Here is a 53,853-nt window from a genome sequence, read left to right on the forward strand (position 1 = left end):
CTACACCGCCCGGTCGAGCTTTGTCGACAGGTGGATCAGGCTTTCCGAACTGATCACCCCCTGCATCGCGCCGATCTGATCCAGCACGGTGTCGATCTGCGCGGTCGAATCGGCGGCGAGCTGCAGCAGCAGATCGACCCGGCCCGAGGTGGTGTGGATGCGCTCCACCTCGGGGATCGACTTCAGCCGGGTCAGGATCGCGGGTTGTGCGCGGGGTTCCACCGTCAGCAGAACCGTGGTGCGCAGCCGCCCGGCGCGTGCCGCCTCGCCCAGCTTGACCGTGTATCCGGCGATCACGCCCGAGGTCTCCAGCCGTTCGAGCCGCGCCTGAATCGTCGATCGCGCCACCTTCAGCCGCCGCGCCAATGTCGCCACGGATATCCGCGCATCGGCGGAAAGCAGCCCCAGAATTCCCCTGTCGAGTTCGTCCATCCGCCTACCTGACAATTTGACCGGCCATTTCGTCATTATAACGAGGTTGCGCGGCATTTCTATACTTTCAAATGGTGAGAATGTGCCCCATATGGCGCGGACCGAGCGGACAAGGACTTTCCACCCCCGTTCAATGAGCACAGGAAAAGGGCGGCTCATACGCACCTGGCCTGGTTGGTAGAAACGCGTCGTAAGCGTCTCCCGACCCGTCAAGCCGGGGCAAGAGGTGGCTGCGTTCTGTTGGCAGGAGCAAGCCGATGGGACTGTCTAAGACTATCTGGGCGAATCCGTCCGAAATCATCCGTGTCCGTCAACCCGACCATCCGGTTCTGGTCTTCGCGCCCGCCGTGCTGCAGGCGACGGCGCGCCGCTTCATCGCGGGCTTTCCGGGTCTGGTGACCTATGCCGTCAAGTCGAACCCCGACGAGATGGTGGTCGAGAACCTCGTGGCGGCGGGGATCCGCGGCTTCGACGTGGCCTCGCCCTTCGAGATCGACATGATCCGCCGCCTCGCGCCGGGTGCCGCGCTGCATTACCACAACCCGGTGCGCGCGCGCTCCGAGATCGCGCATGCGGTCAAGGCGAACGTGAAAACCTGGTCGGTCGATTCGCACAGCGAGCTGGACAAGCTGATCGAGATGGTCCCGACCGAGGGATGCGAGATCTCGGTTCGCTTCAAGATGCCGGTGAACGGTGCCGCCTACAACTTCGGCGCCAAGTTCGGCGCGACGGCGGAGCTGGCGGCCGAGCTGCTGCGCAAGGCGGCGGATGCGGGGTTCATCCCCTCGCTGACCTTCCATCCGGGCACGCAATGCACCGATCCGATGGCCTGGGACGCCTATATCCGCACCGCCGCGACGATCTGCGACGAGGCGGGCGTCAAGGCGCGCCGGCTGAACGTCGGCGGCGGCTTCCCGAACCATCGCACGCAGGGGCCGGCGCCGGTGCTCGAAGACATCTTCGCGCTGATCGACCGGGTGGCGGACGAGGCCTTCGGCGCCGACCGCCCGCAACTGGTGTGCGAGCCGGGCCGGGGTCTGGTGGGCGATGCCTTCACCCATATCACCCGGATCAAGGCGCTTCGTGACGATACCCATGTGTTCCTGAACGATGGCGTCTATGGCGGTCTGGCGGAACTGCCGCTGGTCGGCAACATCGACCGCGTGGCGGTGTTCTCGCCCGAGGGCGTGAAGCGAGAGGGTGACACCGTGGACCGCATCGTCTTCGGCCCGACCTGCGATTCGGTCGACCGGTTGCCGGGGGAACTCGCGCTGCCGGGCGATCTGGCGGAGGGCGATTTTCTGGTGTTCCAGGGGATGGGTGCCTATTCCTCGGCCACCAACACGCGCTTCAACGGCTTCGGCCAGATGGAAATCGTCACGGCGCTGTCGCTGAAGATCTGAACGGCTGCGGAAGATTTTTGGGGCCTCCGCCTTTCGGGCGGGGGCCTTTTGCTGTGCCTAGGATGTGAAATCCGGTGCCGGTGGACAGGGAGAAGGGGGCCAGCCCCCTCGCGCGTTCCGCGCTCACCCCCGGGATATTTATGGAAGAATGAAGGCAGAAGGCGCTTCGGAGGGGGTGAGGCGCACTTCAAAAAATATGCCTCTCTCCTGAAAAGGTATTTGAGCGCGCTCGTGTGGCAAAGCGCCACGCCTTCCGCCTTCATTCTTCCATAAATATCCCGGGGGTGAATTTGCCGTCAGGCAAAGAGGGGGCTGGCCCCCTTTCTTCCATCTCCCGGTGGCGAAGTCCGCGCCTATCCGGGCTCGCCCATGATGAAGCAGGTGGCGGTGCCGAGCGCGTAGAGCGTGCCGTCCCCGGCGCCGCGGATCTCGCCCCGTGCGATGCCGGTCGAGCGGCCCAGATGTTCCAGCCGTCCGGTGCCGATCACGGTGGTGCCGACCGGGATCGCCTTGACCATGTTGACCTTGTATTCCAGCGTTGTCTGGAACTGCCCGCGTTCCAGCGCCGAGATCACCGCGGCGGTCAGGCAACTGTCGAGGATCACCCCATACCAGCCGCCATGCACGCCGCCGAAGGTATTGGTCTGCGCATGTTCGGGGGTGCCGGTCACCTCGACCATGCCCTTTTCGACATGGGTCAGCCGGAAGTTCAGCTGCTGCGCGATGGTCATCGCGGGCACCTCGCCCGCCATCACCTTGCGCAGATAGTCGAGGCCCGGCATGCTGCGCACCACCGAACGGGGCGGGAAATCGGCGGAGGTTTCGGCGAAGATCTGTTCGGACATGGCTCTCTCCCTGTGTCGGAGGGAGATTAGCTTCTTTGCCGCGCGCGAAAAGGGGGCTTTCGCCCCCGTCGGTCAGGCGACCGCGAGCCGCCGGTCCGCCGTGACGCCAAGCGCGGCGCAGACCTTTTGCGTCAGTTGCGGCCGGTTCAGCGTGTAGAACTGGAAGTGGTCGACGCCGCCCGCCATCAGCTTTTCGCACAGATCGACGCAAAGCTCGACCGACAGCTCCTGCTCGCGGCCGTCGCGGATCGCGGCTTCGAAGCGCGATTCGAACCCTGCCGGCACATGCGCGCCGCAGCGCGCGGCAAAGCCCTTCACGCCCTTCCACGACTGGATCGGCAGGACGCCGGGGATCAGCTTCGCGGTGATGCCTTCACGGACACAGGCATCGCGGAAGCGGAAGAAGGTGTCGGGTTCGAAGAAGAACTGGGTGATCGCCGAGGTGGCGCCCGCCTCGGTCTTGCGTTTCAGCCAGCGCACATCGGCGAGGGAGTCCGTCGCCTCGGGGTGCGGTTCGGGATAGGCGCCGCAGCGGATGGTGAAGCGGCCGTCGCGGGCCAGCGCCTCGATCAGCTCGATCGAGGAGGCGAAGCCCTCGGGATGCGCGGTGAAGCGGGGCGCGCCCTTGGGCGGATCGCCGCGCAGGGCGACGATTTCCGTCACGCCGGCCTGATGATAGGCCTCGACGATCTCCATCGTCTCGGCCTTCGTCGCATCGACGCAGGTCAGATGCGCCGCGACCGTCAGGCCGTAGTTCTTGTGGATCGTCGCCACCGCCTCATGCGTCAGCTTGCGCGTGGTGCCGCCCGCGCCATAGGTCACGGAGACGAAATCGGGACGCAAAGGCGCCAGCGCCTGCACCGTTTCCCAAAGCCGGAAAGAGGCGTCGAGCGTCTGCGGCGGGAAGAATTCGAAGCTGACGGCGGGCACGTTTGTCGCCTGCGGCTTCTGATCGGTCGTATTGGTCATGGCGGTCTCCTGTCGGCGGTGCTTGTGCCACATTTTACGATGTGAGACAAATTCATAAAATTCAAGAAAGTCATGAGGCGCGGCACAAGATGAACCTGGAATTCCGGCACCTTCGCACGATCAAGACCATTCATGACGCCGGCGGGCTGGCACGGGCCGCCGACATCCTGCACATCACCCAGTCGGCGCTGAGCCACCAGGTGCGCGGGCTGGAGGATCAGGCCGGGGTCGATCTGTTCGTGCGCCGCTCGAAACCGCTGCGGCTGTCGGCGGCGGGGATGAGGCTGCTGCGTCTGGCCGAGCAGATCCTGCCCGAGATCGACGCGGTGGAGGCGGATTTCAAGGCCCTGCGCGACGGCCGGGCGGGGCGGCTGCACATCGCCATCGAATGCCATGCCTGTTTCGACTGGTTGTTTCCGGTGCTGGAACAGTTCCGCCGCGCCTGGCCCGAGGTGGATATCGATATCCGCGCCGGGCTGGCCTTCAACGCGCTGCCGGCGCTGGCGCGGGAAGAGGTGGATCTGGTGATCTCGTCCGATCCGGTGCAGATGGCGGGCGTGGCGTTCAACCCGCTGTTCGACTATTCGCCGACCTTCATCGCCTCGGTCAACAGCCCGCTGGCGGCGAAGCCATGGATCGCGGCCGAGGATTTCATCGGCCAGACGCTGATCACCTATCCGGTCGACCGGGCGCGCTCGGACGTGTTCTCGATGGTCTTGACGCCGGCCAAGGTGGAACCCCGCGCGCATCGGCAGGTCGAGCTGACGGCGGTGATCCTGATGCTGGTCGCGGCGGGGCGGGGGGTGGCGGTGCTGCCCGACTGGGTGCTGCGCGAGGTGCGCTACAAGCCCGATTACGTCACCCGCCCGGTCACGCCCGGCGGGCTGCGCAAGACCCTTTACGCCGCGACGCGCGAAGAGGACGTGGCCGAAGGCTTCATGGCGCATTTCCTGCATCTGGCGCGCACCGTGCCGTTGGCCTTGCAGCAGGGATGATCTCTGTATCGGAACAATTCATTCCGTGACGAAATGTCGCGCGGGCGCTAGACCGGGCCGGAAACACCCGGAAGCCCCGATCATGACAGCCATTCCCCGTCAGCCCGGCCGCACGGCCAGCGAAACCGTCACGCCGATCCTGATCGCCGTCAGCCTGTGCCATCTGCTGAACGATGTGATGCAGTCGATGCTTTCGGCGATCTATCCGATGCTGAAGGACACGTTCCAGCTTGATTACTGGCATATCGGGCTGCTGACGCTGGCGTTTCAGGGCACGGCCTCGCTGCTGCAGCCGGCGATCGGGTTGTATACGGACAAGCATCCGCTGCCCTGGTCGCTGCCCTTCGCCTCGCTTTCGACACTGATCGGGGTGCTGGGGCTGGCCTTCGCGCCCAGCTATACGCTGGTCGTCATTGGGGCGATGCTGATCGGCTTCGGCTCGGCGATCTTCCACCCGGAATCGAGCCGGGTCGCGCGGCTCGCCTCGGGCGGGCGGTTCGGGCTGGCGCAGTCGGTGTTTCAGGTCGGCGGCAATTTCGGCACGGCGATCGGGCCGCTGCTGGCGGCCTTCGTGGTGGTGCCGCTTGGCCGGACCTCGGTCGCGCTGTTCGCGGTGCTGGCGCTGATCTCGGGCTATGTGCTGTTCCGCGTCGGGCAGTGGTACAAGGCGGTGCTGAGGGCGCGGGCGCGGATGACGCTGGACAAGACCCTGCCGCTTGGCCGCGGGCGGGTGATCCTGTCGCTGGTGGTGCTGACCTTCCTGCTGTTCACCAAGAACATCTATCTGGCCTCGATGTCCTCCTACTACACCTTCTACCAGATCGAGACTTTCGGCGTCGGCACACAGACCGCGCAGGTCATGCTGTTCCTGTTCCTTGGCGCGGTGGCGGCGGGGACGGTGCTGGGCGGGCCGGTGGCCGACCGCTGGGGGCCGATGACGGTGATCTGGATTTCCATCCTCGGCATCCTGCCCTTCACGCTGGCGCTGCCGCATGTGGGGCTGTTCTGGTCGGGGGTGCTGTCGGTGATCATCGGGCTGATCCTCGCCTCGGCCTTCCCGGCGATCGTGGTCTTCGCGCAGGAGCTGGTGCCCGGGCGGGTCGGCATGGTCGCGGGGATCTTCTTCGGACTGAGCTTCGGCTTCGGCGGTATCGCGGCGGCGGCGCTTGGGGTGCTGGCCGATCTGCACGGGATCCGGTTCGTCTATATCATCTGTTCCGTCCTGCCGGCCTTTGGCGTGCTGACGATCTTCCTGCCACGGCGGAGCGATTTCGTCCGCGGCACCTGATTCTTCGGGGGGCTGGCCCCTTGGAATCCCCGGCCCGCGCGTGTAAGGCACGGGCCTGAGACGCAAGGAGCGGAACCGATGCAAGGCAGCGCCAACCTCAACCTGATGATCAAGGCCGCGCGCAAGGCGGGGCGGTCGCTCGTGAAGGATTTCCGCGAGGTGGAGAACCTTCAGGTTTCCTCCAAGGGGCCGGGGGATTTCGTCTCCCGCGCCGACCGCGAGGCGGAACGGATCATCAAGGAAGAACTGCGCGGCGCCCGCCCGTCCTACGGCTGGCTCGGCGAGGAAACCGGCGAGGACGCGGGCGAGGATCCGACCCGGCGCTGGATCGTCGATCCGCTCGACGGCACCACGAACTTCCTGCACGGCCTGCCGCATTGGGCGGTGTCGATCGCGTTGGAACACAAGGGCGAAATCGTCTCGGGCGTGATCTTCGACGCCGCCAAGGATGAGCTTTACTGGACCGAAAAGGGGCTTGGCGCCTTCATGAACGAAACGCGGCTGCGCGTTTCGGGGCGCAACCGGATGATCGAATCGATCTTCGCGACGGGCGTGCCCTTCGGCGGCAAGTCGACCCTGCCGGCGACGCTGCAGGATCTGGCGCGGCTGATGCCGACCTGCGCCGGCGTGCGGCGTTGGGGGGCGGCGGCGCTCGACCTCGCCTATGTGGCGGCGGGTAAGTATGAGGGCTATTGGGAACGCGGCATCAAGCCGTGGGATGTGGCGGCAGGTATCCTTCTGGTGAAGGAAGCGGGTGGCTTCGTCGTCCCGGTGCGCGAAGGCCGCGACATCTTCGAATCGGGGGCGCTGATCGCCTCGAACGCGGCGGTCCACGAACCTCTGTGCAAGATCCTGCGCGAAGCGGCCTGATCCGACTTTCTCTGTATTTGTTCACGGCCTGTTCACGCTTGTCGGGCTAGCCTCTCCGGATAACGGAGGGATAGCGATGGCGTGGAAAGCTCATTTTGACCGACCCCTGGAAAGGCTTCGCTGGCCGGACTGCCCGCCTGCGCCGGACCCGGTCGAAAGCTGTCTGGTGCAGATCGACCGTGCCTGCCGGGAGATCGCCTTTTGCGAACTGGCCGATGTGATCGCCGGATCGCGGATCACCGCCCTGCGCAAGGCGCTGTCGCATTGCCGGGAGGAAGAGCGCCGCGACACCGGGGCGGGGGATCTGGACAGCCGCACGGTGGAGGCGGAGCTGGCGTCTTTGGAACAGACCCTGCCGCTGGAACAGGCCTACCGCGCCGATCAACGCGATCTGGCGATCGCCCGCCTGACCGAGGCGCAGAACCGCCTGCGCGGCGGTTGCACATCCGATGCCGAAATGGATGAAACCCTGAAATCCCGGGTGCGGGCGGCGCTGACGATCTCGGCGGCGGAGATGGTGGCGATCTCGCGTGACAGGGCCGTCGCGCGGGTCGCGCAGATCTGGTGATCCCCGCTGGTGCCCTGCGCGCAACGGAACGGGCGCCTATGTTCGGGCGTCGGCCATTGGGTGCGGGTGGCCCTTCTCCCGGGCAGGCAGGGGTTGGTCGGGAAAACGATGCCTGTCCTGAAACGCCCCCATATGCGTCGGTTTCGCACCGTATTCCCCGGAAAACTCGCTTTTCCGGCCGGATCGGGCCGGATTTCCGATGCAGGAGAGGATGGACCTCGCGCAGGATCGTGCTAAGTTCCGGCCTAAATCGCCCCGAGCGGCGTTGATATGGGACAGAACAATGCTTAACGAATTCAAGAATTTTATTGCCCGCGGCAATGTCGTGGACATGGCCGTCGGTATCATCATCGGCGCCGCCTTCACCGCCATCGTCAATTCGCTGGTGTCGGATCTGATCAACCCGATCATCGGCGTGATCACCGGCGGTCTCGATTTCTCGAACCTGTTCGTCAATCTGGGCAGCGGCGATTATGCCTCGCTCGCGGCGGCGAAGGATGCGGGCGCGCCGGTCTTTGCCTATGGCGCCTTCATCACCGCGGTCATCAACTTCCTGATCATCGCCTTCGTCGTTTTCCTGCTGGTGAAGGCGGTGAACAAGATCAAGGACGCCGCGCTGCACAAGGAAGAAGCCGAGGCCGAGCCCGCCGGTCCGACGGAACTCGACGTGCTTCTCCAGATCCGCGACGAGCTGAAAAAGTCGTAAGCCCCAACGAAAAGGCCCGGTCGCAGGACCGGGCCTTTTTCATACGTCCAGTTCCTCGACGAAACGGGCGTTTTCCTGAATATACTGGAACCGCAGCTCGGGCTTCTTGCCCATCAGCCGCTCGACCAGATCGCCGGTCTCGCCCGGGGCGTCGTCGTCGATGGTGACGCGGATCAGCTTGCGGGTTTCCGGGTTCATCGTCGTGTCCTTCAGGTCCTTGGCGTCCATCTCGCCCAGCCCCTTGAACCGCTGCACGTCGATCTTGCCCTTGCCGCCCAGACCCTTGGCCAGCCATTCCTCTTTCTCGGCATCATCCGCCACATAGACGCGCTTCGCCCCCTGCGTCAGCCGGTAGAGCGGCGGGCAGGCCAGATACAGGTGCCCCTTGTCGATCAGCGGCCGCATCTGGGTGAAGAAGAAGGTCATCAGCAGCGAGGCGATATGCGCCCCGTCGACATCGGCATCGGTCATGATGATGATCTTGTCGTAGCGCAGGTCGTCATGGCGGAACTTCGTGCCCAGCCCGACGCCCAATGCCTGCGCGAGATCGTTGATCTCCTGATTCTGGCCGAGTTTCGAGGACGCCGCCCCCAACACGTTCAGGATCTTGCCGCGCAACGGCAGCAGCGCCTGATGCTGCCGGTCCCGCGCCATCTTGGCCGAACCGCCGGCCGAATCGCCTTCGACGATGAACAGCTCGGTCCCCGAGCGGTTGGTGGCCGAGCAATCGACCAGCTTGCCGGGCAGGCGCAGCTTTTTCGTCGCGGTCTTGCGCGAGGTTTCCTTTTCCGCCCGGCGACGCAGCCGCTCCTCGGCGCGCAGCACGAGGAAATCGAGGATCGCCCCTGCCGATTTCGGATCCGCGACCAGCCAGTTGTCGAAATGGTCGCGCACCGCGCTTTCGACCCATTTCGCGCATTCCTCGGTCGATAGCCGGTCCTTGGTCTGGCCGACGAACGACGGCTCGCGGATAAAGACGGAAATCAGCGCGCAGCCGCCCGTCAGCATGTCGTCGCGGGTGATCAGCCCGGCCTTCTTGTTGTTCGACAGCTCGCCATAGGCGCGGATGCCCTTGAGGATCGCGGCCCAGAAACCGGCTTCGTGCGTGCCGCCCTCGGGGGTCGGCACGGTATTGCAGTAGGACTGGATGAAACCGTCGCGCGCGGGCGTCCAGTTGATCGCCCATTCGACCGAGCCGGGCACCCCGAATTTCTCCTGAAAGCCGACCTTCCCGGCAAAGGGCCGGTCCGCATAGGTCGAAACCCCCGTCAGCGTTTCGTTCAGGAAGTCGGCAAGGCCGTTCGGGAAGTGGAACACCGCCTCGGCCGGGGTGTCGCCATCCGGGATCGCGGTCTTCCAGCGGATTTCGACGCCGGAGAACAGGAAGGCCTTCGATCGCGTCATGCGGAACAGTCGCGACGGTTTCAGCGCGAGAGAGCCGAAGATTTCCGGATCGGCGTGAAAGGTCACTGTGGTGCCGCGCCGGTTCGGCGCCGCGCCGAGCTTTTCGACCGGGCCCTGCGGGACGCCGCGGGAAAACCGCTGTTCATACAATTCGCGGTTGCGCGCGACCTGCACGATCATCACGTCCGACAGCGCGTTGACGACCGACGAGCCCACCCCGTTCAGACCGCCCGAGGTCGAATAGGCCTTGTTCGAGAATTTGCCCCCCGCGTGCAGCGTGCACAGGATCACCTCAAGCGCCGACTTGCCGGGAAATTTGGGGTGGGGGTCGACGGGGATGCCGCGGCCGTTGTCCTTGACGGTGACCGATCCGTCCTCATTCAGCTCGACCTCGATGCGGGTCGCGTGGCCGGCGACGGCCTCGTCCATCGCATTGTCAAGGATCTCCGCCACCATATGGTGCAGCGCGCGTTCATCGGTGCCGCCGATATACATCCCCGGCCGCTTGCGCACCGGCTCCAGCCCTTCGAGCACCTCGATCGAGGAGGCGTCATAGGTCTCGGGCTGAGTCGAGAGAAGATCGTCGGCCATGCTGCTCTTTCCCTTGTGTTCGTTGGGTCAAGGGATACAGCAGCTTGGGGGTGCGGGGCAAGCGGCGGGCTTTCGTGCGGCCTGTCTGCCACCCGGGGTTGATTCATGCGCCCGTCCTGAGGCATCCTGTCGCCATATTCCCAGCTTTTTCCTCATGTCCTTTCAATCTGCACGTTCGGTCCTTCCTGTCATTCATGAAGCCGCGCTCGATCCGCGACGTTGGCAGGCGGTGTCCGATGCGCTTGCCGCAACCAGCGGATGCAGCGGCGTCCATCTGATGTTCTTCGACACCGTAAACCCCGATGTGCAGGACTGCTTCCAGACCGGCTATTCCCCCGACAAGATGGCCAGCTTCATGGACTATTACGGCGCCATCAATCCGTATCGCGCGCAATTCGCGCATATGACGCCGCTGGTGGCCCGTACTCCTGCGCAATTGCTGTCGCATCGGGATCTGATGAAGACGGAATTCCATGCCGATTGGCTGCGGCCACAGGGTGACATTTCCGCCGGGGCGGGGATGATCCTGCAACGCGATGCGCGGCGGTTGTTGCTGATGGGCGGGCATATCCGGATGAAGGATCAGGACCGGCTGGAAGCGCCGTGGATGATGCTTGCCAACATGCTTGGCCCGGCGCTGCGCCATGCGGTTGAGCTGAACCACATCCTGTCTGGCCTGCGTCTGGAAAACGCGCTTCTGGCGCAGGGGCTGACGCCCACGGGGGCTGCGATCCTCGTGCTGTCGGACGATCGGCGCATCCTGTTCGCCAACGCGATGGGTGAACGCGATCTGGCCCGGGGCGAGGCTCTGGGGGGCGATCTGTGGCGGCGGTTGCATCTGCGCGACGCCTTGTCGGATCGCGCGTTCGAGGCGGGGCTGCGCCGCTGCCGCCCGAATGCGCCGCCCATCGCATTGCGGGTGGCCGAGCCCGGGACGGGCGCCAGCCGGATCGCGCATCTGCTCCGCGTCGGCCCCGAGGTGCTGCCCTTCGCCGGGATCGACACGCTGCGGCGGACGGCCCCGGACTCGGTCGTGGTGCTGGTCATTCCGGCGGCTTCGGCGGCCGAGACGCTGATGCGGTATCTTGGCCTGACGCTGGCGGAAAGCGAGGTGGCGCTGGCGCTCCATTCCGGGCAGACGCCGACCGAGATCGCCGCCGCGCGTGGGGTCAGCGTGCATACGGTGCGTTCCCAGACCAAGGCGGTTCTGGGCAAATGCGCCGTCCGACGGCAAAGCGAACTGGTCGCGCTGATCGGACGGCTGGTGCGGTGAACGCGCCGCGCAGTGCTGCGCGGCGCGCAGGCCTCACACGCGCTTGCGCCGCCGCAGCGCCGCGAGCCCGCCAAGCGCCGCCAGCAGCAACGGCGCCGAGGCCGGCAACGGCACCGCCGGAATCGAAGGTTCGGTATCCAGACGGGTCACGGTCAGCGAGGTGATATACCACGGAAAATTGTCATAGACCTGCTGATATCCATCATAATTTCCCTCCGAATCATAAAGTGTACGATATTTACTGCTGGAGAACTCTCCAAAGATGGCATCGTGGAATTCTTCTCCAGAAACAAAAACGATGGAGAAAGGTTGCGTGAAATCATCCGGGAGAAATGATCCCGAGGAATTAACCCATGCGTAACTTGAGATGGAGTGCTCGTCCCATTCACCATTCGGGCGGTCGAGACTGGCGGAATATCTGTGTGCATAATTCTCAGTGGCCCATTCAGTTGTGATATTCCGTTCGCGCGTCAAATACATGGTGCTGACATATCCGGCGGATATGGACTGATGGACGACCGTATCACCACGGATCAACTCAGAATATTTGATGGCATCCGCCGCGGGCCAGTGAAATGATTGGTAATCATATTGGTATGTTTCGTTCTCCCAGATGTAATGATTGTCTGGTTCTCCGATCTCATAGCGGAGCACCCATGTAACGGGTGTTCCCGCATAATCATAGTTGTATTCGTCGGCGTTGACGAATGGCACGCCCTGACCATTTTGACCCCAGTCCTGTTGGAGGCGGTAAATTTCGACCCCCGTGTATACCGCCTGCATGACCGCCGCTTGTGCGGGTGCGGCCAGCAGGCCACCTGCCAGAATGATTGAACCGAATCTGAACATCGTTCACCTGTCGCTAAGAATGAATGCGGCCAAGATGAATCCTGCGAAAGGATGGCGCATCGCCCAGATGGGGTATGCCGCACCCGTTATGCGGGTTCTTTTGCGGCCCGTGTTTGCGCCGGACGTGCCGGCCGCCGGGGCGGGCGCTCAAGGGAGGGGCCGGTGGCGGTGACGCCCGGGCCGCTCCACGCGATCACCCCGGCGGCAGGCCAGATTCACCGCGCTCATCTCCCGGCGCGCGAAGATTGCGCATCGCGCCGGAGATACCGGCTCGGGACGCGATCAAGGCGCCGCCGTTCCGCAATCCCGGCAAAACCGGGTAAAAGAACATCGCAGGTGCGGGTTTCCGGGGGTATCTTGATGCGTGTCAAGGAAGCCTCGCCGCGCCTGTGCCAAGATGCCGCGATAGTCGGACAGGAGAACAATACATGGAAGACCGGATCGCCAGCGAAGCCATCACCCCCGAGGAAAATGCGGCCCCGCCAGCGCCCGCAACCGGGGTGGCGGTGGCCGAAACCGAAGCCCCCGGGGAAGGTCCGCTGCACGGGCCGCAGTCCTTTCCCAAGCTCAATCCGGACATGATCCGGCTGGCCTTCGAAAGCGGCAAATATCCCTATCCGCGCCGCATGGGGCGCCCGGCCTATGAAAAGGAAAAGGCGCACCTGCAGGCCGAACTGCTGAAGGTGCAGCTTTGGGCGCAGGAGACGGGGCAGAAATTCGTCATCCTGTTCGAGGGCCGCGACGCGGCGGGCAAGGGCGGCACGATCAAGCGGTTCATGGAACACCTGAACCCGCGTTTCGCCCGGGTCGTGGCGCTGAACAAGCCCTCGGAACTGGAAAAGGGCCAGTGGTTCTTTCAGCGTTACATCGAGCATCTGCCGACGGCGGGGGAAATGGTCTTCTACGACCGCTCCTGGTACAACCGCGCCGGGGTCGAGCGGGTGATGGGCTTCTGCACCCCCAGCGAATATCTGGAATTCATGCGCCAGACGCCCGAATTGGAACGGATGCTCGTGCGCTCGGGCGTGCGGCTCTACAAATACTGGTTCTCGGTCACGCAGGAGGAACAGCGCCGCCGCTTCAAGGAACGCGAGACCGATCCGCTGAAACGCTGGAAGCTGAGCCCGATCGACCTCGCCTCGCTGGACAAATGGGATGACTATACCGAGGCGAAAGAGGCGATGTTCTTCTATACCGACACCGCCGACGCGCCCTGGGTCATCGTCAAGTCGAACGACAAGAAGCGGGCGCGGCTGAACTGCATGCGGCATTTCCTGTCGACGCTGGATTATCCGGACAAGGACCTTGCGCTCGTGACGCCGCCCGATCCGCTGATCGTCGGCCATGCCGCCCATGTGGTGCACAAGTCGGACCATATGCTGGGCGCCGCATTGCATCCCGCGCTGCACGGCCCGGCCCGCTGAGCAGACCGGCCGGACGCGAATCCGGCCGACGCACGGGCACCTCTGGACGGCGACAGGTCGCGCGGATAGCTTCGCGCGACCATGACACAGGCCATTTCCCCGCCGCAGATGCGGCCGAGTTACTATGAACATCTTCGCGCCCTGCTGCTGCTGGGGCTGCCGCTGATCGGGTCCAATCTCGCGCAGATGGGGCTGCATGTCGTCGATACGGTCATGCTGGGCTGGTATGGCGTGCAGGAGCTTGCGGCCGTGGTGCTGGCCTCGGGGCTGTTCTTCGTGCTGTTCATCCTCGGCTCGGGCTTTTCCTATGCGCTGATGGGACGGGTGGCGACGGCGCTCGGCGCGGGCGACGAAACGCAGGTGCGGCGCGATGCGCGGATGACGATCTGGCTGTCGATCCTGTTCGGCGCGCTGGCGATGCCGGTGATGTGGTGGTCGGGCGCGATCCTGCTGGCGCTCGGGCAGGCGCCGGCGATCGCCGCGCTCGTGCAGGAATTCCTGCGCATCGCCCTGTTCGGCATGATTCCGGCGCTGATCGTGGCGGTGATGAAGGGCTATCTGAGCGCCTTCGAGCGCACGCGGGTCGTGCTTCTGGTCACGGTCGCGGCGGTGGCGGTCAATATCGCGATGAACTGGTTGTTCATCTTCGGCAATCTCGGGATGCCGCGGCTTGGCCTGCGCGGCGCGGCGATCAGCTCGGTCGTGGTGCAGTCGCTGACGGCGCTCTTGCTGCTGGCCTATGCCGCCCGCGTGCCGGAGCTGCGCCGCTTTCACCTCTTCGCCCGCTTCTGGCGCCCGGATTGGGAGGCGTTCCGGGCCGTCGCCCGTGTCGGCCTGCCGATCGGCATCACCTCGGTGTTCGAGACGGGGTTCTTTCAGGCCTCGGCGATCATGATGGGCTGGATCGGCACGGCCCAGCTTGCGGCGCACGGGATCGTGCTGCAGCTCGCCTCGCTTGCTTTCATGGTCCATCTGGGACTGTCGAACGCGGCCACGGTGCGGGCGGGGCGGGCGCTTGGCGCGCGCGACATCCCCCGGCTGCGCGACGGGGCGAAGGTGGCGCTGGCATTGTCGCTCGGCTTCGGGCTGGTGACGGTCGCGGCCTTCGTGCTGGTGCCGCGGCCGCTGCTGGGGCTGTTCCTCGATCACGCCAATCCGGAATCCGAACGGATCATGATCGTCGGGGTCGGGCTGCTGGCGGTCGCCGGGCTGTTCCAGATCTTCGACGCGACGCAGGTGGTGGCGCTCGGCCTGTTGCGCGGGATGCAGGATACCCGCGTGCCGATGTGGATCGCCGGCGGCAGCTACTGGCTGGTGGGGGTCCCGGCAAGCTATGTGCTGGCCTTCCCGCTCGGCTATGGCGGGGTGGGGCTGTGGCTCGGCCTGATGCTCGGGCTGATCTGCGCGGCGACGATCCTGATCGCGCGATTCTGGCGCGGGCCGTGGCTCCGGCCCGCGTGAGGCCGCAGCGCGCAGGACCCACGGCCATAAAATCGGCCTGACTCAACAAGTTGAAATCAGTTTCAAATCCATGGCACGAACCGCATCCGTCAAGAGCAGCTTTCAGGAATACCCGGAACGCCCTGATGCTTTCATCTTTCCATAAATATCCCGGGGGTGAATTGGCCAAAGGCCAAGAGGGGGCTGGCCCCCTTCGCCCTCACCACATGCGCCTCCGTCCCGGGATCAGGCGCGACCCGAAGCGGGGGAATACCCCCGCACCGATGATCGACCCGCTTACTTCAGCCCGTCGCAGAAGGTCTTGATCCGGGCGCAGGCCTCGGTCAGGGCCTCATCCGAGGTGGCATAGCTGATACGGAAGTTGGGGCTGAGCCCGAAGGCCGCGCCGAAGACCACCGCGACCCCGGTTTCCTCAAGCAGCGCCGAGGCGAAGGCCTCGTCATCGGTGATCTTCTCCCCGCTTTGCGAGGTCTTGCCGATGCAGCCCGCGACCGAGGGGTAGACGTAGAACGCGCCTTCGGGCGTCGGGCAGGTGATGCCGGGGCAGGCGTTCAGCCCGGCGACCACCAGATCGCGGCGGCGCTGGAACACGGCGAGGCTTTCGGTGATGTAGTCCTGCGGGCCGCTCAGGGCCTCGACCGCGGCATACTGGCTGACCGAGGAGGGGTTCGAGGTCGATTGCGACTGCACCTTGCCCATCGCCTTGATCAGCGCCTCGGGCCCGCCCGCATAGCCGATCCGCCAGCCGGTCATCGCATAGGCCTTTGACACGCCATTCACCGTCAGCGTCCGGTCATACAGCGCCGGCTCCACCTGCGCGGGCGTGGCGTATTCGCGGCCATCGAACAGCAGGTGTTCATACATGTCGTCCGACATCACCCAGACATGCGGATGGCGCAGCAGCACATCGGTCAGCGCCTTCAGTTCCTCGCGCGAATAGGCCGCGCCGGTCGGGTTGGAGGGCGAGTTGAAGATCAGCCACTTGGTCTTCGGCGTGATCGCGGCCTCAAGCTGCTCGGCCGTGATTTTGTAGCCGGTCTGCAGGTTGCCTTCGACGAAGGTGGGCGTGCCGCCGGCCAGCAGCACCATGTCTGGGTAGCTGACCCAGTAGGGCGCGGGGATCAGCACCTCGTCGCCCGGGTTCAGCGTGGCGACCAGCGCGTTGTACAGCACCTGCTTGCCGCCGGTGCCCACGGTGACCTGCGAGGGCTTGTAGCTCAGCCCGTTTTCACGCGCGAATTTGTCGCTGATCGCCTGTTTCAGCTCGGGGATGCCGTCGACGGCGGTGTATTTGGTCTTGCCTTCCTCGATCGCGCGGATCGCCGCCTGCTTGATGTTGTCGGGCGTGTCGAAATCCGGCTCGCCCTGGCTGAGGCTGATGACATCGCGTCCGGCGGCTTTCAGCTCCCGCGCCTTGTTGCTTATCGCGATGGTGGACGAGGGCTTCACACGCGCCAGCGTATCGGAAAGGAAGGCCATTTCGGGATGCTCCGGTTGAGGGGACGACCGGGACCAATCCTTACGCTGCGGCGGGGGGCCGATCAACTGCGATATGGCTTGACGGGACGGCAGCAGCGGGGCACCACGGCGCAGGATACAGGAGGGGCGGATGACCGAGACACCCGAAGCGCGGCTGAAACGGATGCGGATGCGCAGCTGGCGGCGCGGCACCAAGGAAATGGACATGATCTTCGGCCCCTGGGCGGACGGCAACCTGGCGGATCTGGATCCGGCGCGGCTGGACCTGTTCGACCGGCTGCTGGAGGAGAACGACCAGGACATCTACCCCTGGATTACCGGCGCGCAGCCCTGTCCCGCGGTCTATGCCGATCTGATTGCGACGATCGGCGCCTTCGCGCGGGCGCGCCACGGCCGCGCGAGCGTCTGAAAGGGGGGGCGCCGCCCATAATTCTACGCCGCTTAACCGAATTTTGGGATTCCATCCCCACTCTCCTGTTCAGGCGCAGAGGACGGAGAGTGTGATGAGCTATATGGCACCCGGAAAGGCGACCGGCATGGCCGGGGGGGAGGTCGCGCCCGCGATCCTGCAGGCGTATCTTGATACGCTGGCTCTGGTGGAACGGCTGCACCGGCTGCTGCTGGATGTCATCAAGGACGAATTCGAAAGGGTCGGCGCGCTGGAAATCAATCCGGTGCAGGCGCTGTTGCTGTTCAACATCGCCGGGAACGAGGTGACGGCGGGCGAGCTGAAAAGCCGCGGCTATTATCAGGGCTCGAACGTCAGCTACAATCTCAAGAAACTGGTCGAGGCGGGCTACATGCACCATCAGCGCAGCGATACGGACCGCCGCTCGGTCCGAGTCAGGCTGACGCCCAAGGGCCATATGCTGCGCGAAACGGTCGCCGCGATGTTCGCCCGCCACGCCGAAACGCTGGAACAGCGCGAGGTGGTCAGTCTCGACACGCTCGACGCGCTGAACCACGCCCTGCGGCGGATGGAACGCTACTGGACCGACCAGATCCGCTATATCTATTGACCCGGCAGGTGCGGTTGCAATGCGCTTTGAGGCTGCCTGAATGGACCATCTACGCTTCGCTTCGTGAGGGATTGGTCCAGAACCGCGGTCGAAGTGCCGGCGGAGAGGGCGCAGGGGGGCGCCGCCCCCTCGCGGCCAGTGCCGCTCACCCCCGGGATATTTGAGGAAAGATGAAAGGGAAAAGGCCGAGGATGTGGTGAAAACGCGCATCTGTGGCGTCATCTGGGAAATACTGTGGCGGCATCTGGGAAAAAACTTCTCCATGAAGCCGTCAAGAAGGCGTAGGCGCGCATGAAGCCTTCAGATATGGTCGCCTGAGAGAGGGGTGTTCTCCCGCGTCTTGGCCGGGCCGGGTTTTCACACACCCTCGGCCGAGCCTGTGTGAAAACTGGGTTCCGGCGACGCGGCGGAGAACGTTGTTACCTTCGGCAGCCCATAGGTCCACGTGGTGCGCGTTATCTGACTCACTCCGGCACTTCTGGTGAGTTTTCTTCCAAGGTATTTTCATAGGGCCGAGTTTTGACACCCCCGGCCCTTTGGTGTGGCACTGAAGCGGGGCCGCAACCTGTGAAACCTTCCGGTTTCATTCTTCGGGAAAAGCGGGGGCTGACGCATTCGCGTTTTCAGGGCGCGCGCGGTAGACCGGCGGTGATGATCGGGGTGGCAAGATCAGAATGCCTTTGGGATCCGCGACCATGGTTTCACCTCCGGTCCCGGCCGCGTTCTCATGACTGTGATGAAACGGGAGCACCGCTGCCGGCCTCGGGACTTGCGCTGCGACGTCCGCTCCCGCAGTCTCGCATCAATGCGGCAAGCGGAGGCGGGAATGCAGATCGATCCACCTGTCAATCTTCTGGGCGGTCCACTCGAACCCTGTTCGGTCGCGCCGCTGACGGGGTTTTTCCGCGACGGCCATTGCAATACCTGTGCGCAGGATCAGGGGCTGCATACGGTCTGCGTGATCGTCGATGCCGAGTTCCTTGCCTGGTCGAAATACGTGGGCAACGACCTGACCACCCCGCGTCCGGAGTTCCGCTTTCCGGGGCTGAAATCCGGGGACCGCTGGTGCCTTTGCGCGTCGCGCTTTCTTGAGGCACATGAGGAAGGCTGTGCGCCGCAAGTGGTGTTCGAGGCGACGCATCGCCGCACGCTCGAAGTCGTCCCGATCGAGATCCTGCGCCTGCACCGGATCCTCTGGCCATTCTGATTAAGTTGAAGTGAAAACTTCAGTTTTTCTTACAAGTACAAGATAAATATACAAATAACGCGAGTTTTGATGATCGGGAAAATGACCGAAACCCCTCAGACCTCCGCCACCGGAGTCCAGAGCACGTCGTCGATCCGCGGGGCCGAGGTCGCCAGCATCACCAGCCGGTCGAAGCCGAGCGCGATGCCGCTGGCCGGGGGCATGTCGGCGAGGGCGGCGAGGAAATCGCCGTCGATCGGATAGCGCTCGCCGTAAAGGCTTTCCTTCTCGTCCATCTCCAGCTCGAAGCGGCGGCGCTGTTCCGCGGCATCGGTCAGCTCGCCGAAGCCGTTCGCGAGTTCCACCCCGCAGGCGTAAAGCTCGAACCGTTCCGCCACCCGGTCGTCGTCGGGGGCGGGGCGGGCGAGCGCGGCCTCGGCCGCCGGATAACGGTCGAGCAGGGTCGGCCGACCGTGGCCCAGATGCGGCTCGACCTTTTCGACAAGGATCTTCGACAGCATCAGCGACCAGGTATCGTCGTCCTTCACCGCGATCCCCCGCGCTCGGCATTGCGCGCGCAGCGCATCGGCATCCGTTTCAGCGCCCTGACAGGTGGCCAGAAGGTCGATCCCGGCGTGACGGTCGAAGGCCTCGGCGACGGACAGCCGCTCGAACCGGGCAAAGGGATCGCATTCGATGCCGCGAAAGCGGAACCGCGTCACCCCCGCCGCCTGCGCGGCCAGCATCACCATCGCGTGGCAATCCTCCATCAGGACGGTGTAATCCTCGCCCACGCGATACCATTCCAGCATGGTGAATTCCGGCGAATGCAGCGCGCCGCGCTCGCGGTTGCGCCAGACATGGGCGAAGGCGAAGATCCGCCGCTCCCCCGCCGCCAGCAGCTTTTTCATCGCGAATTCGGGCGAGGTGTGCAGATACATCGGATGCGCGAGGCCATCGTTGCCGATGGCATCCGTGCGGAAGCCGTGCAGATGCGTCTCGTTCCCCGGGCTGATCTGAAGGGCCACGGGATCGACTTCGAGGAAGTCCCTTTCGCCAAGCCAGCCCCGGATCGCCGTCTGGATCCGGTTGCGCGCCAGCAGCACGGGCCGGCGATCAGCGTGACGGGAGGCTTTCCACCAAGGCGTTTCGGGCAGCGTTTCAGGCATGATCGCGGCTTTCGACTGGAAATTCGGTTGCGGATGGTTTAGGCGCTCAGCCATCCGGGCGCCAGAGCCTGCCTCAGAACAACAAGGACCGCAACCAATGGCTAAAGTCATCGCCTCCTCGATCCGCAAGGGCAACGTCATCGACATGGATGGCGTTCTCTATATCGTGCTGACCGCCGAAAACGTCCATCCGGGCAAGGGCAACTCGGTCACCCAGGTCGAGATGCGGCGCATTTCGGATGGCGTGAAGGTGTCGGAACGCTGGCGCACCGTCGATACGGTCGAAAAGGCCCATGTCGACGAAGAGGAATACGATTTCCTCTATGAAGACGGCGAAGGCTACCACTTCATGAACCCGGCAACCTACGATCAGATCGCGGTTTCGGAAGACGTGATCGGCGATGCCAAGGTCCACCTGCGCGACGGCATCCGCGTCTGGCTGCTGACGCATGAAGGCACGGCGCTGTCGATCGAGCTGCCGCAGAAGGTGACGGTCGAGGTCGAGGAGACCGAGCCGGTGGTCAAGGGGCAGACGGCCTCCTCCTCCTACAAGCCCGCGGTCTGCACCGGCGGCATCCGGGTCATGGTTCCGCCGCATATCGGCGTCGGCACCAAGATCGTCATCAACACCGAGGACAATTCCTATTCCGAACGCGCGAAGGACTGATCCTTCCGGCGATACGGTTTCAGCGGGCACCCTTCGGGGTGCCTTTTCTTTCGGGGGATCAAATGGGCGATGTCTTCCTGCGGCCGGGGCGGGACGGGGACCGGGCGGCCATCGCCCGGATCTGGCACGACAGCGCCGGTTTCGCCGGGGCGCCGTCGCTGCCGTCGTGCGACTGGCTGCGCCAGCGCGTCGATGCGCTGTCCGGCACGGTCTGGCAGGTCACGGTGGCCGAGGACGAGGGCGGGATCGTGGCTTTCGTCGCGATCGAGCCGGACCGGGCCATCCTGTCAGAGCTTTTCGTGCGGCCAGACCGGATCGGGACAGGGCTGGGGGCGAAACTGCTCGGTCACGCCAGGGCGCAGATGCCGGCCGGGTTCACGCTGTATACCTGGGCCGGAAATGCGGCGGCGCGGCGCTTTTACGAACGCGCGGGGCTCGTGCCGACGCATGAGGGCAGGCATCCCGAACGCGGGCATCCGGTCGTCCATTATGCGTGGAAACCGCCCGTCAGCTCTTGCGCAGGCGGATGATGACGTCGACGCGCGTGATCTCGGCCCCGGCCGGCGCGGCGGGCACGCGGGCGAGTTCGAGTTCCTCCGCCGGGGCGTCGGACAGCCGGTTTTCCTCTTCCCAGAAGAAATGCGGATGGTCGTCGGTGCGGGTGTCGAAATAGCTGCGCCCGGCGTCGACGGTGATCTCGCTCATGATCCCGGCTTCGCAAAAGGCGCGCAGGGTGTTGTAGACGGTGGCGAGCGAAACCTGTTCGCCGGAATCCCGCGCCGCGGCATAGAGCCCCTCGGCGGTCACATGGCGGTTGCGCCCGTCCCCCACCAGAAGCGTGGCGAGCGACAGCCGCTGCCGCGTCGGGCGCAGGCCGCCGCCGGTCAGCCACGCCTCGCCGCGTTCGCGGGCCAGTGCCGTGATGTTGTCGCACATCTCATCCATTCTTCATATATAGGCTCCGGCCCTTGTGCCTGACAATGGTCAATATCCCGCCGGTTCCGGGCGCAATGTCGCGGGTTGGCGCGGCACTTGCACCGGGACGGCGCCGGGTGATACAGGGGGGAAACAACCATTTGGGGGACGATCGCCTATGACGGGCTTTCCGACGAGCTTCGGGAAAGATGACCTGCTGAAATGCGCGCGCGGCGAGCTGTTCGGGCCGGGAAACGCGCAGCTTCCGGCACCGCCGATGCTGATGATGGACCGCATCACCGACATTTCCGCGGATGCCGGACCGCATGGCAAGGGCCATGTGGTGGCGGAATTCGACATCACTCCGGACCTGTGGTTCTTTGAATGCCATTTCCCGGGCAATCCGATCATGCCGGGCTGCCTCGGCCTTGACGGTCTGTGGCAGCTGACGGGGTTCAACCTTGGCTGGCGCGGCTGGCAGGGGCGGGGCTATGCGCTCGGCGTGGGCGAGGTGAAGCTGACCGGAATGGTGCGTCCGGACCGCAAGCTGTTGACCTACCGCGTGAATTTCACCAAGGCCGTGCAGACCCGCCGGCTGACCATGGGCGTCGCCGACGGGATCGTCGAGGCCGATGGCGAGGTGATCTATCAGGTCAAGGATATGAAGGTCGCTCTTTCCGAGAGCTGAACCAGTGAAGGAGGCCATCATGCGCCGCGTCGTCATCACCGGGCTGGGCATCGTCTCGCCGATCGGCAATTCCGCCGCCGAGGTCACCGACAGCCTGAAGGCGGGCCGGTCGGGCATCACCGCGAACGCCGATATGGCGGAACGCGGCTTCCGCAGCCAGATCGCGGGGGCGGTGAACATCGACGTCTCCGAACACGTGGAAAAGCGCACGCTGCGCTTCATGGGGCCGGGGGCGGCCTATGCCTGGATCGCGATGGATCAGGCGATCCGCGACGCCGGGCTGGAGCCCGGCGATGTGTCGAATATCCACACCGGGCTGATCGCCGGGTCGGGCGGGCCTTCGACCTCGGCCATGTTCGCGGCGCATCAGGTGGTGCTGAATTCCGGTTCGCCCAAGCGGATCGGGCCGCTCGCGGTGCCGAAATGCATGTCCTCGACCATTTCGGCGAATCTGTCGACGGCGTTCCGGATCAAGGGAATCAGCTATTCCATCACTTCGGCCTGCTCGACCTCGCTGCATTGCATCGGGGCGGCGGCGGAACAGATCGCCTTCGGCAAGCAGGACGTGATGTTCGCCGGCGGGGCCGAGGAACTGGACTGGACGTTGAGCTGCCTGTTCGACGCAATGGGGGCGATGTCCTCGAAATACAATGCGACGCCGGACAAGGCCTCGCGCGCCTTCGACGCCGGGCGGGACGGATTCGTCATCGCCGGCGGCGGCGGCATCGTCGTGCTGGAGGAATTGTCGCACGCGCTGGCGCGCGGTGCGAAGATATATGCCGAGGTCACGGGCTTCGCCGCGACCTCGGACGGCCATGACATGGTGGCACCATCGGGCGAGGGCGGCGAACGCGCCATGCGGCTTGCGCTCAAGGGCCTGCCCGACGGGCGCAGGGTCAGCTACATCAACGCGCATGGCACCTCGACCCCCGTCGGCGATGTCGGCGAGGTGGAGGCCGTGCGCCGCGTCTTCGGCCGCGGGCATACCCCGCCGATCAGCTCGACCAAGTCGATGACCGGGCACAGCCAGGGCGCGACCGGCGCGGCGGAGGCGATCTACTGCCTGCTGATGCTGCAGGACGATTTCATCGCGCCGTCGATCAATGTCGAAACGCTCGACCCCGCCATCGACGCGGGCGAGATCGCGACGAAACGTGTGGACAACGCGGGCCTCGACACGGTGATGACCAACAGCTTCGGCTTTGGCGGCACCAACGGGTCGATGCTCCTGTCGAAATATCTGGGGTAAGGGCCTATGGCTGACTTGATGAAGGGCAAGCGCGGTCTGGTCATGGGCGTTGCCAATGACCATTCGATCGCATGGGGCATCGCCAGGGCGCTGCATGCCGAGGGGGCGGAGCTGGCGTTCTCCTATCAGGGAGAGGCCTTCGGCAAGCGCGTCGCGCCGCTCGCCGCCACGGTGGGATCGGAATTCCTGCTGGACGTGGATGTGAACGACGATGCCAGCCTCGACGCCGCCTTCGCGCGGCTGAAGGGCGAATGGGGCACGATCGACTTTCTGGTCCATGCCATCGCCTATTCGGACAAGAACGAGCTGGCCGGGCGCTTCGCCGATACCTCGCGCGAGAATTTCAAGAATTCGATGTGCATCTCGGTCTACAGCTTCATCGACGTGGCGCGCCGCGCGGCCGAGATCATGCCGGATGGCGGTTCGCTGATCACCATGACCTATGGCGGGTCGCATCGCGTGACGCCCTATTACAACGTCATGGGTGTGGCCAAGGCCGCGCTGGAAAGCTCGGTCATCTATCTGGCGAACGACCTCGGCCCGCAGGGGATCCGGGTCAACGCGATCAGCCCCGGCCCGATGAAGACGCTGGCGGGCGCGGCGATCGGCGGGGCGCGCAAGACCTTCCGCCATACCGAGGCGAACAGCCCCCTGCGGCAGAACGCGACGCTCGACGCCGTGGGCGGCACGGCGGTCTGGCTGTGCTCGGATTACGGCAACTGCTCGACCGGCGATGTGGTCTATGTCGATTGCGGCTACCACGTCCTCGGCATGCCGCAGCCGGAAAACCTGTAACCGCGCGCGCTTCCTGCCGTCGTTTTTCCATAAATATCCCGGGGGAATCCTTGCGGCCCTGCCGCAAGGATGGGGGCGGCGCCCCCCGCGACGCGGCCCAGAGGCATCAACCGGCGATCTGTGCGATCCACGCACGCAGCGCCGCCAAGGCCTCGGGTTCGTCGAGGAAGGGGACATGGGCGCGGTCCGGCACTTCGGCATGGATCATGTCGGGACGGCGGCGCAGCATTTCCTCGACGGTCGCGCGGCTCAGCAGGTCCGAATTCGCCCCGCGGATCACGCAAAGCGGCAGGCCCTCGCAGGCGTCGAACAGGGGCCATGCTGTGGGCGCCTCCTCGCCCTTGAAGGCGTCGATGAAGGGCTGACGCAGGGCGGGGTCGTAGTTGATGACCGGGCGGCCGTTGCGCTCGATGTAATGGTGCTGCGCCTCCGTCACCCACCGCCCCTGTGGCACATTGGCGAAACCCACCTTCATATGGGGCAGCTTCTCGATCAGCTCCGGCATGGATTTCGCCGCCGGATTGCGCCCGAGATAGTCGAAGATCTTCATCAGCCCCGCATGTTCCAGCACCGGCCCCACATCGTTCAGGCACAGCCCCGTCATCCGCGCCTTGGCGGTATAGGCCAGATACATCCCGATCAGCCCCCCGCGCGAAGTGCCAAGGATCGCGGCCTTCGCGACCCCCAGATGATCCAGCAGTTGCAGCGCATCCAGCCCCTCGCGCATCACCGTATAGGTCTCGGCCCCGGTGAAATCCGAGGCGCCCCGCCCACGGTAATCCATGCGGATCAGGCGGCAGCCGGTCAGCCAGGGCGCCACATAGTCGAAATCCTCCATCGTCCGCGTCAGCCCGGACAGCGCCAGCACCGGCAGCCCCGCGCCCTCGTCGCGATAGGCCAGCCGCGCCCCGTCATCGGCGGTGAAAAACTGCACCATCTTCCCCCCATCTTCCCTATGTGTCCCGCGCATTCGCCCTTAACATAGGCGCAAAAACGGAGACCGTCATGCCCGACAGACTGGAAGACCTACAGGCAAGCCTCGCCCGGATCGAGGCGCAGATCGAACAGGAATGGGAGGCCCGCCGCGCAAAGGCGCGCTACCGGATCGAAAAGGGCCGGGTGATCTTTGAAGAAGACGTTCGCGCCGCCCATCGCCGCGCCCGCGAAAGACTGTGGAGTTTCCTCAAACGCACCAATGCGCTGGTCGTGCTGACCGCGCCCTTCATCTACGCCTGCATCATCCCCTTCGTCCTGCTGGACCTGTTCGTCACCGTCTATCAGGCGGTCTGCTTTCCGGTCTATGGAATCCAGAAGGTGCGGCGGCGCGACCATATCGTGATCGACCGGCAATATCTGGGCTATCTCAACGCCTTGCAAAAGCTGAACTGCGTCTATTGCGGCTATGGCAACGGCGTCATCTCCTATGTGCGGGAAATCGCCGGCCGGACGGAAAAATACTGGTGCCCGATCAAGCATGCCAGCCGGGTGCGCGGAACCCACCGGTTTTATTGCGATTTCTGCGACTATGGCGATGCGGATGCCTTCTGCGCCAAGCGCGAGGAACTGCGCGCCGAACTGCGCAAGGTCGAAGACAAATAGCCGTGTGCAAAAACGCATCCGGGGTAACACTTTTGTGGGGAACCTTTCGGCGCGCGCGACATTAATCCTTCGATGCTTCATGCTGCTCATGCGAAACTCGCCAACAGTTGAGTTGGGTGGGAGACCCGGGGGACTACTGGCCATGGCACTCGACGGAATGAATGACGATACCTTGCCGCGCCAGGCGATGCGCGCGGAATATCTGGATGCGGAAACCGAGGCGGAGCTGGCACGCGCGTGGCGCGACCGGCGCGACGAAACGGCCCTGCACCGGCTGGTGACGGCCTATATGCGGCTGGCGATCGCCATGGCGGCAAAGTTCCGCCGCTACGGCGCGCCGATGAGCGACCTGATACAGGAAGCCTCGCTTGGCCTGATGAAGGCGGCGGACAAGTTCGACCCCGACCGCGGGGTGCGCTTTTCGACCTATGCGGTGTGGTGGATCAAGGCCTCGATCCAGGAATTCGTGATGCGCAACTGGTCGATGGTGCGCACGGGGTCCACCTCCTCGCAAAAGGCGCTGTTCTTCAACATGCGCCGGGTGCAGGCGCAGATCGAACGCGCGGCCGAGGCCGAGGGCGTGTCGATCGATTCCGCGCAGATCCGCGTCCGCGTGGCCGAGGAAATCGGCGTGCCGCTGGCCGATGTGGAGATGATGGAGGGGCGGCTCTCCGGCTCCGACCTGTCGCTGAACGCGACGCAGAACTCGGATGACGAGGGCCGCGAATGGGTCGAGACGCTGGAAGACGACGGCGCCACCCCCGAGGAGCGCGTCACCGAAACCCATGACGGCGCGCTGATCCACAACTGGCTCGCCGAGGCGATGGGCCGGCTGTCGTTGCGTGAACGCTATATCGTCACCGAACGGCGCCTGACCGATGCGCCGCGCACGCTCGAAAGCCTCGGCGCCGAGCTTGGCCTGTCGAAGGAACGCATCCGCCAGCTTGAGGCGCAGGCCTTCGGCAAGATGCGCAAGTCGCTCGAATCCCGCAGCGAGGATATCGCCAGCCTCTTCGCCTGACCCGCGCCCGCCGCCGTGCTTGCACAGCGCGGCGGGGCCGCATAAGTCTGGGCGGGTGATGGAGGCTGCGATGCTGGCTGGGAAACGGATTCTTCTGATCGTCGGCGGCGGCATTGCGGCCTACAAATGTTGCGAACTGATCCGGCTTCTGCGCGGGCAGGGCGCGGCGGTGACGCCGGTGATGACCCGCGCCGCCGAGGAATTCGTGACGCCGCTGACGATTTCGTCCCTTGCGGGCGAGGTCGCGCATCGCGATCTGTTCGACCTGACGCATGAGGCCGAGATCGGCCATATCCAGCTGTCGCGCTCCGCCGATCTGGTGGTCGTGGCGCCCGCTACCGCCGATCTGATGGCGAAGATGGCGGGGGGGCTGGCGAACGACCTTGCCTCGACGCTGATCCTTGCGACGGACAAGCGGGTGCTGGTCGCGCCGGCGATGAACGTGCGGATGTGGGACCATCCCGCGACGCGGCGCAATATCGCCACGCTGCGCGGCGACGGGATCCTGTTCACCGGCCCGAACGAGGGCGACATGGCCTGCGGCGAATACGGGCCGGGGCGGATGGCCGAACCGCTGGAAATCCTTGCCGCGATCCGCAGCGCGCTGGCCGACGGGCCGCTGGATGGCCGGCACGTGCTGGTGACCTCGGGCCCCACACATGAACCGATCGACCCGGTGCGCTACATCGCCAATCAATCCTCGGGTGCGCAGGGCACGGCGATCGCCGCGGCCTTGCGCGATCTGGGCGCGCGGGTGACCTTCGTCACCGGCCCGGCGCAGGTGCCGCCGCCGCAGGGCGTGACGGTGGTCCGGGTGGAAACCGCGCGCGAAATGCTGCTGGCGGTGGAGGCCGCGCTGCCCGCCGAGGCGGCCGTCTTCGCCGCCGCCGTCGCCGACTGGCGCGTGGCGAATGCCGCCGGGCAGAAGATGAAGAAGGACGGCTCCGGTCGCCCCCCCGCACTGGAATTTGCCGAAAACCCCGACATTCTGGCGACCGTCTCGCGGATGGGCGCGGGGCGGCCGCGGCTCGTCGTGGGCTTCGCCGCCGAAACCCATGACGTGGAACGCCACGCCACGGAAAAGCGCATCCGCAAGGGCTGCGACTGGATCGTCGCCAATGATGTCAGCCCGGAAACGGGCATCATGGGCGGCAGCGAGAACGCGGTCACGATCATCGACGCCGACGGCGCCGAGCATTGGGACCGCATGAGCAAGACCGACGTGGCGCGCAGGCTGGCGGCCCGCATCGCCGACAGATTGAAAAGGGAATGAGCATGGTGCGACCGATCGTTCGGGTGGTGCATGAGGATTGGGCGGATACGGCGATCGCGCTGCCGCGTTACGAAACCGCCGGTTCGGCCGGGGCGGATATCCGCGCGAACCTGATGCCCGACGACCGGGCGCAGGGCTTCACCATCTACCCGATGCAGCGCGTGATCGTGCCGACGGGCCTGCGCGTGGAAATCCCCGAAGGGTTCGAGATGCAGATCCGCCCGCGGTCCGGCCTTGCGCTGAAACACGGGATCAGCCTGCCGAACACGCCGGGCACGATCGACAGCGATTATCGCGGCCCGCTTGGCGTGCTGCTGATCAACTTCGGGCGCGAGCCCTATGTGATCCAGCATGGCGACCGGATCGCGCAGGCGGTGATCGCCCCGGTGGTGCAGGCGCTTTACGAAATCACCGACGATTCCCTGACCGAGACTTCGCGCGGCGCCGGAGGTTTCGGTTCGACCGGGAAACAGTGAGGTGGCCTTCACCCCCGAGGAACTGGACCGCTACGCCCGCCACATCCTGCTGCGCGAGGTGGGCGGCACCGGCCAGCGGCGGTTGAAGGAGGCACGGATTCTGGTCGTGGGGGCGGGCGGTCTTGGCGCGCCGGTCCTGCTTTACCTCGCGGCGGCGGGGGTGGGGGCGATCACGCTGGTCGATGACGATCACGTCTCGGCCTCGAACCTGCAACGGCAGGTGATCTTCCGCAGCGAGGACATCGGCGCGCCGAAGGTCGCTGCGGCATCCCGGGCGCTCGCGGCGCTCAACCCCTTCGTCGCGGTCACGCCCGTCATGGCGCGGTTCGATGCGGCGCTGATCCCCGGCCATGATCTGGTGATCGACGGATCGGACAATTTCGAGACCCGGCATCTGGTCAACCGCGCCTGCGTCGCGGCGGGGGTGCCGCTGATCTCGGGCGCGATCGCGCAATGGGAAGGGCAGCTCAGCCTTTTCGATCCGGCGCGGGACGCGCCCTGCCTCGCCTGCGTCTTTCCGGTCATTCCGGCCGAAGGCCTCGCCCCTTCCTGCGCCGAGGCGGGGGTCATGGGGGCGCTGCCGGGCATCATCGGCGCGATGATGGCGGCCGAGGCGATCAAGGAGATCACCGGGGCGGGCGCCACATTGCGCGGCCGGCTGCTGATCCACGACGCCCTCTGGGGTGAAAGCCGCGATATCCGGATCAAGCGCGATCCGGCCTGCCCGGTCTGCGGTCGCGCACATGGGGCGCCAACGGCGCAGAGCTGACACAGGCAGCCCGCATCGAAAGACACCGCCCCCTCGTGCAGGCATTCCGTCCCGCGCGCCGAATAAGCGCTCCGACGGAACCAGAGACCGTCTTTCACCCATCATCTTTCCAAAAATATCCCGGGGGTGAATTGGCCGAAGGCCAAGAGGGGGCTGGCCCCCTTTCTCCCTGTCCACCCGCGCCACCTTCCGATGTCAAAACCCCCCGCGCCAAAGGAAAGGCCGCGGCGCTTGCGCGCCGCGGCCCTGAAGGGCGGGACCCGAAGGCCCCGATCTCCCGGATGATTACATCATGCCGCCCATGCCGCCCATGTCGGGCATGCCGCCGGCCGGAGCCTTCGGCTCGGGCTTTTCGGCGATCATCGCTTCGGTGGTGATCAGCAGGCCAGCGACCGAAGCGGCGTTTTCCAGCGCCGTGCGGGTCACCTTGGCCGGGTCGATCACGCCGAACTTGAACAGGTCGCCGTATTCCTCGGTCTGGGCGTTGAAGCCGAACGAGGTCGATTCCGAGTCGCGGATCTTGCCCGCAACCACGGCGCCGTCGACGCCCGAGTTTTCCGAGATCTGACGCAGCGGCGCTTCCAGCGCGCGGCGGATGATCGAGATGCCCACGTCCTGATCGGCGTTTTCGCCCTTCAGGCCTTCGAGCGCCTTGGTCGCCTGCACAAGCGCCACGCCGCCACCGACGACGATGCCTTCCTGCACGGCCGCACGGGTCGCGTTCAGGGCGTCATCGACGCGGTCCTTGCGTTCCTTCACTTCGATCTCGGTCAGGCCGCCGACGCGGATGACCGCGACACCGCCCGCGAGCTTCGCCACACGTTCCTGCAGCTTCTCACGGTCGTAGTCCGAGGTGGTTTCCTCGATCTGCGTGCGGATCTGGCCGACGCGGGCTTCGATTTCCGCCTTCTCGCCGGCACCGTCGACGATCGTGGTGTTCTCTTTCGAGATCGAAACCTTCTTCGCACGGCCGAGCATGTCGACGGTGACGTTTTCCAGCTTCATGCCCAGATCTTCCGAGATCACCTGGCCGCCGGTCAGGATCGCGATGTCCTGCAGCATGGCCTTGCGGCGATCACCGAAGCCCGGCGCCTTGACGGCGGCGATCTTCAGCCCGCCACGCAGCTTGTTGACCACGAGGGTCGCCAGCGCTTCGCCTTCCACGTCCTCGGCGATGATCAGCAGCGGCTTTTGCGACTGGATCACGGCTTCGAGCAGCGGCACCATCGGCTGCAGCGACGACAGTTTCTTTTCGTGCAGCAGGATGTAGGCGTCTTCCAGATCCGCGACCATCTTGTCGGGGTTGGTCACGAAGTAGGGCGACAGGTAGCCGCGGTCGAACTGCATGCCTTCGACGACTTCGACTTCGGTTTCCATGCCCTTGTTTTCTTCGACGGTGATGACACCCTCGTTGCCGACCTTCTGCATCGCGTCAGCGATGAAGCGGCCGATCTGGGCTTCGCCGTTGGCCGAGATGGTGCCGACCTGCGCGACTTCGTCGCTGTCCGCGACGGGGCGCGAGGCGGCCTTGATCGCCGCGACGACCTTGGTGGTGGCCTGGTCGATGCCGCGCTTCAGATCCATCGGGTTCAGGCCCGCGGCGACCGACTTCAGGCCTTCGCGGATGATCGCCTGCGCCAGAACGGTCGCGGTGGTGGTGCCGTCGCCGGCTTCGTCATTGGTGCGTGCGGCGACTTCTTTCACCAGCTGCGCGCCCATGTTTTCGAACTTGTCCGAAAGCTCGATCTCTTTCGCCACGGTCACACCGTCCTTGGTGATGCGCGGCGAACCGAACGACTTGTCGATGACGACGTTGCGGCCTTTCGGGCCGAGCGTGACCTTGACCGCATCCGCGAGGATGTTGACGCCCTTGAGCATCCGGTCACGGGCATCGGTCGAGAATTTGACGTCCTTGGCTGCCATTGTTCAGGCTCCTTAAATTCTTGGGAAATCAGGGGTCGCCGATCGCTGGATCAGGCGATGATCCCCATGATGTCGGATTCTTTCATGATCAGCAGTTCTTCGCCGTTCAGGGTCACTTCCGTGCCCGACCACTTGCCGAAGAGGATGCGATCGCCAACCTTGACGGAGGGCGCGATCAGTTCGCCCGAATCCTTGCGCGCGCCTTCGCCGACCGCAACGACTTCGCCTTCGGCGGGCTTTTCCTTCGCCGAATCCGGGATGATCAGGCCACCCTTGGTCTTGTCGTCGCTTTGCACGCGCTTGACCAGCACACGGTCATGAAGCGGTTTGAATGCCATCTGGAGATACTCCCTAAGGTTCCAGGTTCGAAAGGTTTTAGCACTCGCCTCTGGTGAGTGCTAACGATGCGGGAGTTAGTCACGACCCCGGGTGGCTGTCAACAGCGGATGGCGGAATTTTTTGTGGCAGGCGCGCCATGGTCCGGGGCTGCGGCGGAAGGCGGCCGCGGCGCAAGAAAAAACCGGCGCGATGGCGCCGGTTTCGGGTGGATCAACTGTCCGAGGTTTCCTCGATCTCCTCGGTCGTCTCCTGCGCGGATTTGGTGGGCCAGAACGGGCGCAACAGGAAATCCGGCACATGGTCGCCCATGCCGACCACCACCGGGCCGTCGTCCCGATCGCGGCCGCGATGCCGGTCGCGGCGATTCTCGTCCCGCCGGGGCTCGTGGCTGCGCTCGGCGCGGCGCGGGGTCTCGGGCAGGGGGATCGGCGCTTCGGCGACGGCCTCGGGTTCCGCGGCCGCAACCTCTGCGGCCGGGGCGGGGCGGGGCGCCTCTTCACGGTCGCCGCGGCTGCGCCGGACCCGGCCGCCACGGCGGCCTTCCTTCTCTTCGCTGCGGCGCGGCTCGCGCTGGCTGCCCTCCGAGGGGGTGAAGCCTTCGGGCGGGTCGACGCGCGGGATCTCGGTCTTCAGCAGATGTTCGATCTGGCTGAGGTATTTGTCATCCGAGGGCGTGGCAATCGAGATGGCCGTGCCCTTGCGCCCGGCGCGGCCGGTGCGGCCGATGCGGTGGACGTAATCCTCGGCATGGCTGGGCAGGTCGTAGTTGAACACATGGCTGACGGCGGGAATATCAAGCCCCCGCGCCGCCACGTCCGAGGCGACGAGGATCTGCAGGCTGCCATCGCGGAAGGCGTCGAGCGTCCGGGTCCGCTGCGACTGTTCCAGATCGCCGTGGATCGGCGCCGCGTCGAAGCCATGCGCCTTGAGCGATTTGGCCACGATATCCACATCGACCTTGCGGTTGCAGAAGATGATGGCGTTGGTGCAGGCGGCCCCCTCGGCAGCGATCAGCGCGCGCAGCAGCTCGCGCTTGACCTTGGCGGTCTGGTCCTTGCGCGGCGGGGTGACCTGCACCAGCTTTTGCGTGATCGTGTCCGAGGCGCTGGCCTGCCGGGCCACTTCGATCCGCGCCGGGGCGTGCAGGAAGGTGTTGGTGATCCGCTCGATCTCCGGCGCCATGGTGGCCGAGAAGAACAGCGTCTGCCGGGTGAACGGGGTCAGCTGGAAGATGCGCTCGATGTCGGGAATGAAGCCCATGTCGAGCATCCGGTCCGCCTCGTCCACCACCATGATCTGCACGCCGGTCAGCAGCAGCTTGCCGCGCTCGAAATGGTCGAGCAGCCGGCCCGGCGTGGCGATCAGCACGTCGACGCCGCGGTCGATCAGCTTTTCCTGTTCGCCAAAGGACACGCCGCCGATCAGCAGCGCCTTGGTCAGTTTCGTGTATTTCGCATAGACGTCGAAATTCTCGGCCACCTGCGCGGCCAGTTCGCGCGTCGGCGCCAGCACCAGCGAGCGCGGCATCCGCGCCCGGGCGCGTCCATGCGCAAGTCGCGTGATCATCGGCAAGGTGAAAGAGGCGGTCTTGCCGGTCCCCGTCTGGGCGATCCCCAGCACGTCGCGGCCTTCGAGCGCGGGCGGAATGGCCCCGGCCTGGATCGGAGTCGGCGATTCATAGCCCGCCTCCTCGATGGCCTTCATTACTTCCTGGTCCAGATTCAGGTCTGAAAACTTGGTCATGTGCGTCCTTGATGACGTGGAACGGTTCCACGCAAAAGAAGGGACGCAAATCTCCGGGCGTCCCGGGCGAAATGCCGCCGGGGTGCAGCATGGCGTTCCCCCTACTGCAAAACTCCGTCTGCGTCAATGAAATGCCCCGATTTTCAGCCGCCGCCCCCGGTTCGGGCCGTGAAACCCGGCGCGGAGTTGACGCCGCGCGCGGGCTCTGGCAGGGGAAGGGGCAACAGAGGAAGCCGAAAATGAACCTGTTTGCCGATATGCGCGTGGCGGTGATCGCCGCTCTGGACGAGATGGTTGCCGGGGGCACGCTGCCCGCCGGTCTCGACACCGCCAACGTGACGGTCGAACCGCCGCGCGATCCCTTGCATGGCGACATGGCGACGAATGCCGCGATGGTGCTGGCAAAGCCCGCCGGGCTGAAGCCGCGCGACATCGCCGAGGAGCTGGCCGCGAAACTCTCCGCCGATCCGCGCATCACGCTGGCCGAGGTCGCCGGGCCGGGGTTCCTGAACCTGCGGCTCGATCCCGCCGTCTGGGCGGATGTGACGCGCGCCGCGCTGGCCGCCGGGAACGATTACGGCCGGTCCGATCTGGGCCATGGCATCAAGGTCAACGTGGAATTCGTCTCGGCCAACCCGACCGGGCCGATGCATGTGGGCCATACCCGCGGCGCGGTCTTCGGCGATGCGCTGGCGAGCCTTCTGGATTTCGCGGGCTATGACGTGACGCGCGAATACTACATCAACGACGGCGGCGCGCAGGTGAACGTGCTGGCGCGCTCGGCGTTCGAGCGTTACCGCGAAGCGAACGGGCTGGAACCCGAGATCCGCGAGGGGCTCTATCCCGGCGACTACCTGATCCCGGTGGGCGAGGCGCTGAAGGCGAAATACGGCGACAGCCTGCTGAACCAGCCGGAATCCGTCTGGCTGGATGATGTGCGCGAATTCGCCACCGCCGCGATGATGCAGATGATCCGTGACGATCTGGCGCTGCTCAATGTGACGATGGATGTCTATTCCTCGGAAAAGGCGCTGTACGGCACCGGCAAGATCGAGGATGCGCTCGGCCGGCTGGAATCTCTTGGCCTGATCTACGAAGGCGTTCTGGAACCGCCCAAGGGCAAGCTGCCCGAGGATTGGGAGGAACGCGAGCAGACGCTGTTCCGCTCGACCTCCTTCGGTGACGACGTGGACCGGCCGGTGAAGAAGTCGGACGGAAGCTGGACCTATTTCGCCCCCGACATCGCCTATCACTACGACAAGATCGAGCGCGGTTTCGACCAGCTCATCGACGTGTTCGGGGCCGACCACGGCGGTTACGTCAAGCGGATGAAGGCCGCCGTCGCCGCGCTGTCGAACAACCGCGTGCCTCTGGACATCAAGCTGATCCAACTTGTGCGGCTGTTCAAGAACGGCGAGCCCTTCAAGATGTCGAAGCGCGCCGGCACCTTCGTCACGCTGCGCGATGTGGTGGAGCAGGCGGGGGCCGATGTCACCCGCTTCCACATGCTGACCCGCAAGAACGACGCGGCGCTCGACTTCGACTTCGACAAGGTGCTGGAACAGTCCAAGGACAACCCGGTCTTCTATGTGCAATACGCGCATGCGCGTGTGGCCTCGGTCCTGCGCAAGGCGGCGGAGGCGGGGATCGACGTCTCGCCCGAGGCGCTGGCGAAGGCCGATCTGTCCGGCAACACGCATGAGGCCGAACTCGCGCTGGTGAAGAAGATCGCCGAATGGCCGCGTCTGGTCGAGATCGCCGCCCGCGCGAATGAACCGCACCGCGTCGCCTTCTTCCTCTACGAGATCGCCTCGGACCTGCATGCCCTGTGGAATCGCGGCAATGAGGAGCCGGGCCTGCGTTTCGTGCAGGACGATTCCGACATCTCGGCGGCGAAAATCGCCCTTGCAAAAGCCTGCGCGGTTGTCATTTCGGCCGGCCTTGGTATTCTCGGGGTCAAACCGGCCGAAGAGATGCGCTGAAGCGCGCCAGCGCCGGGTCGAGGCAGAGACCGGAAAACCGGCGATGAGGCGAGCATGGTCAGCTATCACGATCGCGACGGCGGAGGGTATCCCTATGACGGCGACGGGGTTCCGTCCGCCCCCGAACCCGCGCCCCTGCACGGCATCGCCGAGCCGGTCTCCCGCTGGGTGCAGCTTGCCGGGGCGGCGACCTCGATCGCGTTGATCCTTGGCGTCGTGGTCTGGGGCTACAAGCTTGCCGTGCGCGATGTGTCGGGCGTGCCGGTGATCCGCGCGATCGAAGGCCCTTCCCGCATCGCGCCCGAGGATCCGGGTGGCGATCTGGCGCGCCATGTCGGCCTGTCGGTGAACGAGGTGGCGGGCAAGGGGCTTGCCGCGCCGGGGCCGGAGCGTGTGGTCCTTGCGCCGCCGCCCGACGGTCTGTCCGATGATGACGCGCCGATGACCGGGGTGCGCTCGCTCGTGAAGGTCGAGCGGGTCGAGCCCGAGGGCCTGCCCGTCGCCGAACCCGCTACCGCGCCGGTTCCGCAGGTGCCGCAGGGCACCGCCCTTGCGATCGAGGATGAGGTCGTGCCCGTCGACGGTCCCGAGGCGCAGGAGGGGGCTTCGGCCGCGCAGCTGCGTTCCGCCGCCGCCGAGGCGTCGAAGGTCCGCCCCGTTCCGCGCACGGTCCCGGTCCTGCCCGATGACATCGTGCAGCGCTCGACCGTGACCGAGGGGGTCGTGGCCGATACCTTGCCGGGGCTGAAGACCTCGCCCCGCCCGATGCAGCGCCCGGGCGCGCTGCGCACCGCCGCCAAGACCCCGGCGAAGGCCGAGGCGCCAAAGCCCGCCGCGCCTGCCGCCCGCCCCGCTCCGGCCGATGAGATCGACCCCGCAAGCCTGCCCGCCGATGCCCGCGTGGCGCAGATCGGTGCCTTCGACACGCCGGAACTCGCCCGCGCCGAATGGGACCGCGTCGCCGCCCGCGCGGGCGAGCTGCTGACCGGCAAGCAGCGCATCGTGCAGGAGGCGCAGGCCAATGGCCGCACCTTCTACCGGCTGCGGGTGGCGGGGTTCGACGGACTTGACGCCTCGCGGCGGTTCTGCGATGCGCTCAAGGACAAGGGCGTGAACTGCATCGCCACGGTGGCGCATTAAGACGGCGGCGCCAGGAAGGACTTCCGGGATGACGAAGACGGTGACCGGGGCGACGATCCTTGGCTGTGCGGGGCTGACGCTCGATGCCGGGGAACGCGCGTTCTTCCGTGAGGCGGACCCCTGGGGCTTCATCCTTTTCGGGCGCAATGTCGACGGGCCAGAGCAGCTGCGCCGCCTGACCGGCGATCTGCGCGCGGCGGTGGGGCGCGATGCGGTCATCTTCATCGATCAGGAAGGCGGGCGGGTGCAGCGTCTGCGCGCGCCGCACTGGCGCGAATGGCTGCCGCCGCTGGAACAGGCGGCGCTGGCCGATCCGGTGCGCAGCTTCTGGCTGCGGGGGCGGATTCAGGCGGCGGAACTGCGCGATGTCGGTATCGACGGCAACTGCGCGCCGACCTGCGACATCGCCGGCCCTGAGACCCATCCCTTTCTGCGCAACCGCTGCCTTGGCACCGATCCCGAGGCCGTCACCCGCAACGCCCGCGCCACGGCGAACGGGCTTCTGGCGGGGGGCGTCCTGCCGGTGATGAAGCACATGCCGGGCCACGGCCGGGCCGAGGCCGACAGCCACAAGGATCTGCCGCATGTCGAGGCCAGCCATGAGGATCTGTCCGTCTGGGATTTTGAACCCTTCCGCGCGCTGTCGGACCTGCCGCTGGGGATGACCGGGCATATCCGCTTCACCGCGCTGGACCCGGCGCCCGCCACGCAATCCGCGCGGATCGTGTCGCTGATGCGCGACGAGATCGGCTTCGACGGGCTTCTGATGACCGACGATCTGGGGATGCAGGCGCTGTCGGGCACGATGGGGGAACGGGCGGAGGCCTCGCTTGCCGCGGGATGCGATGTGGTGCTGCATTGCAATGGCGACCGGGCCGAGATGGAACAGGTGGCGGATCGCGCGGGGCGGCTGTCGCCCGCGGCCGCGCGGCGCGCCGATGCGGCGCTTGCCGCCCGCGTCGCGCCGGAAAAGATTGACATTGCCGCTCTGGATGCCGAACTGGAAGGACTTCTGGGCGGCGGATTGCATGGGTGACGAAACCGATCCAACAGCGGACCCGACTGTCAGCGACCGGCTTGCCGCCGAGGCGCTGATCATCGACGTCGACGGCTACGAAGGGCCGCTCGACCTGTTGCTGTCGCTGTCTCGCACGCAGAAGGTCGATCTGCGCAAGATTTCCGTGCTGGAACTGGCCGAGCAGTATCTGGCCTTCGTCACGCAGGCCAAGATGCTGCGCATCGAGCTGGCGGCCGATTATCTGGTGATGGCGGCGTGGCTCGCCTTCCTGAAATCGCGCCTGCTGCTGCCGCCCGATCCCGAGGCCGAGGGCCCGAGCGCCGAGGAACTGGCCGCCCATCTGGCCTTTCAGCTCGAACGTCTGCAGGCGATGCGCGAGGCGGCGACACGGCTGATGGCGCGCGACCAGCTTGGCCGCGATTTCTTTGCGCGCGGCGAGACCGAGGGCATCGCCCGCATCCGCGAGACCAGCTACGACGTTTCCTTGCTGGATCTGATGCAGGCCTATGCGCGGATCCGCACGCGCGACGAATTCCGCCCCTATGCCTTCGACCGCAAGAACCTGTTCACGATGGAGCAGGCGCTGGAGCGGATGCGCGGCGTGGTGGGATTCGCCGGCGAATGGACGGATCTGTCCACCTATCTGCCCGACGGCTGGGGGACGGAGCCGAAGCGGCGCCGCTCCGCCACCGCGGCGACCTTTGCCGCCTCGCTCGAACTGGCGAAACAGGGGCAGATCGAGATCCGCCAGCAGGACACTTTCGCGCCGATCGCGATCCGGGCGCGCAGCTTGCCCAGAGGACACTGACATGACCATGCCTTTCGACATCCCGCCGATGGGGGAACAGGAACGGATGGTGGAGGCGATGCTCTTCGCCTCGGCCCGCCCGCTGACGCTGCGCGAGATGGAAAAGCGCATGCCGCAGGGCTGCGACGCCGCCGAGGCGCTGGCCGCGCTGCGCCAAAGGTATGAGGGCAGGGGGGTGCAGATCACCCGCGTGGGCGAGGGCTGGGCCTTCCGCACGGCGCCCGATCTGGGCTTTCTGATGCAACAGCAGATCGCCGAACAGAAAAAGCTGTCACGCGCCGCGATCGAGACGCTGGCGATCGTCGCCTATCACCAGCCCGTCACCCGCGCCGAGATCGAGGAGATCCGCGGCGTCGCCGTTTCGCGCGGCACCATCGACCAGTTGCTTGAACTGGAATGGATCCGATTCGGGCGCCGCCGCATGACACCGGGCCGCCCGGTGACCTTTGTCGTGACCGAGGAATTCCTCGACCACTTCGGCCTTGAAAGCGCGCGCGACCTGCCGGGGCTGAAGGAATTGCGCGCGGCGGGGCTTCTGGACAACCGGCCGATGCCGGGCATCCTGCGCAGCGAGGAAGAGCCCGGTGCAAAGGGCCAAAGCGAGATGTTCGAGGAATAGTCAGGCGCGGAAGTTCTTGGCGAGCTTCAGCCCCTGTCCCTGATAGTTCGAGGCGATTCCCGCCCCGTAAAGCCTGTCGGGCCGCGCCGCCATCCGTTCATAGACCAGCCGCCCGACGACCTGCCCGTGTTCCAGCACGAAGGGCGCCTCGTGGCAGCGCACCTCCAGCACGCCGCGCGATCCGGTGCCGCCCGCCGCGCGATGGCCGAAGCCCGGATCGAAAAACCCGGCGTAATGGACGCGGAATTCCCCCACCATCGCCAGATAGGGGGCCATCTCGGCCGCGTAATCGGGGGGAATCGTCACCGCCTCGCGCGAGACGAGGATGTAGAACGCGCCGGGGTCGAGGATGATCCGCCCGCCCGTGGTATGCAGCTCTTCCCAGAAATCCCCGGCGACGTAATGGCCGATGCGGTCGAGGTCGATCACCCCGGTATGCGGCTTTGCCCGGTAGCCGACCAGATCGCCCTCGGCCGGGCGCAGGTCGACGGAAAAGCCCAGCCCCGCGTCGATCACCGGCGTGCCGGTGACCAGCGGATCGGCGGCATGCAGCGCCGTCAGTTCGGCATCGTCCAGCGTCGCATGCCCTTCGCGGAAGCGGATCTGGTTCAGCCGCATCCCGGGCCGCACCAGCACGGAAAAGCTGCGCGGGCAGATCTCGGCGTAAAGGGGGCCGTGGTAGCCCTCGGGGATGCGGTCGAATTCGGTGCCGCCGTCGGTGATCACCCGCGTGAGCAGATCGAGCCGCCCGGTCGAGCTTTTGGCATTGGCGACGGCGGTGACGCCGCGCGGCAGGGCCAGCCCCTCCATCAGCGGCAATAGGTAGACGCAGCCCTTTTCCAGCACGGCCCCGTGGGTCAGGTCCATGCGGTGCATCTCGAAATCGGCGAGCTTGTCCGCCACCTTCACGTCCCGCCCGGCAAGGAACGAGGCCCGCACCCGATAGGCCACCGCGCCGAGCCGCAGGTCGAGGCTGGCGGGCTGGATCTGCGCCCCGGTGACCTCGGTCGCGGCGGTGATCTCCTGCCGGGCGATCATGCGGCGGATGGCACTGTCGGGCAGAACTCCGGGCATCGCGGTTTCCCTTGTAAGAGCGCATATGCGAACGCCCACCCCGAAGGGTGGGCGTTTCGTGATGGTCGGGCCGGTGAGATTCGAACTCACGACCTTCCGCCCCCCAGACGGACGCGCTAACCAGGCTGCGCCACGGCCCGACACGAGGCGCATATAGAGGCATCGGGGCGTCGGGCGCAAGCGGCAAAACGCATCTTTTCGCAGCCTCTTGCGGGTTGTGCGGGACTAGTGGCGGAGCGCGGTCGGCGGCGCGGCAAGCCGGTCGCGCAGCGCCGCCATCCGGTCGCTGAGCGCGAGCAGGCGGACCCGTTCCACCGTGGTCAGATCGCCTTCCATCCCGTGCAGCAGGGCCATGAGCGCGGCAAGACCGGGGGCTGGCTCAAGGGGCTCCGGGGGTGCGGCTTCGGGCGCGGCGCCGAAGGAAACGACCTCGGCGGTATCATCGTCCTGCGGCACGTCCGGGGCGAAGGGGGCGTCGGGAATCTCTGCTTCCGGTGCGGCAAGAGTGTCGGGAACCTGCACTTCCGGCTCGGCAGGGCTTTCCGCCTCCGGCGCGGAAATGGAATCGGTGACCTCTTCCGCGAAGGTGGTGTCGGTCGCTTCCGCCTCCGGCTCGGGATCGGCGAAAAGCTCGTCCGGCGGGGTCCGATCGGGGAAGGGCACGACGCGCGCGGGCGTTTCCGCCGAATCCCCGGCGGGCTCGTCCAGCCGGATCGCGGCGCGCGCGGTCACGGCGGAAATGCCCTGTTCCTTGAGGATCTTCTGCACGCCACGGATGGTCAGCCCGTCCTCGTGCAGCAGCTGCTTGATCCCCGCCAGCAGCGCGACATCGCCGGGCCGGTAATACCGCCGCCCGCCCGCGCGCTTCAGCGGCTTGATCTGCGGAAAACGGCTTTCCCAGAAACGCAGCACATGCGTGGGCGTGTCCAGCAGCAGCGAAACTTCGGAAATCGTGCGGAAAGCGTCGACCGATTTCGTCATGGCGACGGTCCTGTTCTGTTCGGGCGCCGTGCCGCGGCGCCTGTTTCATTCGGAGCCCGCCGGATCCGGCGCGGACGGCCCCGGGGGATCAGCGCGTGTTGCCCGCCGCCACGCGATCCTTCATCAGATGCGAGGGGCGGAACGACAGCACCCGCCGCGGCGAGATCGGCACCTCTTCCCCGGTCTTCGGGTTGCGCCCCATGCGCGAGGATTTTTCCCGCACGGAGAAGGTTCCGAAAGACGAGATCTTGACCGTTTCGCCGCGCACCAGCGCATCCGACATATGCTGCAGGACGCTTTCGACGAGCTGTGCAGATTCGTTGCGCGACAGGCCGACCTCGCGGAACACGGCTTCGCTCAGGTCCATGCGGGTCAGGGTCTTGTCGGACATGTCATCCTCCGGTGTGGTTTGCGCCACGATGCGGTCAATGAAATCCCGAGTCAATATCAATGGCTTGCGCGAGGGTCTGCACAAGCCATCAAAGGCCGCCGCGCCTACCAGCGCAGCACCACCGAACCCCAGGCCAGACCGCCGCCGATCGCCTCGGTGACGATGACATCGCCCGGCTTGATCTGGCCGCGTTCCCGCCCGACCGAAAGTGCCAGCGGAATCGACGCGGCCGAGGTGTTGCCGTGGTCCTGCACCGTCAGGATCACCCGGTCCATCGGCAGGCCCATCCGGTCCGCGGTGGCCGAGATGATTCGCAGATTCGCCTGATGCGGCACGATCCAGGAGACATCGGCGGCCGTCAGCCCGGCCTTGTCGAGCGCGGCATGCGCGGTTTCTGCCAGCTTGATGACGGCATGTTTGAAGACGGCATTGCCCTGCATCCGCAGATGCCCGGCCTGCCCGTTGCTGGACACGCCGCCGTCGACATAGAGCAGATCGCGATAGCGGCCGTCGGAATGCAGATCGACGCCGAGGATGCCGCGGTCGGCCGGTGTGCCGGCCTCTTCCGCCGCCTCGAGGATCAGCGCGCCCGCGCCGTCGCCGAACAGCACGCAGGTGGACCGGTCGCTCCAGTCCATGATGCGCGAGAATGTCTCCGCGCCGATCACCATCACCCGCTTCGCCTGACCCGACAGGATCATCCCGTTGGCATTCGCCAGCGCAAAGACGAAACCGGCGCAGACCGCCTGCACGTCGAAGGCAAAGCCCGAGGTGCTGCCAAGCCCGGCCTGCACCATCGTCGCGACCGAGGGGAAGGTGAAATCCGGCGTCGAGGTGGCGACGACGATCGCGTCGATCTGATCCGCCGTCATGCCGGCATCGGCCAGCGCCGCCTGTGCCGCCCGGATCGCAAGCTGCGAGGTGTTTTCCCCCTCGGCGGCGAAATGGCGCCGCTCGATCCCGGTGCGGGACCGGATCCATTCGTCGGTGGTGTCGAGGCTCTTTTCGAATTCGGCGTTCTCGACGACACGTTCCGGCAGGTAGTGGCCGACGCCCCGGACCACGGCTCTTGTTATCATTTGGCGGACTCGTTGCTGGCCATTTGGGAAGGCGCATCCTGCCCCGCCGCGATGGCAGAGGCAACCCGTGCCGCGAGCCGGTCGGCGAAACCGGACTTCGCCAGCCGCGCCGCAAGCTCGATCGCGGCGGCGACGCCGGTGGCATCGGCCCCGCCATGAGACTTGATCACGGTGCCGTTCAGGCCCAGAAACACGCCGCCATTGGCCCTGCGCGGGTCCATCCGCGCGCTCAGCCGTTTCAGCGCCCGCATCGCCAGCAGCGCGCCGAGCTTCGCCATCCACGAAGATGTGAACGCCTCGCGCAGCAGGCGCGACGCCATCTTGGCCGTGCCCTCGCCGGTCTTCAGCGCGACATTGCCGGTGAAGCCGTCGGTCACGATCACGTCGACCCGATCCGAGGGCAGGTCATTCCCCTCGACGAAGCCGATGAAGTCATAGGCGCCCCGGTCCTGCGCGGCGGCGATCAGCTCATGCGCGGCGCGCAGCTCGGCGTTGCCCTTGTGCTCCTCGGTGCCGACGTTCATCAGCCCGACGCGCGGCCGTTCCAGCCCGAGCGCGTGACGCGCATAGGAGGCGCCCATCAGCGCATAGGTCAGCAGGTCGGGCGCATCGGCCCGCACATCCGCCCCCATGTCGAGCATGACGTTCCAGCCGCTCGGGTTGAACGAGGGCCAGAACGAGGCGATCGCCGGCCGGTCCACGCCCGGCAGCTTGCGCAGCCGCAGCATCGACACCGCCATCAGCGCGCCGGTATTGCCGCAGGAGACGGCGACATGGGCGCGGTGGTCGCGCACCGCCTCGACCGTCGCCCACATGGAGGTATCCGAGCCGCGCCGCATCACCTGCGCGGGCTTGTCGTTCATCGTCACCACGGCCTCCGCATGCACCAGCGTGCAGGCGGCGCCGATCCCGGCCTGGGCGATCAGCGGCGCGACCTCGGATTCGCGTCCGTTCACGATAAAGCGCAGCGCGGGGTTGGCCTTCAGCGCGATCGACATGCCTTCGACGACGGCCGAGGGACCCCGGTCGCCGCCCATGGCGTCAATCGAAACGACAATCGCGCCGGAAACATCCGGCGCGGTGACCGCCTTCCGGCGGCCCTGCGTGTCGGCAGTGTCTGTCTGGCCCCCGGCCTGCGTCCGTTCCTGCTCTGGCAGCATCATCGGCGGGTCCGGGCGACGGGCTTACGCCGCGTCGTCGTCCAGATCGACCTCGGCGGCTTTCGCCACCACTTCGCGGTCGTCGTAGTGACCGCAGGCGCCACAAACGTGGTGCGGGCGCTTCAGCTCGCCGCAGTTCGGGCATTCCGCCGGATTGGCGGCAACAAGGGCATCATGCGCACGGCGCATGTTGCGGCGGGAGCGCGTAACTCGGTTTTGCGGGACAGCCATGTCTCAACCTCAAGTGCTGGCGGGCCAAGGCCCTGATTTACTGGAGTTTCGTCACTGGCGCCGAACTGCGGACCGGGTGCGAACCCAAACATCGAATGAGGCCGGGAACATACTGCGATTCCCCACGGTTGCAAGTCCTTTCTTGCCGCCTTGCCGGGGTGGCCTCCGCTGCCCCGGCAAATACCCGGAAAACCGTCACTTTTCGCCGTCTTCGCCGTCTTTTCCGCGTTCGATCAGGCTGCGCAGGGCGGCAAAGGGGCGGGTATCCTCGTCGCGCAGCGGCGTCGCGCCCGGCTGGGTGAAGACCTTTTCGCCCAGTTCCGCCCCCTCCGCCCGCGGATAGAGCGGCAGCGCCAGTTCCAGCACCTCGAGCGCCACCGCCGCAAGGTCGATCGCCGCGGGCAGGGGCTCGGCGGTGTCGTCCTCGGGCATCTCGACTTCCTCGCCCTCGGGCTCGGGCATGTCGGCCAGATAGCGGCGCGTCACGGTTTCGTGCAGGGTGGTGTGGACGGGGCTCAGCGTCACCACGCAGGGCTGTTCGACCTCGGCGTCGAAATCCGCCTCCAGCAGCCAGTCGCTGCGGCCCTTGGGCGTCAGCATGCCGCGCAGGCGCAGGGCGGGCAGGGCGGTGATCCCGGCCCATGCGGCGATCGCCGCCCGGGTCTGCGCATCCGGCTTCAGGTCGAAACGGTTGGGCTTGCGCGTGGCCAGCTCGGCCGTGCGGACCGGATGCGACCAGGGCGGCGGGGCGTCGGGGGAAAGCTCGGGCATCTGGGGACCTTTCGGATCGGGCGGCGTGGATCGGCGCGCCCGGCGCATGGTGCTTGAGGGCCGGGCCTTGTTGTTGTAATCGGGATAAAAGGCCACAGGCCACGAGGCAAGAGGGGTATGCAGGTGAGCACCGGAACCGTGACGCGGAAGCGGCGCGCCGCGCAGGCGCTGATGCTTGTGGCGGCCCTGTTCTTGGCCGGCTGTCAGGCGGTCTATCGCAATCACGGCTATGTGCCGACCGAACGCGAACTGGCGCAGGTCGTCGTGGGCAAGAGCACGCGCGACGATGTGGCGGCGGCGATCGGGCGGCCGTCCTCGACAGGCGTGCTGGAAGGCTCGGGCTGGTACTACGTCGGCTCGCGCTGGCGCTACTTCGGCGCCCGCGCGCCGCAGGAAATCGAACGCGAGGTGGTGGCGATCAGCTTCGGCCAGAACGGCGTCGTGTCGAATGTCGAACGCTTCGGACTGGAAAAGGGCGAGGTCGTCGTCCTGTCGCGGCGCGTGACCGATTCGAACATCGGCGGCACCGGCCTGATCCGGCAGTTGCTGAGCAACGTCGGTCGGGTGAACGCCGGACAGCTTGTGGATTCGCCCGGCAACCGGAACTGACCGGGTTTCGGGCAAACCGGGCCGCGCCGGGGCAAAGCCCGAACGTCGCGGCGCTTTCACGTTTGCCGGGTAAGGTCCTTGTCGTATGGTGCGTCGGGGAGCCGGCTCGGGGACAAAGATGTTTGCGCTGGCAAGAGGCCGCTACGCGGCACGTTTCGCGAAGGACGAGGCCGATCTGCGGGCGGCGCAGGCGCTGCGCTGGCGCAGCTTCATCGGCCGATGCGACGACGCGGCGGCCGCGGGGCGGCGCGATGCCGACGCCTTCGACGGAATTTGCCAGCATGTTCTGGTCGAGGAGGTGGCGACCGGGCGGCTGGTCTGCTGCTACCGCATCCTGCCCCTGCGCGACGGCGGCGACATCGGCCGCAGCTATTCGGCGCAATACTACGAACTGTCGGCGCTGCGCGGCTATGGCGGCCGGATGGTCGAGATGGGGCGCTTCTGCCTCGATCCCGAGGCGCACGACCCCGATATCCTCCGCGTCGCCTGGGGCGCGATGACGCGCTATGTCGACGAAAAGGGCGTGGAGCTGCTGTTCGGCTGTTCCTCCTTCTCCGGGACCGCCTGGCAACGATATGCCGATGCCTTCGCGCTGCTGGCCGATCGCCACCTCGCCCCGCCGCGCTGGCTGCCGCGGATCAAGGCGCCGCGCGTCGTGCGCTATGTGCGGGCGCTGGCCGGGCGCGCGGGCGATCCGCAAAAGGCGATGCGGGAAATGCCGCCGCTCCTGCGCAGCTACCTGCTGATGGGCGGCTGGGTCAGCGACCATGCGGTGATCGACCCGGATCTGAACACGCTCCACGTCTTCACCGGGCTGGAAATCCGCGCGATCCCGCCCGCCCGCGCCCGCGCGCTGCGCCTCGTAGCAGGGTAGGGGTCGCCCCGTCCTGTTCACCGCATCCACGGAACGCCCGAATCGTCCCCTGCCTTCATTCTTCCATAAATATCCCGGGGGTGAATTGGCCAAAGGCCAAGAGGGGGCTGGCCCCCTCCCTTCCTCTCCACTCACCCCGGCGTTCCCGAAATGCGCCCGCCGAAAAACGCCGGGCCGAAGCCATCCCCGTTGACCTTTCGCGGTGCCGCCTGTAGCCCGCTTTCATGGCACGCGCACCCCTTCTGCAACTCACCGACATCTCGCTGACCTTCGGCGGCAATCCCGTGTTCGACGGGCTCGATCTGGTCGTCCAGCAGGGCGACCGGGTGGCCCTTGTCGGGCGCAACGGATCGGGGAAATCCACCCTGATGAAGGTCATGGCCGGGCTGGTCGAGCCCGACCACGGCGAGCGTGTGGTCCCCTCGGGCACGCGCGTCGGCTATATGGAGCAGGAACCCGATCTGTCGGGCTTCGCCACGCTTGGCGACTTCGCCGCCTCGGGTCTGGACGACGCCGATCACTACCGGGTCGAGATGGTCGCCGAGGGGCTGAAATTCCGCCCCGATGCGGATGTGAACACCGCCTCGGGCGGCGAACGGCGCCGCGCGGCGCTGGCGAAACTGCTGGCCGAGGCGCCGGAGCTGATGCTCCTCGACGAGCCGACCAACCATCTCGACATCGAGGCGATCGCCTGGCTCGAAGCGCAGCTGAAAGACACGCGGGCGGGCTTCGTACTGATCTCGCACGACCGGGCCTTTCTGCGCAATCTGACGAAGGCGACGCTCTGGATCGACCGGGGCGTGGTGCGGCGGCAGGAGAGGGGCTTCGAGGCCTTCGAGGAATGGCGCGAGCAGGTCTGGACCGAAGAGGACGAGGCGCGCCACAAGCTCGATCGCAAGATCAAGGCCGAGGCGAAATGGGCGGTCGAGGGGATCTCGGCCCGGCGCAAGCGCAACATGGGCCGGGTGCGCGCCTTGCAGGATCTGCGCGAACAGCGCGCCGGACAGATCCGCCGGCAGGGCGTCGCCGCGATGGAGATCGATTCGGGCAACCAGTCCGGCAAAAGGGTGATCGAGGCGAAGGGCCTGACCAAACGGTTCGGCGACAAGACCATCGTCGAGAATTTCGACCTGCGGGTGATGCGCGGCGACCGGGTGGCCTTCGTCGGGCCGAACGGCGTGGGCAAGACCACGCTGCTGAAAATGCTGACCGGCGAAATCGCGCCGGATGCGGGCACGGTGACGCTTGGCACCAATCTGGAAATGGCGGTCTTCGATCAGGCGCGGGCGACGCTCGATCTGGACATGACCCTGTGGGACGGGCTGGTGAACGATCCCGACATGCGGGTCTCGGGCCGCGCCGATCAGGTCATGGTGCGGGGCACGCCCAAGCATGTGGTGGCCTATCTCAAGGACTTCCTGTTCGACGAATCGCAGGCGCGGGCGCCGATCGGCTCGCTGTCGGGCGGGGAACGCGCGCGGCTGCTGCTGGCGCGGATCATGGCGAAACCCTCGAACCTGCTGATCCTCGACGAGCCGACGAACGATCTGGATGTCGAGACGCTGGACCTGTTGCAGGACGTTCTGGGCGACTATCCGGGGACGGTGCTGCTGGTCAGCCACGACCGCGACTTCATCGACCGGGTGGCGACGACGACCATCGCCATGGAAGGCGACGGCCGCGCCACGGTCTATGCCGGCGGCTGGAGCGATTATCAGACGCAAAAGGCGCTGAGCGCGGCGGAGGCGGCGGCTCCCGTGGCCCCCGCCGCGCCGAAGCCCGCGCAGGCGGCGGAAAAGCCCGCCGCGCCCGCCCGCAAATCCGGCCTGAGCTTTACCGAAAAGCACCGGCTGGAAGCCCTGCCCGAGATCATCGCGAAGCTGGAATCCGAAATCGGCAAGCTCGGCACGCTGCTTGCCGATCCCGACCTGTTCAGCCGCGAGCCGGTCAAGTTCCGCAAGGCGACCGAGATGCTGTCGGATCGGCAGGCGGCGCTGGCCGCGGCGGAAGAGGAATGGCTTGCCCTCGCGGAAAAGGAACAGGGCTGAGGCCCGCCGGAATCCGCTTTGTGTGACATCGCGTCCCGTATAGGCTGAGCCAAATTCCGGGGGTCAGGCTTGGCGGATATTCAGGGGAAACCGGCGCGGCGATGCGCCGCGGACAGCAGCCGCGGGCCGCTGCGCATCGACCTGCGGAAGAAACACCACGACATGAGGGACGGATGAAGCGCGCGTCTGGTTGGGGGCTGGCGGCGGCGCTGGCCGGTCTTCTGTCGGTCGGGTCGGCAAAGGCGCAAGAGGTCGCCGCCATGGACCCGGCGACGGTTCCCGTTCCCTCGGGGCAGGAGGTCCACTGGGTCGAGACATTGCACGACCTGCAGGGACCGGCGGGACTGACGTTGCGATTCCGGTTCGTGGCGCCCGGCCTTGGGACGGATTCGGCGGTGTCGCCCGAACAGGTCGAGGACGACATGCAGGCGCTGTGCAACGACTACGCCCTGCCGCGCGTGTCCAACACCGGCCCGCAACCCGCGCAGATCGTCATCAGCCTGTCGAGCCGGGCGATTCCCTTCGGCTCGGCCGATGAAACCGTCGCGCAGTATTTCGATGCCTTCTCCATCGTCGACGGGGCCTGCGTCTGGGAGCTGTTCTGACAGGTGGCGGACGGGGTTCCGCCGATCCGCCGTCATGAATCCGCCGAATGGACGAATTGAGCGCTTCACGCTCGCGCGACGAGGATATAGCCTTGCAACGGGTTGGAATTGGCCGACTCGTGACATGATCGAGCAGATGGATCCCGACCGAAGCGTCACCGGACCTCCCTGTTCCATTGGAGTGAAAAATGTCGAAAGCTCTTATTGCCGTCGCTCTTGTTGCCTTCGTCGCCGCCTGCGCGCCGAAACCCGAACCGGTTCCGCCGGCGCCCGCTCCGGTGACCACCGAACCGACCTATCACAGCAAGCTCTGATCGGTCTGGCCGGGGGCGGGGCGCAAACCCGCGCCCCCGGCAATTCCGGCCCGGCGAAGGCCGGATCCTGCGGGGCAGGTTGCGTCCCGCCGGCAGGTTGTGCGATGCCTCCGCGCAGGAGGTGATTCCATGCTCAAACATCGCGGCTTTCCGGGCCGTCTTCCCGGGACCGATCATCAGTTCATCATCCGCCGTGCCAACAAGGCCGGCGCGACCAAGATCGTGCGGCGCGAAAGATATCGTGACCGCTCGCCCGCCGACCGCCGCGCCGATGCGGGGTTCATGGCGGCGCTGTGGGACCATTTCGGCGAAGAGCCGTTCGAGCGCGGTAATCTCGATGCCGGCCGGCTGAGCTGGCTGATCGGCCGCGAGGTGGTTCCGGCGGCCGAGCCCTTCGATCCCGCCTCCTACGAACAGCTTCTGAAAATCGATCTGAAACGGGCGCAGGCGTCCTTTCCCGAGGTCTTCGCCGATCCCGACGCATTCGATTGGGGCGGACTCGACGAAGATGAGGACGATTGAGCGTCATCCGGCCAGCGTCGCGCATAAAATGGCAGCTTGTCGCCGATCCGTGCATGACCGCGCGGTTTGGTTTTGCCAAGCGCCCCGCGCGGCGGCAGTCTGGGGGGGCTTCATGTGCCTCCGTTCCATCTGCCCGGTTCCGGGAATGCACGCCGGAACATGACGCGATTCACATCCCTACCCCTTCCTGTGCCTCGCGGGCCGGTCACAAGCCGGTCCGCTTTCTTTTGGGGCCGGTCGGCAAGCCTCCGCTCAGCCGCGATCGTGATCGGAGCGGCGTTGAAACTTGCGGTTTTTCTTGCAAACTGCGTGCATTAAACTACCTGCAAACAACAACGCTTTTCGGAGGCAGATCTCTATGCGTAGCATTCACCTTATCCTTGCCCTTGCGGCGGCGACGGCTGTGGCCGGCTGCGAAAGCCAGGGTGGCCGGGCTCTGACCGGCGCGGGCGCGGGCGCGATCATCGCCGATGCGACCGACCAGAACATCGTCGCGGGCGCCGCTCTTGGCGCGCTGGCGGGCGGCGCAAGCTGTAACGCCGGCATCGGCGGCTACTGCCGCTGATCCTGGCCGGAAGGCCGAGACATCGGATACCATCGGCGCAGCCGCGCCGGTGGTATTTTCATGTGATGGGAGCCGTCAGCCGCCCACGCGGTTCTGCCGCGCCGGCGCATTGCGGATTTCCTCGCGCCGGATCGGCATCTTGTCGATCGAGCTGGCGATCTCGCGGCCGTTGCGCGGGGTGGGCCTGCGCTGCGCGACGGTGCCGTCCTTCTCGATCAGGACGATGGAGAACCCGCGCGGGCGCAGGGTGCGGCGCACGTCGCTCAGCGTGCCCGGCTCGGTATCGGTGATGATGATGACATCGCGCGCCGCCAGATCGGGCCAGGCGGCCTGCAGGGACCGCATCTGTTCCTGAAAGGCGGGGTCGTCGGCGCTGTCGGCAAAGACCACCACCGGGCGCTTCTGCCAGATGAAATCCTGCAGACTGACCCCCTCGGAGGAGATCGGGGCGAATCCCTCCGCCTCCTGCGCATGAAGCGCGCCCCCGGCGGGAAGCAGCAGGGGTATGGCAAGGAACAGGGCGGCGGCAAGCCGGAGCGTTCGGATCATCTGGATCTCCTCTCCCGCAGATATAGGAAGCTTTGGCCCCCCGCGCCATGCCTTTGGGTGCAAGAGTCGCCTCGCTTTCGGGACAGGGGGCTGTCGCGGCGTCATCTTGACCCTATCGCTCGGCCGCCCGGGCGGGTTATGCTTGCGGCATGGACAAGCCGCTTTCCCTTTGGACAAGGATCTCCGAAGCGATCGCCGCCCTGACCCGGGGCGAGGGGCTGGCGTCCGTCTTCGACCATCTGCGCGCGCCGCCGGAACGGTCGGTCGCCTTCACCATCGCGGTCATCGCGCTTGGGGCGAAGATGGCCAAGGCCGATGGCCGCGTCACCCGCGACGAGGTGGCGACCTTCCGCCGCATCTTCCGCATCCCGCCGGGGGAAGAGGCGCATGCCGCCCGGGTCTTCGATCTGGCGCGGACCGACATCGCGGGGTTCGACTCCTACGCCCGCAAGATCGCCGCCATGTTCGGGCCGCGCAGCCCGGCGCTGCGCCACGTGCTGGAAGGGCTTTTCGCCATTGCCGTCGCCGACGGCGACTATCACGAGGGCGAGGAAATCTTCCTGCGCGAAGTCACGCGGATCTTCGGCTTCGACGAGACCTGTTTCCTGTCGATGCGCGCGGGCTTTGTGCCGGATGCGGAGCCGGACCCCTGGACGGTTCTGGAACTGCCGCCCGGCACGCCGATGGATCAGGTGAGGGCGCGCTGGAAACGCGCGGTGCGCGAGGCGCATCCCGACCATGCCATCGCCAGCGGCCTGCCGCCCGACGCGATCCGCCTGGCCGAGGAACGGGTCGTCGCGCTCAACCGCGCCTGGCAGCAGATCCGCGAGGGGGCGCAGGATGCGCATCGCCACCTATAACGTCGAATGGTTCAACGCGCTGTTCGACCGGCGGGGCAGGCTGCTTGACGATGACGAAGGATCGGCGCGCTATCAGATCACGCGGGCGCAGCAACTTGGCGCGCTCGGCATCGTCTTCACCGCGGTCGATGCCGATCTGTTCCTTGTGGTCGAGGCGCCGGACGATGCCGACGATCACCGCACCGTCGATCAGCTCGAACGTTTCGCCGCCCGCTTCGGTTTGCGGCAAAGACGCGCGCTTCTGGGCTATGCGAATGATTCGCAACAGGAAATCGCCCTGCTTTACGATCCGGACGTGGTGACCGCCGTGCATGATCCCGATCCCGGCACGCCGGATTGCCCGCGCTTCGACCGGCGGCTGAGCATTGATCTGGACATCGACGACCGGATGGACACGGTGATCTTCTCGAAACCGCCGCTGGAGGCGCGGATCACCGCCGCGGGGCGCGAGCTGCGGCTGATCGGCGTGCATATCAAGTCGAAGGCCCCGCATGGCGCCGCCGATCCCGCCGCGCTGGTCCGCGTGGCGATCGAGAACCGCCGCAAGCAGCTTGCCCAATGTATCTGGCTCCGCCGCCGGATCGAGCAGCGGCTGGATGCCGGGGACAGTTTCGTGGTGCTCGGCGATTTCAACGACGGGCCGGGGCTCGACGAATACGAACGGCTGTTCGGGCGTTCCGGACTCGATATCGTGGTGGGCGAGGGGCTGCCGCCCGAGCGCCGCCTGCGCGATCCGCATGTGAGGCTGAGCCGCGATCACCCGCTGGCGGCGCAACCCGCCTCGGCGCGGTTCTGGCGCGGCGACCTGCATCAGTATTTCTCGGCGATGCTGGACTACATCCTGCTGTCGCCCGATCTGTGCGCGGCGGCGCCCGTCTGGCGGATCTGGCATCCGTTCGACGATCCGGCCTGCTACCGGGTGCCGGAACTGCGCGAGGCGCTGTTGCAGGCCTCGGACCATTTCCCGGTCAGCTTGGACATCGCGCTCTGATGGCCTATATCCGGCGCATGAGAAGAACCCTGACAGCCGCTGCCCTGATCGCCTGCCTGAGCCTGCCCGTCCATGCGCAGGACACCGATACGCAGGATGGCGACGCGACCGGCGACATGGCCGAAGGCCGCAGCCTGGTCGAACGCGGCGTCGAACTGTTCCTGCGCGGCCTCTTATCCGAGGTGCGCCCGAAGCTCGACGAGATGAGCGGCGCGATGGCCGAGGCGGCGCGCCAGCTCGGCCCCGCCTTGCAGCAGTTGCAGGCGCTGATCGACGATGTCGGCAATTACGAGGCGCCCAAACGCCTGCCGAATGGCGATATCGTGATCCCCCGCAAGCCCGGCGCACCGCCGCCGCCCGCCCTCTCCCCGCCCGCGCCCGCGCCCGATCCCGGCGCCCCGGAGATCGAGCTTTAGCCGGCGACCGAAACCATCGGGCCGCGCAGACACTGTCCGGAAAACCGCGCTCCGTTCGTGGGGTACGATCTTGCCATGTCGGCAACCCGCTACCTGCCGGAAACCGATCCGCAGCCCTGACTTCCCGCCTTCATTCTTCCCTAAATATCCCGGGGGTGAGCGCGCATGCGCGAGGGGGCTGGCCCCCTGCGACGCATCCGCCATAAACCCCGCTCAGACCCGTTCCACCGCCGTCGTCGCCTTCAGCGTGCTCGCCAGCGCCTGGAACCGGGCCTCGGTCACCTCGCCGAACAGCGGCGCGCCGCGATCACTCAGCTTCAGCACCAGCTGGTTCTTTTTCTCCCGGTAGTCGAGGCTCGCCACCTCGGTCAGGTTCGGGGTGGAGAACATCGCCCCGAAGCGCATCGCCTTGCCAAGGATCTCGGCCTCGTTGATCTGTTCGGGGCTCAGCAGCGAGAAAAGCGGCTCGAACCGCGAACCGGCGCGGGAGTTCTTGTAGCGGTGCAGCAGCGCGAGGCCGATGAACACCCGCTCCGGATGGCTCAGCGCGGCCATGTTGGCGCGGGTCACATTGTCGAAGCACGCCTCGGCCCGGTAGTCGGGATGGGTGCGCCAGGTGGTGTCGTGCAGATAGCAGGCGGCCCGGTGCAGGCGGTAACGTTCGGGCGAGATCCGCCCGAAGACCGGCGCGATGAATTTGTGCAGCGTCTTGGCAAAGCCCGGCACGCGCGCCTGGGTCTTTTCGGCGTAGCGGCAGGCCTCGATCAGCGGGTCGCGGATGCGCAGCCGTTCGGGCATCTGTTCATACAGCAGCCCCTCGCGGATCCCGAAGGAGGAAACGTCGATCTCCTTCGGCTT

General features: G+C 66.2%; 57 protein-coding genes, 1 tRNA gene and 1 pseudogene (1 of these 59 only partly in view). 37 read left to right on the forward strand and 22 right to left on the reverse strand.

What is annotated here, in order from left to right:
* Entirely contained in the window at positions 1 to 432 is a 432-nt protein-coding gene (locus tag D2T30_RS06345; RefSeq protein ID WP_128183125.1) for an Lrp/AsnC family transcriptional regulator, read from the reverse strand.
* Positions 433 to 689: 257 nt separating this feature from the next.
* Between D2T30_RS06345 and D2T30_RS06350 the strand changes: the two genes are divergently transcribed.
* Positions 690 to 1,835, forward strand: coding sequence for a type III PLP-dependent enzyme (locus tag D2T30_RS06350; protein ID WP_128183123.1), 1,146 nt, complete (start codon positions 690 to 692; stop codon positions 1,833 to 1,835).
* Positions 1,836 to 2,188: 353 nt separating this feature from the next.
* Here D2T30_RS06350 and D2T30_RS06355 read toward each other — a convergent pair whose 3' ends face one another.
* The gene (locus D2T30_RS06355; RefSeq protein WP_128183121.1) at positions 2,189 to 2,680 is read right to left on the reverse strand and encodes a PaaI family thioesterase; all 492 of its coding nucleotides are present in this window, start codon (positions 2,678 to 2,680) and stop codon (positions 2,189 to 2,191) included.
* A gap of 72 nt (positions 2,681 to 2,752) precedes the next feature.
* Entirely contained in the window at positions 2,753 to 3,649 is an 897-nt protein-coding gene (gene metF / locus D2T30_RS06360) for a methylenetetrahydrofolate reductase [NAD(P)H] (protein WP_128208204.1), read from the reverse strand.
* 89 nt (positions 3,650 to 3,738) lie between these two features.
* Between metF and D2T30_RS06365 the strand changes: the two genes are divergently transcribed.
* From D2T30_RS06365 to mscL, 5 genes are all read left to right on the forward strand, one after another.
* A complete protein-coding gene (locus D2T30_RS06365) occupies positions 3,739 to 4,644 on the forward strand; it encodes a LysR family transcriptional regulator (RefSeq protein WP_128183117.1) in 906 nt (301 codons plus the stop codon).
* 82 nt (positions 4,645 to 4,726) lie between these two features.
* Complete coding sequence (locus D2T30_RS06370; protein WP_128208205.1) at positions 4,727 to 5,932, forward strand: MFS transporter; 1,206 nt, start codon at positions 4,727 to 4,729, stop codon at positions 5,930 to 5,932.
* Between the two features lie 78 nt (positions 5,933 to 6,010).
* Positions 6,011 to 6,802: an inositol monophosphatase family protein gene (locus D2T30_RS06375; protein WP_128183113.1), complete on the forward strand. Its 792-nt coding sequence runs from the start codon at positions 6,011 to 6,013 to the stop codon at positions 6,800 to 6,802.
* Positions 6,803 to 6,878: 76 nt separating this feature from the next.
* A complete protein-coding gene (locus D2T30_RS06380; protein ID WP_128208206.1) occupies positions 6,879 to 7,370 on the forward strand; it encodes a hypothetical protein in 492 nt (163 codons plus the stop codon).
* Positions 7,371 to 7,653: 283 nt separating this feature from the next.
* The gene (gene mscL, locus D2T30_RS06385) at positions 7,654 to 8,076 is read left to right on the forward strand and encodes a large conductance mechanosensitive channel protein MscL (protein ID WP_128183109.1); all 423 of its coding nucleotides are present in this window, start codon (positions 7,654 to 7,656) and stop codon (positions 8,074 to 8,076) included.
* 39 nt (positions 8,077 to 8,115) lie between these two features.
* On the opposite strand, the gene parE is transcribed toward mscL, so the two are convergent.
* On the reverse strand, positions 8,116 to 10,071 hold the full coding sequence (gene parE, locus D2T30_RS06390; protein WP_128208207.1) for a DNA topoisomerase IV subunit B: 1,956 nt from the start codon (positions 10,069 to 10,071) through the stop codon (positions 8,116 to 8,118).
* A gap of 277 nt (positions 10,072 to 10,348) precedes the next feature.
* Here parE and D2T30_RS06395 point away from each other — a divergent pair, with 277 nt between their 5' ends.
* Positions 10,349 to 11,344, forward strand: coding sequence for a helix-turn-helix transcriptional regulator (locus D2T30_RS06395; protein ID WP_128208208.1), 996 nt, complete (start codon positions 10,349 to 10,351; stop codon positions 11,342 to 11,344).
* A gap of 33 nt (positions 11,345 to 11,377) precedes the next feature.
* Here D2T30_RS06395 and D2T30_RS06400 read toward each other — a convergent pair whose 3' ends face one another.
* Positions 11,378 to 12,193, reverse strand: coding sequence for a VPLPA-CTERM sorting domain-containing protein (locus tag D2T30_RS06400; RefSeq protein WP_128208209.1), 816 nt, complete (start codon positions 12,191 to 12,193; stop codon positions 11,378 to 11,380).
* A gap of 428 nt (positions 12,194 to 12,621) precedes the next feature.
* On the opposite strand from D2T30_RS06400, the gene ppk2 reads away from it, so the two are divergent.
* Together ppk2 and D2T30_RS06410 are read left to right on the forward strand one after the other, a co-directional pair.
* Complete coding sequence (gene ppk2, locus D2T30_RS06405) at positions 12,622 to 13,617, forward strand: polyphosphate kinase 2 (protein WP_128208210.1); 996 nt, start codon at positions 12,622 to 12,624, stop codon at positions 13,615 to 13,617.
* 81 nt (positions 13,618 to 13,698) lie between these two features.
* The gene (locus D2T30_RS06410; RefSeq protein ID WP_241565178.1) at positions 13,699 to 15,078 is read left to right on the forward strand and encodes an MATE family efflux transporter; all 1,380 of its coding nucleotides are present in this window, start codon (positions 13,699 to 13,701) and stop codon (positions 15,076 to 15,078) included.
* Between the two features lie 276 nt (positions 15,079 to 15,354).
* On the opposite strand, the gene D2T30_RS06415 is transcribed toward D2T30_RS06410, so the two are convergent.
* Positions 15,355 to 16,557 carry a pyridoxal phosphate-dependent aminotransferase gene (locus D2T30_RS06415; RefSeq protein WP_128208211.1) on the reverse strand — a complete coding sequence of 401 codons (1,203 nt, stop codon included), beginning with the start codon at positions 16,555 to 16,557 and terminating at the stop codon, positions 15,355 to 15,357.
* A 130-nt stretch (positions 16,558 to 16,687) separates the two neighbouring features.
* On the opposite strand from D2T30_RS06415, the gene D2T30_RS06420 reads away from it, so the two are divergent.
* From D2T30_RS06420 to D2T30_RS06430, 3 genes are all read left to right on the forward strand, one after another.
* Positions 16,688 to 16,966 carry an FAD assembly factor SdhE gene (locus D2T30_RS06420; protein ID WP_128208212.1) on the forward strand — a complete coding sequence of 93 codons (279 nt, stop codon included), beginning with the start codon at positions 16,688 to 16,690 and terminating at the stop codon, positions 16,964 to 16,966.
* A gap of 127 nt (positions 16,967 to 17,093) precedes the next feature.
* Positions 17,094 to 17,576, forward strand: coding sequence for a MarR family winged helix-turn-helix transcriptional regulator (locus tag D2T30_RS06425; protein ID WP_128183327.1), 483 nt, complete (start codon positions 17,094 to 17,096; stop codon positions 17,574 to 17,576).
* A gap of 826 nt (positions 17,577 to 18,402) precedes the next feature.
* Positions 18,403 to 18,783, forward strand: coding sequence for a DUF2237 family protein (locus tag D2T30_RS06430; RefSeq protein ID WP_128183095.1), 381 nt, complete (start codon positions 18,403 to 18,405; stop codon positions 18,781 to 18,783).
* A 95-nt stretch (positions 18,784 to 18,878) separates the two neighbouring features.
* Here D2T30_RS06430 and epmA read toward each other — a convergent pair whose 3' ends face one another.
* Positions 18,879 to 19,931, reverse strand: coding sequence for an EF-P lysine aminoacylase EpmA (epmA, locus tag D2T30_RS06435; protein ID WP_380729348.1), 1,053 nt, complete (start codon positions 19,929 to 19,931; stop codon positions 18,879 to 18,881).
* Between the two features lie 97 nt (positions 19,932 to 20,028).
* Here epmA and efp point away from each other — a divergent pair, with 97 nt between their 5' ends.
* Together efp and D2T30_RS06445 are read left to right on the forward strand one after the other, a co-directional pair.
* The gene (gene efp / locus D2T30_RS06440) at positions 20,029 to 20,598 is read left to right on the forward strand and encodes an elongation factor P (RefSeq protein ID WP_128183093.1); all 570 of its coding nucleotides are present in this window, start codon (positions 20,029 to 20,031) and stop codon (positions 20,596 to 20,598) included.
* A gap of 62 nt (positions 20,599 to 20,660) precedes the next feature.
* Entirely contained in the window at positions 20,661 to 21,128 is a 468-nt protein-coding gene (locus D2T30_RS06445) for a GNAT family N-acetyltransferase (RefSeq protein WP_128208213.1), read from the forward strand.
* Here D2T30_RS06445 and irrA read toward each other — a convergent pair.
* Positions 21,106 to 21,543 (reverse strand): iron response transcriptional regulator IrrA, encoded by a 438-nt coding sequence (gene irrA, locus D2T30_RS06450; RefSeq protein ID WP_128183089.1) that lies wholly within the window; start codon positions 21,541 to 21,543, stop codon positions 21,106 to 21,108. The two genes, D2T30_RS06445 and irrA, sit on opposite strands and share 23 nt — an antisense overlap.
* A gap of 148 nt (positions 21,544 to 21,691) precedes the next feature.
* Between irrA and fabA the strand changes: the two genes are divergently transcribed.
* From fabA to D2T30_RS06465, 3 genes are read left to right on the forward strand one after another with little or no spacing between them, the layout of a single operon-like run.
* The gene (gene fabA / locus D2T30_RS06455) at positions 21,692 to 22,201 is read left to right on the forward strand and encodes a bifunctional 3-hydroxydecanoyl-ACP dehydratase/trans-2-decenoyl-ACP isomerase (RefSeq protein ID WP_128183087.1); all 510 of its coding nucleotides are present in this window, start codon (positions 21,692 to 21,694) and stop codon (positions 22,199 to 22,201) included.
* A gap of 19 nt (positions 22,202 to 22,220) precedes the next feature.
* Positions 22,221 to 23,450: a beta-ketoacyl synthase N-terminal-like domain-containing protein gene (locus tag D2T30_RS06460; RefSeq protein WP_128208214.1), complete on the forward strand. Its 1,230-nt coding sequence runs from the start codon at positions 22,221 to 22,223 to the stop codon at positions 23,448 to 23,450.
* A 6-nt stretch (positions 23,451 to 23,456) separates the two neighbouring features.
* On the forward strand, positions 23,457 to 24,245 hold the full coding sequence (locus tag D2T30_RS06465) for an enoyl-ACP reductase FabI (protein WP_128208215.1): 789 nt from the start codon (positions 23,457 to 23,459) through the stop codon (positions 24,243 to 24,245).
* Between the two features lie 106 nt (positions 24,246 to 24,351).
* On the opposite strand, the gene D2T30_RS06470 is transcribed toward D2T30_RS06465, so the two are convergent.
* Entirely contained in the window at positions 24,352 to 25,182 is an 831-nt protein-coding gene (locus D2T30_RS06470) for an alpha/beta fold hydrolase (RefSeq protein ID WP_128208216.1), read from the reverse strand.
* Between the two features lie 68 nt (positions 25,183 to 25,250).
* Between D2T30_RS06470 and D2T30_RS06475 the strand changes: the two genes are divergently transcribed.
* From D2T30_RS06475 to D2T30_RS06495, 5 genes and pseudogenes are all read left to right on the forward strand, one after another.
* Complete coding sequence (locus D2T30_RS06475) at positions 25,251 to 25,844, forward strand: hypothetical protein (RefSeq protein ID WP_128183079.1); 594 nt, start codon at positions 25,251 to 25,253, stop codon at positions 25,842 to 25,844.
* Positions 25,845 to 25,986: 142 nt separating this feature from the next.
* Entirely contained in the window at positions 25,987 to 26,865 is an 879-nt protein-coding gene (locus D2T30_RS06480) for an RNA polymerase factor sigma-32 (RefSeq protein ID WP_128208217.1), read from the forward strand.
* Between the two features lie 70 nt (positions 26,866 to 26,935).
* Positions 26,936 to 28,138 (forward strand): bifunctional phosphopantothenoylcysteine decarboxylase/phosphopantothenate--cysteine ligase CoaBC, encoded by a 1,203-nt coding sequence (gene coaBC / locus D2T30_RS06485; protein ID WP_128208218.1) that lies wholly within the window; start codon positions 26,936 to 26,938, stop codon positions 28,136 to 28,138.
* Between the two features lie 5 nt (positions 28,139 to 28,143).
* A complete protein-coding gene (gene dut / locus D2T30_RS06490; protein WP_128232293.1) occupies positions 28,144 to 28,614 on the forward strand; it encodes a dUTP diphosphatase in 471 nt (156 codons plus the stop codon).
* Positions 28,568 to 29,383 (forward strand): annotated as a pseudogene (locus D2T30_RS06495) (HesA/MoeB/ThiF family protein); the annotation flags it as partial. The gene dut and the pseudogene D2T30_RS06495, both read left to right, overlap by 47 nt.
* Positions 29,384 to 29,668: 285 nt before the next feature.
* Here D2T30_RS06495 and groL read toward each other — a convergent pair.
* The 3 genes from groL to D2T30_RS06510 form a co-directional block, all read right to left on the reverse strand.
* Complete coding sequence (gene groL, locus D2T30_RS06500; protein ID WP_128183069.1) at positions 29,669 to 31,306, reverse strand: chaperonin GroEL; 1,638 nt, start codon at positions 31,304 to 31,306, stop codon at positions 29,669 to 29,671.
* A 50-nt stretch (positions 31,307 to 31,356) separates the two neighbouring features.
* Positions 31,357 to 31,644 (reverse strand): co-chaperone GroES, encoded by a 288-nt coding sequence (locus D2T30_RS06505; RefSeq protein ID WP_128183067.1) that lies wholly within the window; start codon positions 31,642 to 31,644, stop codon positions 31,357 to 31,359.
* Positions 31,645 to 31,855: 211 nt separating this feature from the next.
* Entirely contained in the window at positions 31,856 to 33,388 is a 1,533-nt protein-coding gene (locus D2T30_RS06510; RefSeq protein WP_128208221.1) for a DEAD/DEAH box helicase, read from the reverse strand.
* Positions 33,389 to 33,627: 239 nt separating this feature from the next.
* On the opposite strand from D2T30_RS06510, the gene argS reads away from it, so the two are divergent.
* The 5 genes from argS to scpB are packed head-to-tail and all read left to right on the forward strand — an operon-like array spanning position 33,628 to position 38,955.
* Entirely contained in the window at positions 33,628 to 35,370 is a 1,743-nt protein-coding gene (gene argS / locus D2T30_RS06515; protein ID WP_128208222.1) for an arginine--tRNA ligase, read from the forward strand.
* Positions 35,371 to 35,424: 54 nt separating this feature from the next.
* The gene (locus D2T30_RS06520; protein ID WP_128208223.1) at positions 35,425 to 36,510 is read left to right on the forward strand and encodes an SPOR domain-containing protein; all 1,086 of its coding nucleotides are present in this window, start codon (positions 35,425 to 35,427) and stop codon (positions 36,508 to 36,510) included.
* A gap of 28 nt (positions 36,511 to 36,538) precedes the next feature.
* Entirely contained in the window at positions 36,539 to 37,546 is a 1,008-nt protein-coding gene (locus tag D2T30_RS06525; RefSeq protein WP_128208224.1) for a glycoside hydrolase family 3 N-terminal domain-containing protein, read from the forward strand.
* The gene (locus D2T30_RS06530; protein WP_128208225.1) at positions 37,539 to 38,336 is read left to right on the forward strand and encodes a segregation and condensation protein A; all 798 of its coding nucleotides are present in this window, start codon (positions 37,539 to 37,541) and stop codon (positions 38,334 to 38,336) included. Before D2T30_RS06525 ends, D2T30_RS06530 begins: the two co-directional genes overlap by 8 nt.
* A 1-nt stretch (position 38,337) precedes the next feature.
* A complete protein-coding gene (gene scpB, locus D2T30_RS06535; RefSeq protein WP_128208226.1) occupies positions 38,338 to 38,955 on the forward strand; it encodes an SMC-Scp complex subunit ScpB in 618 nt (205 codons plus the stop codon).
* On the opposite strand, the gene D2T30_RS06540 is transcribed toward scpB, so the two are convergent.
* The 8 genes from D2T30_RS06540 to D2T30_RS06575 all read right to left on the reverse strand — a co-directional run bounded on the left by D2T30_RS06540 (position 38,956) and on the right by D2T30_RS06575 (position 44,642).
* On the reverse strand, positions 38,956 to 40,029 hold the full coding sequence (locus D2T30_RS06540; protein ID WP_128208227.1) for a 2'-deoxycytidine 5'-triphosphate deaminase: 1,074 nt from the start codon (positions 40,027 to 40,029) through the stop codon (positions 38,956 to 38,958).
* A gap of 62 nt (positions 40,030 to 40,091) precedes the next feature.
* Positions 40,092 to 40,169 (reverse strand) — tRNA-Pro (locus D2T30_RS06545).
* A gap of 85 nt (positions 40,170 to 40,254) precedes the next feature.
* The gene (locus D2T30_RS06550; protein ID WP_128208228.1) at positions 40,255 to 41,010 is read right to left on the reverse strand and encodes a MerR family transcriptional regulator; all 756 of its coding nucleotides are present in this window, start codon (positions 41,008 to 41,010) and stop codon (positions 40,255 to 40,257) included.
* Positions 41,011 to 41,098: 88 nt separating this feature from the next.
* Positions 41,099 to 41,401, reverse strand: a complete 303-nt coding sequence (gene ihfA, locus D2T30_RS06555) for an integration host factor subunit alpha (protein ID WP_128183049.1) — start codon at positions 41,399 to 41,401, stop codon at positions 41,099 to 41,101.
* A 104-nt stretch (positions 41,402 to 41,505) separates the two neighbouring features.
* Positions 41,506 to 42,480, reverse strand: coding sequence for a beta-ketoacyl-ACP synthase III (locus D2T30_RS06560; protein WP_128183047.1), 975 nt, complete (start codon positions 42,478 to 42,480; stop codon positions 41,506 to 41,508).
* Positions 42,477 to 43,643 carry a phosphate acyltransferase PlsX gene (gene plsX / locus D2T30_RS06565; protein ID WP_277749140.1) on the reverse strand — a complete coding sequence of 389 codons (1,167 nt, stop codon included), beginning with the start codon at positions 43,641 to 43,643 and terminating at the stop codon, positions 42,477 to 42,479. Before plsX ends, D2T30_RS06560 begins: the two co-directional genes overlap by 4 nt.
* Before the next feature lie 21 nt (positions 43,644 to 43,664).
* Complete coding sequence (rpmF, locus tag D2T30_RS06570) at positions 43,665 to 43,871, reverse strand: 50S ribosomal protein L32 (RefSeq protein WP_128183045.1); 207 nt, start codon at positions 43,869 to 43,871, stop codon at positions 43,665 to 43,667.
* A 195-nt stretch (positions 43,872 to 44,066) separates the two neighbouring features.
* On the reverse strand, positions 44,067 to 44,642 hold the full coding sequence (locus D2T30_RS06575; protein ID WP_128183043.1) for a YceD family protein: 576 nt from the start codon (positions 44,640 to 44,642) through the stop codon (positions 44,067 to 44,069).
* 117 nt (positions 44,643 to 44,759) lie between these two features.
* Here D2T30_RS06575 and D2T30_RS06580 point away from each other — a divergent pair, with 117 nt between their 5' ends.
* The 7 genes from D2T30_RS06580 (at position 44,760) to D2T30_RS06605 (ending at position 50,179) form a co-directional block, all read left to right on the forward strand.
* Positions 44,760 to 45,251 carry an outer membrane protein assembly factor BamE gene (locus tag D2T30_RS06580; protein ID WP_128183041.1) on the forward strand — a complete coding sequence of 164 codons (492 nt, stop codon included), beginning with the start codon at positions 44,760 to 44,762 and terminating at the stop codon, positions 45,249 to 45,251.
* Positions 45,252 to 45,369: 118 nt separating this feature from the next.
* Positions 45,370 to 46,125, forward strand: a complete 756-nt coding sequence (locus tag D2T30_RS06585; RefSeq protein WP_128183039.1) for a GNAT family N-acetyltransferase — start codon at positions 45,370 to 45,372, stop codon at positions 46,123 to 46,125.
* A gap of 224 nt (positions 46,126 to 46,349) precedes the next feature.
* Complete coding sequence (locus D2T30_RS06590) at positions 46,350 to 48,173, forward strand: ABC-F family ATP-binding cassette domain-containing protein (protein ID WP_128208229.1); 1,824 nt, start codon at positions 46,350 to 46,352, stop codon at positions 48,171 to 48,173.
* A gap of 173 nt (positions 48,174 to 48,346) precedes the next feature.
* Entirely contained in the window at positions 48,347 to 48,778 is a 432-nt protein-coding gene (locus D2T30_RS06595; protein ID WP_128208230.1) for a DUF6497 family protein, read from the forward strand.
* Positions 48,779 to 48,966: 188 nt separating this feature from the next.
* The gene (locus tag D2T30_RS23910; RefSeq protein WP_277749139.1) at positions 48,967 to 49,092 is read left to right on the forward strand and encodes a hypothetical protein; all 126 of its coding nucleotides are present in this window, start codon (positions 48,967 to 48,969) and stop codon (positions 49,090 to 49,092) included.
* A gap of 129 nt (positions 49,093 to 49,221) precedes the next feature.
* On the forward strand, positions 49,222 to 49,614 hold the full coding sequence (locus D2T30_RS06600; protein WP_128183033.1) for a hypothetical protein: 393 nt from the start codon (positions 49,222 to 49,224) through the stop codon (positions 49,612 to 49,614).
* 358 nt (positions 49,615 to 49,972) lie between these two features.
* Entirely contained in the window at positions 49,973 to 50,179 is a 207-nt protein-coding gene (locus D2T30_RS06605; protein ID WP_128183031.1) for a hypothetical protein, read from the forward strand.
* A gap of 75 nt (positions 50,180 to 50,254) precedes the next feature.
* On the opposite strand, the gene D2T30_RS06610 is transcribed toward D2T30_RS06605, so the two are convergent.
* Entirely contained in the window at positions 50,255 to 50,728 is a 474-nt protein-coding gene (locus D2T30_RS06610) for a DUF4174 domain-containing protein (RefSeq protein ID WP_128183029.1), read from the reverse strand.
* 149 nt (positions 50,729 to 50,877) lie between these two features.
* On the opposite strand from D2T30_RS06610, the gene D2T30_RS06615 reads away from it, so the two are divergent.
* Genes D2T30_RS06615 through D2T30_RS06625 form a run of 3 tightly spaced genes read left to right on the forward strand, consistent with a single transcriptional unit; the run spans position 50,878 to position 52,995 of the window.
* On the forward strand, positions 50,878 to 51,588 hold the full coding sequence (locus D2T30_RS06615) for a tellurite resistance TerB family protein (protein ID WP_128183027.1): 711 nt from the start codon (positions 50,878 to 50,880) through the stop codon (positions 51,586 to 51,588).
* Entirely contained in the window at positions 51,569 to 52,579 is a 1,011-nt protein-coding gene (locus D2T30_RS06620) for an endonuclease/exonuclease/phosphatase family protein (RefSeq protein WP_128208231.1), read from the forward strand. The genes D2T30_RS06615 and D2T30_RS06620 overlap by 20 nt, the downstream gene beginning before the upstream one ends.
* Entirely contained in the window at positions 52,579 to 52,995 is a 417-nt protein-coding gene (locus D2T30_RS06625) for an AAA+ family ATPase (RefSeq protein WP_241651215.1), read from the forward strand. Before D2T30_RS06620 ends, D2T30_RS06625 begins: the two co-directional genes overlap by 1 nt.
* A 213-nt stretch (positions 52,996 to 53,208) precedes the next feature.
* Here D2T30_RS06625 and D2T30_RS06630 read toward each other — a convergent pair whose 3' ends face one another.
* Positions 53,209 to 53,853, reverse strand: partial view of a Ppx/GppA family phosphatase gene (locus D2T30_RS06630; RefSeq protein WP_128183023.1) — the end only. It continues 912 nt past the right edge of the window; 645 of the gene's 1,557 nt are visible here — the last part of the coding sequence; the start codon falls outside the window, past its right edge; its stop codon occupies positions 53,209 to 53,211.

It is taken from the genome of Paenirhodobacter populi, from assembly GCF_004022215.1.
GTDB lineage: Bacteria > Pseudomonadota > Alphaproteobacteria > Rhodobacterales > Rhodobacteraceae > Rhodobacter > Rhodobacter populi.

What these genes read in the sequence shown, in the direction of transcription:
- D2T30_RS06345 (WP_128183125.1), bottom strand. Translation starts at nt 432, where the DNA reads ATGGACGAACTCGACAGGGGAATTCTGGGGCTGCTTTCCGCCGATGCG.
- D2T30_RS06350 (WP_128183123.1), top strand. Translation starts at nt 690, where the DNA reads ATGGGACTGTCTAAGACTATCTGGGCGAATCCGTCCGAAATCATCCGT.
- D2T30_RS06355 (WP_128183121.1), bottom strand. Translation starts at nt 2,680, where the DNA reads ATGTCCGAACAGATCTTCGCCGAAACCTCCGCCGATTTCCCGCCCCGT.
- metF (WP_128208204.1), bottom strand. Translation starts at nt 3,649, where the DNA reads ATGACCAATACGACCGATCAGAAGCCGCAGGCGACAAACGTGCCCGCC.
- D2T30_RS06365 (WP_128183117.1), top strand. Translation starts at nt 3,739, where the DNA reads ATGAACCTGGAATTCCGGCACCTTCGCACGATCAAGACCATTCATGAC.
- D2T30_RS06370 (WP_128208205.1), top strand. Translation starts at nt 4,727, where the DNA reads ATGACAGCCATTCCCCGTCAGCCCGGCCGCACGGCCAGCGAAACCGTC.
- D2T30_RS06375 (WP_128183113.1), top strand. Translation starts at nt 6,011, where the DNA reads ATGCAAGGCAGCGCCAACCTCAACCTGATGATCAAGGCCGCGCGCAAG.
- D2T30_RS06380 (WP_128208206.1), top strand. Translation starts at nt 6,879, where the DNA reads ATGGCGTGGAAAGCTCATTTTGACCGACCCCTGGAAAGGCTTCGCTGG.
- mscL (WP_128183109.1), top strand. Translation starts at nt 7,654, where the DNA reads ATGCTTAACGAATTCAAGAATTTTATTGCCCGCGGCAATGTCGTGGAC.
- parE (WP_128208207.1), bottom strand. Translation starts at nt 10,071, where the DNA reads ATGGCCGACGATCTTCTCTCGACTCAGCCCGAGACCTATGACGCCTCC.
- D2T30_RS06395 (WP_128208208.1), top strand. Translation starts at nt 10,349, where the DNA reads ATGTTCTTCGACACCGTAAACCCCGATGTGCAGGACTGCTTCCAGACC.
- D2T30_RS06400 (WP_128208209.1), bottom strand. Translation starts at nt 12,193, where the DNA reads ATGTTCAGATTCGGTTCAATCATTCTGGCAGGTGGCCTGCTGGCCGCA.
- ppk2 (WP_128208210.1), top strand. Translation starts at nt 12,622, where the DNA reads ATGGAAGACCGGATCGCCAGCGAAGCCATCACCCCCGAGGAAAATGCG.
- D2T30_RS06410 (WP_241565178.1), top strand. Translation starts at nt 13,699, where the DNA reads ATGACACAGGCCATTTCCCCGCCGCAGATGCGGCCGAGTTACTATGAA.
- D2T30_RS06415 (WP_128208211.1), bottom strand. Translation starts at nt 16,557, where the DNA reads ATGGCCTTCCTTTCCGATACGCTGGCGCGTGTGAAGCCCTCGTCCACC.
- D2T30_RS06420 (WP_128208212.1), top strand. Translation starts at nt 16,688, where the DNA reads ATGACCGAGACACCCGAAGCGCGGCTGAAACGGATGCGGATGCGCAGC.
- D2T30_RS06425 (WP_128183327.1), top strand. Translation starts at nt 17,094, where the DNA reads ATGGCCGGGGGGGAGGTCGCGCCCGCGATCCTGCAGGCGTATCTTGAT.
- D2T30_RS06430 (WP_128183095.1), top strand. Translation starts at nt 18,403, where the DNA reads ATGCAGATCGATCCACCTGTCAATCTTCTGGGCGGTCCACTCGAACCC.
- epmA (WP_380729348.1), bottom strand. Translation starts at nt 19,931, where the DNA reads ATGCCTGAAACGCTGCCCGAAACGCCTTGGTGGAAAGCCTCCCGTCAC.
- efp (WP_128183093.1), top strand. Translation starts at nt 20,029, where the DNA reads ATGGCTAAAGTCATCGCCTCCTCGATCCGCAAGGGCAACGTCATCGAC.
- D2T30_RS06445 (WP_128208213.1), top strand. Translation starts at nt 20,661, where the DNA reads ATGGGCGATGTCTTCCTGCGGCCGGGGCGGGACGGGGACCGGGCGGCC.
- irrA (WP_128183089.1), bottom strand. Translation starts at nt 21,543, where the DNA reads ATGGATGAGATGTGCGACAACATCACGGCACTGGCCCGCGAACGCGGC.
- fabA (WP_128183087.1), top strand. Translation starts at nt 21,692, where the DNA reads ATGACGGGCTTTCCGACGAGCTTCGGGAAAGATGACCTGCTGAAATGC.
- D2T30_RS06460 (WP_128208214.1), top strand. Translation starts at nt 22,221, where the DNA reads ATGCGCCGCGTCGTCATCACCGGGCTGGGCATCGTCTCGCCGATCGGC.
- D2T30_RS06465 (WP_128208215.1), top strand. Translation starts at nt 23,457, where the DNA reads ATGGCTGACTTGATGAAGGGCAAGCGCGGTCTGGTCATGGGCGTTGCC.
- D2T30_RS06470 (WP_128208216.1), bottom strand. Translation starts at nt 25,182, where the DNA reads ATGGTGCAGTTTTTCACCGCCGATGACGGGGCGCGGCTGGCCTATCGC.
- D2T30_RS06475 (WP_128183079.1), top strand. Translation starts at nt 25,251, where the DNA reads ATGCCCGACAGACTGGAAGACCTACAGGCAAGCCTCGCCCGGATCGAG.
- D2T30_RS06480 (WP_128208217.1), top strand. Translation starts at nt 25,987, where the DNA reads ATGGCACTCGACGGAATGAATGACGATACCTTGCCGCGCCAGGCGATG.
- coaBC (WP_128208218.1), top strand. Translation starts at nt 26,936, where the DNA reads ATGCTGGCTGGGAAACGGATTCTTCTGATCGTCGGCGGCGGCATTGCG.
- groL (WP_128183069.1), bottom strand. Translation starts at nt 31,306, where the DNA reads ATGGCAGCCAAGGACGTCAAATTCTCGACCGATGCCCGTGACCGGATG.
- D2T30_RS06505 (WP_128183067.1), bottom strand. Translation starts at nt 31,644, where the DNA reads ATGGCATTCAAACCGCTTCATGACCGTGTGCTGGTCAAGCGCGTGCAA.
- D2T30_RS06510 (WP_128208221.1), bottom strand. Translation starts at nt 33,388, where the DNA reads ATGACCAAGTTTTCAGACCTGAATCTGGACCAGGAAGTAATGAAGGCC.
- argS (WP_128208222.1), top strand. Translation starts at nt 33,628, where the DNA reads ATGAACCTGTTTGCCGATATGCGCGTGGCGGTGATCGCCGCTCTGGAC.
- D2T30_RS06520 (WP_128208223.1), top strand. Translation starts at nt 35,425, where the DNA reads ATGGTCAGCTATCACGATCGCGACGGCGGAGGGTATCCCTATGACGGC.
- D2T30_RS06525 (WP_128208224.1), top strand. Translation starts at nt 36,539, where the DNA reads ATGACGAAGACGGTGACCGGGGCGACGATCCTTGGCTGTGCGGGGCTG.
- D2T30_RS06530 (WP_128208225.1), top strand. Translation starts at nt 37,539, where the DNA reads ATGGGTGACGAAACCGATCCAACAGCGGACCCGACTGTCAGCGACCGG.
- scpB (WP_128208226.1), top strand. Translation starts at nt 38,338, where the DNA reads ATGACCATGCCTTTCGACATCCCGCCGATGGGGGAACAGGAACGGATG.
- D2T30_RS06540 (WP_128208227.1), bottom strand. Translation starts at nt 40,029, where the DNA reads ATGCCCGGAGTTCTGCCCGACAGTGCCATCCGCCGCATGATCGCCCGG.
- D2T30_RS06550 (WP_128208228.1), bottom strand. Translation starts at nt 41,010, where the DNA reads ATGACGAAATCGGTCGACGCTTTCCGCACGATTTCCGAAGTTTCGCTG.
- ihfA (WP_128183049.1), bottom strand. Translation starts at nt 41,401, where the DNA reads ATGTCCGACAAGACCCTGACCCGCATGGACCTGAGCGAAGCCGTGTTC.
- D2T30_RS06560 (WP_128183047.1), bottom strand. Translation starts at nt 42,480, where the DNA reads ATGATAACAAGAGCCGTGGTCCGGGGCGTCGGCCACTACCTGCCGGAA.
- plsX (WP_277749140.1), bottom strand. Translation starts at nt 43,643, where the DNA reads ATGATGCTGCCAGAGCAGGAACGGACGCAGGCCGGGGGCCAGACAGAC.
- rpmF (WP_128183045.1), bottom strand. Translation starts at nt 43,871, where the DNA reads ATGGCTGTCCCGCAAAACCGAGTTACGCGCTCCCGCCGCAACATGCGC.
- D2T30_RS06575 (WP_128183043.1), bottom strand. Translation starts at nt 44,642, where the DNA reads ATGCCCGAGCTTTCCCCCGACGCCCCGCCGCCCTGGTCGCATCCGGTC.
- D2T30_RS06580 (WP_128183041.1), top strand. Translation starts at nt 44,760, where the DNA reads ATGCAGGTGAGCACCGGAACCGTGACGCGGAAGCGGCGCGCCGCGCAG.
- D2T30_RS06585 (WP_128183039.1), top strand. Translation starts at nt 45,370, where the DNA reads ATGTTTGCGCTGGCAAGAGGCCGCTACGCGGCACGTTTCGCGAAGGAC.
- D2T30_RS06590 (WP_128208229.1), top strand. Translation starts at nt 46,350, where the DNA reads ATGGCACGCGCACCCCTTCTGCAACTCACCGACATCTCGCTGACCTTC.
- D2T30_RS06595 (WP_128208230.1), top strand. Translation starts at nt 48,347, where the DNA reads ATGAAGCGCGCGTCTGGTTGGGGGCTGGCGGCGGCGCTGGCCGGTCTT.
- D2T30_RS23910 (WP_277749139.1), top strand. Translation starts at nt 48,967, where the DNA reads ATGTCGAAAGCTCTTATTGCCGTCGCTCTTGTTGCCTTCGTCGCCGCC.
- D2T30_RS06600 (WP_128183033.1), top strand. Translation starts at nt 49,222, where the DNA reads ATGCTCAAACATCGCGGCTTTCCGGGCCGTCTTCCCGGGACCGATCAT.
- D2T30_RS06605 (WP_128183031.1), top strand. Translation starts at nt 49,973, where the DNA reads ATGCGTAGCATTCACCTTATCCTTGCCCTTGCGGCGGCGACGGCTGTG.
- D2T30_RS06610 (WP_128183029.1), bottom strand. Translation starts at nt 50,728, where the DNA reads ATGATCCGAACGCTCCGGCTTGCCGCCGCCCTGTTCCTTGCCATACCC.
- D2T30_RS06615 (WP_128183027.1), top strand. Translation starts at nt 50,878, where the DNA reads ATGGACAAGCCGCTTTCCCTTTGGACAAGGATCTCCGAAGCGATCGCC.
- D2T30_RS06620 (WP_128208231.1), top strand. Translation starts at nt 51,569, where the DNA reads ATGCGCATCGCCACCTATAACGTCGAATGGTTCAACGCGCTGTTCGAC.
- D2T30_RS06625 (WP_241651215.1), top strand. Translation starts at nt 52,579, where the DNA reads ATGGCCTATATCCGGCGCATGAGAAGAACCCTGACAGCCGCTGCCCTG.